Origin of the sequence: Phaeobacter sp. SYSU ZJ3003 (assembly GCF_041300735.1) — a bacterium.
Lineage (GTDB): Bacteria > Pseudomonadota > Alphaproteobacteria > Rhodobacterales > Rhodobacteraceae > Phycobacter > Phycobacter gallaeciensis_A.
The window spans coordinates 1-57,671 of record NZ_PXNU01000014.1; the positions used below are offsets into that span (position 1 = coordinate 1).

The window sequence follows — 57,671 nt, forward strand, 5'->3', positions numbered from 1 at the left end:
CACTACCATTTCGCCGAAACCAATCCTGCGCTGGATTTCGACCGCGCCGCGGCCCGGGGCATGCGTCTGGATATCGCTGCCGGCACCGCCGTGCGGTTCGAACCGGGCCAGCGCCGCGATGTGGCACTGATCCCGATCAGCGGTGCGCGCCGGATCTATGGCTTCAACCAAGAGATCATGGGGGATCTGTGATGCAGGAGGAAGGGCCTCGGCTGACCCTGGGTGGGCGCTGCTTCACCCGCCTATTCCCGCTCCCGCGCGTCACATCGCAGGTCTCGCGCTGTCCGAAACGTCGCAAACGCGGCCTCCCGTGGGGAGGGTCGGGCGCGGCCCGGCCTTGCGACCGGGCAGCCCCGTCAGCTCCTGAGATACGAGATTAACCGGGTCACCGCAGCGCGTGACCACCCGACCGGATAGGAACATCCATCATGCCCGCAAAACTTTCCCGCGCCGATTATGCCGCCATGTATGGCCCCACCACCGGGGACCGGTTGCGGCTGGCAGATACCGACCTGATCATCGAGGTGGAGCGTGACCTGATCACCGAAAACGCGGGCGAGAATGCGCCGCGCTATGGGGAGGAGGTGAAATTCGGCGGCGGCAAGGTGATCCGCGACGGCATGGGACAATCCCAGGCCACCCGCGCGGCAGGCGCCGTGGACACGGTGATCACCAATGCGCTGATCGTCGATCACACCGGCATCTACAAGGCCGACGTCGGCCTTCGGGACGGGCGTATTCACAAGATCGGCAAGGCCGGCAATCCGGACACCCAGCCCGGCGTCGATATCATCGTCGGCCCCAGCACCGAGGTGATCGCAGGCGAAGGGCGGATCCTGACGGCGGGCGGTTTTGACAGCCACATCCATTACATCTGCCCGCAGCAGATCGAGGACGCGCTGCATTCCGGCCTCACCACCATGCTCGGCGGCGGCACCGGGCCGGCCCACGGGACATTGGCCACCACCTGCACCCCCGGTGCCTGGCACCTGGGCCGCATGATGCAGGCCGCGGATGCCTTTCCGATGAACCTGGCCTTTGCGGGCAAGGGCAACGCCTCGCAGCCCACGGCGCTGGAAGAACAGGTGCTGGCCGGGGCCTGCGCCCTGAAACTGCACGAAGACTGGGGCACCACGCCGGCCGCCATCGATTGCTGCCTTGGCGTGGCAGATGCCATGGATGTGCAGGTGATGATCCACACCGATACGCTGAATGAGTCCGGTTTCGTCGAACATACCGTCGCCGCCATGAAGGGCCGTACGATCCACGCCTTCCACACTGAAGGCGCCGGCGGTGGCCATGCGCCGGATATCATCAAGATCTGCGGCGAAGAGCATGTGCTGCCCTCTTCGACCAATCCGACGCGACCCTTCACCGTCAATACCATCGAAGAGCACCTCGACATGCTGATGGTCTGTCACCACCTCGACAAATCCATCCCCGAAGACGTCGCCTTTGCCGAAAGCCGCATCCGCCGCGAGACTATCGCCGCCGAGGATATCCTGCATGACATGGGCGCTTTTTCGATCATCGCCTCCGACAGTCAGGCGATGGGCCGGGTGGGCGAGGTGCTGATCCGCACCTGGCAGACCGCCGACAAGATGAAGAAGCAGCGCGGCCGCCTGGCGGAGGAAACCGGCGACAACGACAATTTCCGCGTCCGCCGCTATATCGCCAAATACACCATCAACCCGGCCATCGCCCATGGGATCAGCCACGAAATCGGCAGCATCGAGGAAGGCAAGCGCGCCGATCTGGTGCTGTGGAACCCAGCGTTCTTTGGGGTGAAGCCTGAGATGGTGCTGATGGCGGGCACCATCGTCTGCGCCCAGATGGGCGATCCCAATGCCTCGATCCCGACCCCGCAGCCGGTCTATTCGCGGCCCATGTGGGGCGCCTATGGGCGGTCAGTGGAAAACTCCGCCGTGACCTTTGTGTCCGAAGCCGCACAGGCCAGCGGTCTGCGCGAGAAACTCGGACTGGCAAAGCAGACCGTCGCCGTCACCGGCACCCGCGATATCGGCAAATCCGATCTGCGGCTCAACGCGGCCACGCCAAAGATCGAGGTGAACCCGGAGACCTACGAAGTGCGCGCCGACGGCGAATTGCTGACCTGCGCCCCCGCAACCGAGCTGCCGATGGCACAACGCTACTTTTTGTACTGAGGAGCGCAAAAAATGAGCATTTTCAGAACGTTGCACAGAGCGCATGGCAGCCATTCCAACTGGGGCCTAGCTAGGTCAGCATTCATGCCCTACCTTGGGTGTCACTGGGAGGAGATCACAACTCAAAAAGGAGTGACCTCCAATGGCATATGCCGCACAACACACCACCGCCTCCGCCAGCGAGAAATCCGTTCTGGCGATTCTGGCAGCACCCTTCGTCGCCTTTGGTCGCGTGATGATCGCGCTGGGCGAAGCCAACACCCGCAGCCAGAAAGTTCAGCGCCTGATGGCCATGAGCGATGCAGAGCTGGCAGAGCGTGGCCTGACCCGCGACAAGATCGTTCATCACGTCTTCTCGGACGTCTACTACATCTGATTCCCGGCACCGCCGGTCTCCAATCGCCGCGCCGGGGGCTGTCATGACCGCCCCCGCGCAGCTGCCCAGCCTGATCGCCCGCCAGTATCACGGCCACAGCCATCAGCCAGAGCCCCGGGACCGGGTGGTTCTGGATTACGAAGCGCGGTTCCTGCGCCGCAAGGTTCTGAGCACCGAAACCGGTGCCCGGCTGCTGGTGGACCTGCCGCAGACGACCTCGCTGGATCACGGCGGGGTTCTGATTCTCGAAGACGGCGGAGAGATCGCCGTCACCGCCGCCCCCGAGGCGCTGCTGGAAGTGACAGCAGGCAACACGAGCGGCGCGGAATTGGTCCGGCTTGCCTGGCATATCGGCAACCGCCACACCCCCTGTCAGATCCAGCCCGAGCGCCTGCTGATTCAGCGCGATCACGTCATCCGCGCCATGCTGGAACGCCTTGGCGCCAATGTGCGCGAGGTTGAAGAGTCCTTCACGCCCGAAGGCGGCGCCTATGGGCACGGGCGCACCCATTCTCACGATCACGGTCATACGCATGATCATGGACATTCCCACGATCACAGCCACGGGCATGAGCATGATCACGGGCACAGCCATTCCCATAGCCACGAGCACGCAGGCGGGCAGGCCCATGAGCATTGAACCCGGCGCCGTCCTTCTGATGCAGTGGCTCTCCCCGGCCTACCCGGTGGGCGCTTTTGCCTATTCGCACGGGCTGGAGGCTGCCTGCACCACCGGACAGGTTACCGATGGGACCGGACTGGCGGACTGGCTGGGCGATCTGCTGCTCTACGGCAGCGGGCGCAGCGATCCGATCATCCTGTCCGCTGCTTACCGCGCAGCGGATGATGTGGCCCTGTCCGAAGTGGACATGCAGGCGCGGGCCTTTGCACCGTCGCGCGAACGGCTGGCCGAGAGCCTCAATCAGGGGCGCGCCTTTTGCCAGACCACATCCGGTGTCTGGGGCGATACCCTGCCTGACCTCACCTATCCCAGCGCCATTGGCCGCGCGGCGCGCCTGCACGGGCTGTCGCTGGAGCTGACGGCGCATATGTACGTGCATGCCTTTGTCTCGAACCTTGTAGCGGCCGGGCAACGGCTGTTGCCAGTGGGCCAGCTGCAAGGTCAGCAGATCCTGACCGATCTCGGCCCGCTGATCCGGGAGGCGGCACAGAACGCCTGCGAGACAGATCTGGAGGCGCTGGCCGGGGCCAGCTTCGCATCGGACATCGCCTCGATGACCCATGAAACCCAATACTCAAGGATCTTCCGCTCATGAGCAGTTTCAACGGACCTTTGCGCGTTGGTATCGGCGGCCCGGTCGGCGCAGGCAAAACCACGCTGACGGCGCAGCTGGCGCGCGCCCTGTCGCCGCATCACTCGATCGGGGTGATCACCAACGACATCTACACGCAGGAGGACGCCGAGGCGCTGATGCGCATGCAGGTGCTGCCGCAGGACCGGGTGATCGGCGTCGAAACCGGCGGGTGCCCGCATACGGCGATCCGCGAGGATGCCTCGATCAACTTGGCCGCCGTGGCCGAAATGCAAGAGCGCCACACGGATCTGGAAATCGTGCTGATCGAAAGCGGCGGCGACAACCTGTCGGCGACCTTCAGCCCCGAGTTGGCCGATGTGACGCTCTACGTGATCGATGTGGCCGCAGGCGAGGAAATCCCGCGCAAGGGCGGCCCCGCCATCACCCGCTCGGACCTCTTGGTGATCAACAAGACCGACCTTGCGCCGTATGTGGGGGCCTCGCTTGAGGTGATGGAGCGGGACGCCGCGCGGATGCGGGGGGCATTGCCCTTCGTCTTTGCCAGCCTGCGCCATGACAAGGGCGTGGCGGATATCGTCGCGCATCTGTGCAGCATCGGCGGCGTCCAGTCACCGCTGCTGTTGCAAGAAACCGTATGATCCGGGCGGGCAGGACAGAAGCTCCCGCGCCTGACCTCGCCTTTGAAAAAGGCGCGTTCCGTCTTGGGCCGGGCGCTGCGCTTTTGCGCGGCGCCTGGCCCAACTGCGAGGAGGTATTCAGGAATACCCCGCAGCAGGCGGGAGCATCCGCCGCGCCACCTGCAACACAAAGAGACCGATCCAATCTGCCGAATTGACGCAGCCACGGTGGCCTGAGATAACCCGTCCGAACCTATTGCGTGTGGACATATTTACGACTATCAACGTTAGCGCTAACGATTTGTGCAGCTCGCATATGCTAGAACCGCGCCGGGAACAAGATCAGACTCTAATCAGACCACTTGCAAGGAACCTGTTGGAATGAGTGATATCTGGGCACAACTGGCCCGACACAGAGCCGAAACCGCCAATACGCCGTTGCTGTCGCTGTTCGATGACGCGGACCGGTTCGATGCTTTCTCTGCCGACAGTGATGGCCTTCTCCTCGACTATTCCAAGACCTCTCTGGACCAAACGGCCCTGTCCCTGCTGATCGATCTCGCAAAGGAAACCGGTCTGCCGGATCATATCGACGCCATGTTCCGCGGCGAGCGGATCAACGCGACCGAGGGCCGGGCCGTTCTGCACACCGCCCTGCGCGCACCCGCGGATCAGAAGATCCTGGTGGATGGCACAGACGTGATGCCTCAGGTGCAGGAGACCCTGCGCCGGATGGAGGCCTTTGCCGGAGCGCTGCGCAGCGGCGAGACGAAAACCGCGATGGGCGCGGCCTTTACCGATGTGGTCAATATCGGCATTGGGGGCTCCGACCTTGGCCCGGTAATGGCGACGCTGGCCCTTGCGCCTTATCACGATGGACCGCGCTGCCATTTCGTCTCCAACGTCGATGGCGCCCATATTGCCGATACGCTGAAGGATCTCGATCCTGAAACGACGCTGATCGTCATCGCCTCCAAGACCTTCACCACCACCGAAACCATGGCCAATGCCGAAACCGCACTGACTTGGCTGCGCGCGGCCCTGGGGGATGGCGCCACCGCGCATCTGGCGGCGGTCTCCTCGGCGCTGGACAAGACTGCCGCCTTTGGCATCCCGCCCGAGCGTGTGTTTGGCTTTGCCGATTGGGTTGGCGGGCGCTATTCCATGTGGGGGCCGGTCGGCCTGCCGATCCTGATCGCCGTGGGCCCAGACAATTTCCGCACCCTTCTAAGCGGCGCCGCAGCCATGGATGCGCATTTTCAGACTGCCCCGCTAGAGCAGAACCTGCCGGTCCTGCTGGGGCTGATCGGGATCTGGCACAACAACATCTGCGGCTATGACAGCCGCGCGGTGCTGCCCTATGACCAGCGCCTGTCGCGCCTGCCCGCCTATCTTCAGCAGCTCGACATGGAAAGCAACGGCAAGGGTGTGACCCTTGATGGCGAGCTGCTGACCCGCCACTCTGGCCCCGTGGTCTGGGGCGAGCCCGGGACCAATGGACAACACGCCTTCTATCAACTGCTGCATCAGGGCACCCGCGTGGTGCCTGCAGAATTCCTGATCGCAGCCGAAGGGCACGAGCCCGAGCTTGCCCATCAGCACCGGATGCTGGTGGCCAATTGCCTGGCCCAGTCCGAGGCGCTGATGCGCGGCCGCAGCCCGGAGGAAGCGCGCCAACTGGCCGCCGAACGTGGCTTCGAAGGCGGCGAGCTCAAACGGATGACCGCGCATCTGACTTTTCCCGGCAACCGCCCGTCGGTCACTATCGCTTACCCCCGGCTGACGCCTTTTGTGCTGGGGCAGATCATCGCCCTCTTTGAACACCGGGTCTTCACCGAAGGCGCGATCTGGGGGATCAACTCCTTTGATCAATGGGGCGTGGAACTGGGCAAGGAACTGGCGCTCAGCCTGATGCCGATTCTCGACGGCGCCGACCCCACCGGCAAGGACGGCTCGACCCGGGGCCTGCTGGCAAAACTGACCTGAAGACCGGTCCGACATCAACCTGACCCGCTGCAAGGATCTGACAGACACATGGTTTCCCGCGTTATCCCCGTTCAGCCGTTCGATCTGGTCCTGTTTGGTGCCACCGGAGATCTGGCGCGCCGCAAGATCCTGCCGAGCCTGTTTCACCGCTTCCAGATCGGCCAGTTCAGCGACGATACCCGCATCATCGGCTCTTCGCGCGCCGATCTGGACCGGCCCGAGTTTCAGGAGCTGACCGCCGCCGCGATCCGCGAATTCGGCCAGCCCGGCGAAACCAACGAGGCGGATATCGCCGCCTTTATCAAGCTTCTGGATTATGTCGCGGTGGATGCGCGCGGCGATGGCGGCTGGGCCGAGCTGGGCCAGCACCTGCGCGCTGATGTCACCCGCGCCTTCTACCTGTCGGTCGCCCCCAGCCTATTCACCGATATCGCAGACCGGCTCAGCGCTAGCGGCATGGTCACAGCCGAGAGCCGCATCGTGCTGGAAAAACCCTTTGGTCACGATCTGGCCTCAGCGCGGGAGCTGAACCAGGCGCTGCGGGCGCATTTTCAGGAAGATCAGATCTACCGGATCGACCATTATCTGGGCAAGGAAACCGTGCAGAACCTAATGGCGCTGCGCTTTGCCAACTCCCTGTTCGAACCGCTATGGAATTCCTCCCATATCGACCACGTGCAGATCACCGTCGCCGAAAGCATCGGGGTCGAGGGGCGCGGCGAATATTACGACAGGTCCGGAGCCATGCGGGACATGGTGCAGAACCACCTGATGCAGCTGCTGTGCCTCACCGCGATGGAGCCGCCAGCGCGGTTCACGCCGAACGCGGTGCGCGACGAGAAGGTCAAGGTGATCGAGGCGCTGGACCCGGTGGCCCCGGATGATATCGCCCGCGGCCAGTATCGCGGCCGCAACGGCGACAGCTACCGCGAGCATGCGGGCAATCCCGACAGCACCACCGAAAGCTTTATCACGATGAAGGTGCAGGTGGCGAACTGGCGTTGGGCCGGAACGCCCTTTTACCTGCGCACCGGCAAATGCCTGCGCGAACGGGTCTCCGAAATCGCTGTCTATTTCCGCGACCCGCCGCATAATATCTTCGAAGGCGCCGCAGGGGTGCACGGCAACGTGCTGGTGATCCGCCTGCAACCGGATGAAGGCATCACCCTGCGCACCACCATCAAGGATCCCGGCCCCGGCGGCATGCGCCTGACCGGCGCCAACCTCGACATGACCTTTGCCGACAGCCTGCCCGATGCGGGCCGTCCGCAGGACGCTTATGAGCGACTGATCATGGATGTGATACGGGGTAACCAGACCCTGTTCATGCGCGGGGACGAGGTCGAAGCTGCCTGGGCCTGGGCCGATCCGATCATCGCCAGCTGGGCTGAAAGCGAAACCACGCCGCAGCGCTATGATCAGGGTGGCTCCGGCCCCGAGGATTCGCTGCTGCTGATGCACCGGGACGGGCGCCGATGGCGTAGCATCGGAGATTGACGTCCCCGACGCCACCGCCCCACAGCCCGCCCCGCGCAAGCCATTCGAAAGGCATCTGACATGAGCTTGAACCAGACACTCAAAGAGGTCACCGAACGGATCATCGCCCGCAGTGCGGAGACCCGCAGCGCCTATCTGGCGCGGATGCGCGCTGCGCAAGGCAAGGGTCCGGCGCGGGCACATCTATCCTGTTCCGGTCAGGCCCACGCCTATGCCGCAACCGGCGCCGATCAGGACCCGCTGGCTAGCGGCAGCGCCGGACATCTCGGGATCGTCACCGCCTATAACGATATGCTCTCGGCGCATCAGCCGTTTGAAACCTACCCCACGCTGATCCGCGATGCGGTCCGCGCCAGCGGGGGCACCGCGCAGGTCGCGGGCGGCGTGCCTGCCATGTGCGATGGCGTCACCCAGGGCGAGGCAGGCATGGAGCTGAGCCTGTTTTCCCGCGACACCATTGCGCTCGCGACCGGCGTCGCGCTGAGCCACAATGTGTTTGATGCGGCGGTCTATCTTGGCGTCTGCGACAAGATCGTGCCGGGTCTGGTGATCGGCGCGCAAACCTTCGGGCATCTGCCTGCGGTGTTCCTGCCCGCCGGGCCAATGACCAGCGGGCTGGCGAATGACGACAAGGCCAAGATCCGCCAGAAGTACGCCGCCGGAGAGATTGGCCGTGATGAGCTGCTGAAGGCCGAGATGGCCGCCTACCATGGCCCCGGCACCTGCACCTTCTACGGCACCGCCAACACCAACCAGATGCTGATGGAGTTCATGGGGCTACACCTGCCCGGCTCCTCCTTCGTCAATCCCGGCACCCCCCTGCGCGAGGCGCTGACGGTGGAGGGCGCAAAACGGGCGCTGTCGCTCAGCGCGCTTGGCAACAATTATACGCCGGTCTGCGATGTGCTGGACGAAAAGGCTTATGCCAACGGCATCGTCGGGCTGATGGCCACCGGTGGGTCGACCAACCTGCTGATCCATCTGATCGCCATGGCCCGCGCCGGAGGAGTGATCCTTGACTGGCAGGACTTTGCGGATCTGTCGGATGTGGTGCCGCTCCTGGCGCGGGTCTATCCCAACGGTCTGGCCGACGTGAACCATTTCCACGCGGCGGGCGGGCTTGGCTATATGATCGGGGAACTGCTGAACGCGGGCTTCCTGCACCCTGACACCAAGACCATCGCAGGTGCCGGGCTGGAACAGTACACGCAGGAACCCTTCCTGACCGAGGATGGCCTGACCTTCCGCCCCGGCACCACAACATCGCTGAATGACGCGATCCTGCGCCCGGCACAGGCTCCGTTCCAGCAGACCGGCGGGCTGAAGCGTCTGACCGGCAGCCTGGGCACAGCGGTGATCAAGGTCTCCGCCGTGGCCGAGGAACACCACGTGATCGAGGCCCCCGCTCGCGTCTTTCACGATCAGGAGGAGGCCAAGGCCGCCTTCAAGGCAGGCGAGTTCACCGGCGATGTGATCGTCGTTGTGCGCTTCCAGGGCCCCAAGGCAAACGGCATGCCGGAACTACACAGCCTGACGCCCATGCTGGGCATTCTGCAGGGCAAGGGGCACAAGGTGGCGCTAGTCACCGACGGGCGCATGTCCGGAGCTTCGGGCAAGGTGCCTGCCGCCATCCACGTGGTGCCTGAGGCGCTGGACGGCGGCCCCATCGCCAAGATCAGGGACGGCGATATGCTGCGGCTCGATGCCACCACAGGCACGCTCGACGTGCTCACCCCCGGCGCGCTGGACCGCGAGGCCGCTACGGCGGATCTCTCCGCCTATCAGCACGGCACCGGGCGCGAGCTGTTTTCCCTGTTCCGCCAGGCCGTCACATCCGCCGATACCGGCGCCAGCGTTTTCGGAGACTGATCCCATGTCAATTTCACCGAAGGCGGCCAGCGCCCGCACCCGCGAGATCTGCCAAATGGCACCTATCGTTCCGGTTCTGGTGGTGCATGACGCCGCCCACGCCCGCCCGCTGGCCGAGGCGCTGGTGGCAGGCGGGCTGCCCGCACTGGAGGTCACCCTGCGCACTCCGGCGGCCCTTGATGTCATCCGCGAGATGGCAAAGGTGCCCGGTGGCGTGGTCGGCGCAGGCACATTGGTCACCCCCGATGACGTTGCAGCGGCGGTCGAGGCTGGCGCGCAATTTGGCGTCTCGCCCGGCGCCACCGATCAGCTTCTGGACGCCTGTGAGGCCGCAGGCCTGCCGATGCTGCCCGGCGCCGCCACCGCCTCCGAAGCGATGCGCCTGCTGGAGCGCGGCTATGACATGCTGAAATTCTTCCCCGCCGAAGCCTCGGGCGGGGCGCCCGCGCTGAAAGCCATCGGCGCGCCGCTGCCGCAGATCTCCTTCTGCCCCACCGGCGGCGTCAGCCCCGGCAATGCCCGCACCTACCTGTCGCTGCCCAATGTGGTCTGCGCCGGGGGCAGCTGGGTCGCCCCGGCAGACCTGATCGAGGCGGGCGACTGGGCCGGGATCACCGAACTGGCCCGCGCCGCGCGGCAACTGGCAGGCTGAGCTCCAGAACACCCACCGACAAAACAAGGGACCGAGAGCACCAGCCTTGACAGTCGGGGCCTGTTCCGCGATGTATCGCAACCAATTTGCAATTGGTTGCACTCCTTATCCTGCCATATGGTGACGGGCGCGCGGCCGGACTTCCGACAGCACCCGCCCTGTAGCGCTCACCACCCGAAAGACGATCTCTCATGTTTGAACTCGAAACCCTCCTTCCTCTGGTCGCCGTTGCAGCCGGCTCTGGCATCATCGGCGGTATTCTGGCCGGCCTTCTTGGCGTTGGCGGCGGCATCGTCATCGTGCCCGCGCTTTACTTCGCCCTGTCGCTCACCGGGATGGAACCCGCGCTGACCATGCAGGTGGCGGTGGGCACCTCGCTGTCGACCATCGTCTTTACCTCGCTGTCCTCGGGCTATGGCCACTACAAGAAAGGCGCCATCGACATGGCGTTGCTGCGACTCTGGGCACCGTCGATCCTTGTGGGCGTGGTCATCGGCGGCGTGCTGGGCGGTATCGTTTCGGGGCAGGTGCTGATCGCGGTCTTTGCCACGGTGGCGGTGATCGTCGCGCTCGACATGATCCTGCGCAAGGCGCAAGACAGCGACACTCCGCGCAGCTTTTCCAAACCGGTCTGGGCCGGGCTTGGCGTCGTGGCCGGCTCGATTTCGGCGATGATGGGTATCGGCGGCGGTACCGTTTGCGTACCGATGCTGAACTTCCTTGGCTATGACATCCGCAAGGCCGTGGGCACCTCTGCCGCAATCGGCTTTATCATCGGGGTGCCGGGCGCGCTAATCTACATGGCGACCGGTTTCGGCTCCGAAGGTCTGCCGCCCTTCTCGCTCGGCTATGTGAACCTTCTGCTTGCGGCGGTGATCATCCCGCTCAGCACGACCTTTGCCCGGGTTGGTGTCAAACTGGCCCATAGCATCCCGCGCCGGGCGCTGCGCCTGTCCTTTGGGCTGTTCCTGCTGATTACCTCCGCCCGGATGTTCAAAGACCTGTTTCTGGGTTGATCCGAGGCTGAACAGAGGCTGATCCTGCCATGACACCGCCCCCTGCCCCGCCTTCGGATACCGAGATCGCTGCGCGTCTGCGCCGGGATATCGCCGAAGGCGCGCCGCTGAAGAATGGCCGCCTGCCGCCCGAACGGGAGCTGGCCCAGCGCCACGGTATCAGCAGGGCGCGGCTACGGCGGGTGCTCGATCTGCTGGCCGCCGATGGCACCATCTTCCGGCGCCGGGGACAGGGCACATTTGTGCTGCCGCCCCCGGCCACCGATGCCGCACGCCTGAAACCGCTGGCGCGGCGGGTGACCCCGGCCGAGGTGATCGAGGTGCGCCTGTCACTGGAACCCCGCCTTGCGGCGCTGGCCGCGACCCGCGCCACCCCGCAGGAGCGCGCGCAATTCGCCCAGATCGCCGCGGCCACCCAATCGGCAGAAGATCAGCGGAGCTATGATGCGGCAGATGATATCTTTCACTACAAGATCGCGGAAATGGCCCATAACGCGCTGTTCCTGACCATGTACGAGGCGATCCGCAGCGTGCGTCAGGAGGCCAGCTGGATCCGCCCGCGCGCCGAAACCTATTCTGGCGCGGTATTCGAGATGCTGGCGCAGCAACACCAGGCGCTGGCCACCGCGATCATCGAAGGCGATGCACCGCGCGCGGCAGAGACAATGAAGACCCACCTGCACAGCGTATCAGAAACCCTGTCGCGGGCCGATCCGGCACCCTGATCCGGGGCGTTTATCCAGCCTTTGCCAGCGCCGGACCAGCACCACGCCAGCCCGGCAGCGTCTGATCCAGATATGCGGTCACTTCGGTCAACCCTGCAGCATCCAGCGCCACCTGCATCTGGCGCAAGACGCGGGGCAGGAAGTGCAGGTAGCCGGGTTTACCGTCGCGCTGATGTAGGCGCAGGAACACACCTGCAATACGGGTATGGCGCTGCGCTCCCAGCAGGTGATAGCGCCGGGTGATCGCATCAGCGCCACCGGCGGCATCCGGCGCGGCGGCGATGTAGCGTTCAAGCATTGCCTGCTCCAGCCCCGGTTCCAGATCGCGGCGCGCATCCTGCAACAGCGACACAAGATCATATTCCGCAGGACCGGTCACGCCGTCCTGAAAATCCAGCAGTCCGCAGCGGCGCACTCCGTCGCGTTCGCTGAGCTCCATCAGGTTGTCGACGTGAAAATCGCGCAGCACCAATGTGCGCGGACCAGACAGCGACAGGGTCAGCGGCTCCCGCCACAGATCGCGGAACTCCGCGTCGAACGCTTCCGGGTCGATGTCCGGGCGCAGCGTCGGCGCGAACCAGTGGGAGAAGATCGACAATTCCTCCAGCAGGGTCGCCAGATCATACGCTGGCACCTGCACCGATGCGGCCTGCGGATGATGGTGCAGGTGCAACAGAGCATCCACCGCGAGGGCATAGAGCATGCTCTCGTCCCGCCCGGCAGCCAACTGCACGCTATAGGTCTGGGTCCCGAAATCTTCGATCAGGGCCAGGCCGGTGTCCGGATCGGCGCCAAAGACCTGCGGCGCGCTCAGGCCCAGTTCTGTCAGATGCTGCGCGAGAGACACGAAACCGGCAAACCCCGCCGGATCACTCGGATCCTGCATCAGCATCCTGCCGCGCCCCTCAAGCCGCATATACCGCCGCGCCGAAGCATCGCCAGGCAAGGGCAGCAGGGTTGCATCCGCCTCTCCCTGCTTGGCCAGAAAGTCGGCGATGGTGGGATCCTGCTGAACGGAGGCAGAGGGCGGGGAAGACATCATAGGCAAGGCACCTTGCAGCAACAAAGGACGTGGGCCACAGGTCTGGAGGATTTTCGCCGCCCCGTCCAGCCATGCCGCCCGGTATGTGTGGTCAACCCCTAGCCCTGTTTCACAAGCCCGTTCACAAAACGCCGCACCAGCGGCGCCACCACAAGCACCACGCAGAAGGCCACTGGCCAGCTATAGAGCCAGGAGGTCAGCCAAGTATCAAAGGCCTGCGCGCTGAAACCGCGCGTCCTGAGCGTTGCCACCATAATCACGATGCCCGACATGATCCCGGACAACAGGAAGCCAAACAGAACAGGCGCGAAACGGGCGGGCAGCATGGAAGACTCCTTGTTCACATTCCGGCAGGAATATGTGGCAGGGAGCAACCAATTGCCAGACCGGGGCGCGGGATCGTAATCCCGCGTGAACGTACCTGGAGAATTCTGGTCAAAAAACGCTCAGAGCATCCAGCCGAGACTGTCTTCGGTGCGCAGCGTCGAAGGGGTGTATTCCGCGCTGACCCAGCCCTTGTAGCCGCTGTCGTCGATGGCGGCGAAAAGCTCTTCAAAGTCGACGGGACCGGTGCCCGGCTCACAGCGCCCAGGTGCGGCGCCGATCTGCACGTGCACCACATGCTCCTTGAAGGTCTCCCAGACCTTCAGCGCATCGCCGTGGATCATCTGGGCGTGATAGGCATCGTATTGCAGCCCCACGTTCGGGCGGTTCACCGCCTGCAGAACCTCAGCCGCCAGATTGTAGTCGTTCAGGAAGTAATTCGGCTGGTCCCCGACATTCAGCGGTTCGATGGTGAACTGCTGCGTCGGCGCGCGATCAGCGGCCCACTGCAGGTTCTGGATGAAGGTCTGTTTCGCCAGATCGCCCGTCGCATAACCGGCCATGATGTGAATGGCGCCGGGGCGCAAGATCTCGGCGTAGCGCAGCACCCGGCGGATATCGCGTTGATACCGTTCCCCGCCGCCCGGCAGCGCCGCATAGCCGGGCATACCGCCAGTGTAATTCGGCGGCGGCGCGTTCATCAGCAACAGTTCCAGCCCGTTCGACACCAGCGCCCGCTGGGTTTCCTTTGCCGCCAGTTCATAGGGAAACAGGATCTCAACCGCGTCGAACCCGGCCCGAGCCGCCGCTGCGAACCGTTCAAGATAGGGCAACTCAGCAAAGAGCATTGAGATATTCGCGGCAAACCTTGGCATCGGAGCTCCTGTCGTTTGCCGCAGATTTAAGGCCTCGCAGACTCGGCGCCAAGGGCGGGAAAACGGTGCATTAAACGCAACCGCCACAATATTGCCACAAAATCGACTCTATTTTACCCAAAATGCCAGAACCTGCTAACGATAGCTTAATTCGCTCCCTGGAGACGCGCCGGAAAGGTGGGAGTTCTGGGGCGGTTTCAGCCTTGATCCAGCTCTCCCGATGGGATGACCGGGAAGAATTCCCCAGATGACCACAGGCCGAACCACCCGTCATGATGGCTACCCAGTTCGACCAGCCGGTAAAAGCTCTTGCGATCGATCAGCGCCTCAAGCCCGGCCCGGATCATCACGTAAGGCGACGGCTCGCCAGTCTCGGGATCCCGCACCACCCGGATCGGATGATCCGGCCCCGCCACGGCGCTGTCGCCGACATGGGTGGTGAAGGTCAGCACCTGATCCTCTCCCGCGCCAGAGGCTTCGAAATCGACTGCCACGAAAGGCGCATCATCGACGGTGATTCCGACTTTTTCGACCGGCGTCACCAGGAAATACTTGTCGCCTTCGCGTTTCAGGATTGATGAAAAAAGCCGCACCAGCTCAAACCTGCCAATGGGAGTGCCAAGGTAGAACCACGTCCCGTCCCGGGCGATGCGCATGTCCAGATCGCCGCAAAACGGCGGGTTCCACAGGTGGACCGGCGGCAAACCCTTGCCTTTCTTGGCCGCAGTGGCTGCGGCTGCTATGCCGTCGGCTGTCGGTGTCACGATGTTTTGTCCGCTCATTGTTTTTGCCATTTCCGTTGGGCGAGATACACTAAGACCATATATGCGCCGTGAAAGGAAAGTCATGTCCGAACCCGATGATCTGCTGGCCGACATCGAAGCGCTCGAAGCCAAGCTGCAACAGGCGCGGGAGTCGATCACCCGCCGTTTTATCGGCCAGGAGCGGGTCGTGGACCTGACCCTTGCCACTCTTTTGTGCGGCGGTCACGGGCTGCTGGTCGGACTGCCCGGCCTCGGCAAGACCCGGCTGGTAGAAACCCTGTCGACGGTGATGGGGCTGGATGGCAACCGGATTCAGTTCACCCCTGACCTGATGCCGGCGGATATCCTTGGCTCGGAGGTGCTGGACACCGCCGCCGATGGCAGCCGCGCCTTCCGTTTCGTGCCGGGGCCGGTGTTCTGTCAGCTCTTGATGGCGGATGAGATCAACCGTGCCAGCCCCCGGACCCAATCGGCGCTGCTGCAGGCGATGCAGGAACGCACGGTGACCGTCGCGGGTGAAGACCGGCCGCTTGGTACGCCCTTTCACGTGCTGGCCACCCAGAACCCGATCGAGCAGGAAGGCACCTACCCCCTGCCCGAAGCGCAGCTGGACCGCTTTCTGTTCCAGATCGACGTGCAATACCCGGACCGCAAGACCGAGCGGGACATCCTGCTGGCCACCACCGGTGCAAGCGAGGCCGAGGCGCATCAGGTCTTTACCGCCGATGAGCTGATTGCGGCCCAAAACCTGCTGCGGCGCATGCCGGTGGGCGACTCGGTTGTCGAGATGATCCTGGACCTGGTCCGCGCCTTCCGCCCCGAAGAACCGGGCGCCTCGCAGCGCGTCGTCGATACGGTCGCCTGGGGTCCGGGGCCCCGCGCAGCCCAGGCCCTGATGCTGGCGGTGCGCGCCCGCGCCCTGCTGCAGGCCCGGCTGGCGCCCAATGCCGAGGATGTGATCGATATGGCCCGGCCGGTTCTGACCCACCGGATGCAGCTCAACTTCTCGGCCCGCGCGCGGGGTGACAGCCTGGCCGATCTGATCGACAGCACCGCTGCCGAGCTGACCCGCACCGGAGCCGCCGCGTGACCCAACCCGCCGCCTCTGACGCGTCTTCTCCCGTCGCCCCGGCCGCAGATCTGCGCCACCGGGCCGAAGGGGAGGCCAGCGCCCTGCCGCCGCTTCTGGTCGATGCGCAGATGTTGGCAGGTGCTGTCCTATTGGGGGAGCACGGGCGGCGGCGCGCCGGAACCGGCGATGATTTCTGGCAATACCGTCCCCTGCAACAGGGCGACAGCCGCCGCATGATCGACCATCGGCGTTCGGCCCGGGGTGATGTGCAATTCGTGCGCGAACGGGAATGGCAGATCGCCCAGACGGTGCATGTCTGGACCGATCTTGGCGCCTCGATGCGGTTTTCCTCCAGCCCCGAATTGCCGCAAAAGATCGACCGCGCGCGCCTGCTGGCGCTGGCGGTGTCGGTCCTGATGCTACGCGGCGGCGAACGCGTGGGCCTCACCGGCGGTAGATTGCCCCCGCGCAGCGGCAAGGCCCAGATCCTGCGTCTGGCCGAGATGCTGAGCCGCGAGGACGACGCCGATTACGCACCACCCGAGCACCGCGCCATGGTGCCCCATGCCCGCGCCCTGTTCATCTCGGATTTCCTTGGCCCCTTTGACGAATTGCAGCTGGCGCTGAGCAAGGCCGCCGACCGCGGCGTGCGCGGGGTGCTGTTGCAGGTTCTGGACCCAAGCGAGGAAAGCTTTCCCTTTGCCGGGCGTACCCGGTTTCACAGCATGACCGGCGGGCTGGTGCATGAAACGCTGAAGGCCTCGGCATTGCGTGACCGCTATCTGGACCGCATGGCCGAACGGCGCGACGCACTGGAAGCGCTGTGCCGCACCGCAGGCTGGCGGCTGGGTCTGCATCACACGGGTGACAGTGCCCAGGCTGCGCTGATGTGGCTCTATCACGCGCTGGAAAGGTCCTCCGCATGACCCTGATTGCCGGTATCGGATTTGCCTATCCCTGGCTGCTGCTGGGCCTGCTGGCTCTGCCGATCCTGTGGCTGTTGCTGCGCGCTGTGCCGCCTGCACCGCGGCGGCAGGCCTTTCCCGCCGTGACCTTGCTCTTGGGCCTTGGCGATGACGAAAGCCTGTCCGACCGTACCCCTTGGTGGCTGCTGCTGCTGCGGATGCTGGCGCTGGCGGCAGCGATCATCGGTCTGGCCGGTCCGGTGCTGAACCCGGAAGAACGCGACAGCGGCAGCGGACCGCTGCTGGTGGTGCTGGATGCCACCTGGGCCGGGGCTGATGGCTGGGAGGAGACCCGCGATCAGATCACCGCGCGGCTGGAGGAAGCCGGGCGCAGCGACCGCACCGTCGCCGTCCTGCGGCTGAGCGATCCGCAACCGCTACAATTCCTTGCGGCCAGCGACTGGGCCCGGCAGGTCGCCGGCCTCACCCCCAATCCCTGGCAACCGTCTGCCGATCAGGTGGATCAGGCACTCACGCATATCAGTGAAGCTACAGAAGGCTTTGACACGCTCTGGTTCAGCGACGGGCTGGACTATCCCGGGCGGGAGCGGCTGACCGAGGCGCTGGCGGCCCGCGGCGTCCTGCAGGTGCTGGAGCAGCCCGGCGCCGCCTTTGCGCTGGCACCGCCCAGCTATGCCGATGGCGCGCTGGAACTGACGGTGGAGCGTAGCCTGCCCGGCCCGGCACTGGATCTGATGGTGCAGGCCCGGGGCCGCGATCCCGGCGGCACCCTCCGCAGCCTCGCTCAGGCCACCGCCCGTTTCGATGCAGGCGCCACAAACGCCAGCGTCCGCCTATCCTTGCCGTCCGAGCTGCGCGCCCGGATTACCCGGTTTGAACTGGCAGGCCAGCGCAGCGCCGGGGCCGTGGCCCTAGCCGATGACGGGTTGCGCCGCCGCGAGGTCGCGCTGATCGCCTCGGAAAGCGAAGACGAGGGCCTCGCGCTGCTGTCGCCGCTGCACTACCTCCGTCAGGCACTGGCGCCCACGGCGGACCTGCTGGAAGGCGCGCTCAGCGATCTGCTGCCCGCCAACCCCGATGTGATCATCCTCGCCGATGTCGCCCGCCTGCCCCCGGCGCAGGAACAAGCGGTGATCGACTGGGTCGAAGAGGGCGGGCTGCTGGTGCGCTTCGCCGGCCCCCGTCTGGCCGCCAGCGATACCGCCCGCAGCGAGGAAGAACCGTTGATGCCAGTGCGTCTGCGCCTTGGTGGGCGCAGCATCGGCGGCGCCATGAGCTGGGGTGAGCCAAAGACGCTGGCGCCTTTCGAGGATGACTCTCCCTTTGCCGGGCTGCGCACGCCAGAAGAATTCACCGTCTCGGCGCAGGTGGTGGCCCAGCCGGACCCATCCCTTGCCGACCGCGTGATCGCCGCCCTTGGCGATGGCACTCCGCTGGTCACCCGCAAGCCGCTGGGGCAGGGGCAGGTGGTGCTGTTCCATGTCACCGCCAATGCCGAATGGAGCAGCCTGCCGCTCTCAGGCCTGTTCGTGCAGATGCTGGAACGGCTAGCGGTTTCTTCGGCTGTCGGCACGCCCGAGGCAACCAGCCTGGAAGGTACCGTCTGGCGGCCTGTTTCGGTGCTGGATGGATTTGGCCGCAGCCGCGAGGCAGGCACCCTGCCCGGTGTGCAAGGGCCTGATCTGGTCGCCGCCCCGGCAGGCCCGGCGCTGCAGCCCGGCCTTTATGATGGCGGCAATCAGACCCTCGCACGCAACGTGCTGCGCGCGGGCGATAGCCTGACGGCGGCGTCCTGGCCTGCCTCGGTTCCGGTTTCCGGCTACAGCGCGGCGCAGGAGCGCCCGCTTGGCGGCGCATTGCTTGGGCTTGCCCTTGTGCTACTGGCGCTTGATGTACTGGCGACCCTGCTGGTCTCTGGCCAACTGGCGCAACTGCGGCGCAGCACCGCCCTTGTCCCCTTGCTCGCAGCAGCAGCTCTGGCACTTGGCGCCCTGTCGCCACGCCCGGCCCTGGCGCAGGAAAGTGGCGCCGCCGATCCGGTCGCGCTGGCCGCCGAGCTGACGCTGGCCCATGTACTGACCGGCAATGCAGAGGTAGACCGGATCGCCCGGGCCGGTCTGCAGGGCCTGTCGGACACGCTGTTCTTCCGCACCTCGGTCGAGCCATCAACGCCCGCCAGCGTCGATCTGGAACGGGACGAGTTGGCGTTCTTCCCGCTGCTTTACTGGCCGGTGACGGCGGATCAGAAAATGCCCTCGGCTGCGGCCTATACAAGGCTCAACGCCTACCTGCGCAGCGGTGGCATGATCCTGTTTGACACCCGCGACGCCGATCTGACCGCTGTCGGCGCCACCAGCCCCGAAGCGCGACGCCTGCAACAGCTTGCGCTGGGGCTGGATATTCCGCCGCTGGAGCCGCTGCCGCCGGACCACGTGCTGACCCGCACTTTCTACCTGCTACAGGACTTCCCCGGCCGCCATCCGCGCGGCCCGCTTTGGGTCGAAGCCGCGCCGCCCGATGCAGAGCAAGACGAAGGCATCCCCTTCCGCACGCTTAACGACGGGGTGACGCCGGTGGTGATCGGCGGCAACGATTGGGCCTCGGCCTGGGCGGTGGACAGCAATGGCCGCCCGCTGCGCCCGGTCGGGCGCGGCTATGCCGGTGAGCGTCAGCGCGAGCTGTCGCTGCGCTTTGGCGTCAATCTGGTGATGCATGTGCTGACCGGCAATTACAAATCCGATCAGGTCCATGTTCCGGCGCTGCTGGAACGGCTGGGGCAATAGGAGCCACGACGATGACGCAGACGATCCTGTTCGACCCGCTGCTGCCCTGGCCCGTGATCTGGGCGCTCGCCGCTGTGACGGTACTGGGCCTAGCGCTGGCCATCTGGGCGCGGATGCGCGGCTGGCTGCTGCGCGCGGGCGCCGCCCTTGGCCTGCTGGCAATGCTCGCTGGGCCAGTGGTGCAGAACGAAAACACCGCCCCCTTAAGCGATATCGTGGTGGTGGTCGCCGATAAAACCGCCAGCCAGAGCCTGCCTGCCCGGCCCGAGCAGATGGCCGAGGCCGAAGAAGAGCTGAGACAGGCGCTAGAGGCCCGCCCCAATACCGAAACGCGCTGGGTCACCCTGCCGGATGCCGCCGATGACAGCGGCACCGCCCTGATGCAGGCGGTTTCCGATGCGCTGGCCGATGCGCCGCGTGGCCGGATCGCCGGGATCATCGCCCTGTCGGACGGTCAGATCCACGATGCCGATCAGGCCCCCGACCTGCCTGCGCCGCTGCACCTGTTGCTGACCGGCAAAGACAGCGACTGGGACCGCCGCCTTGTGGTGCGCAACGCGCCCGCCTTTGGCATCATCGGAGAACCCGTCACCCTGACGCTGCGGATCGAGGATCAGGGCGCCGCGCCCGACGCCGCCGCAACCGCGCCGCTGGAAATTGCGATCGATGGCGCCGAGCCGAAACGGTTCACCCTGCCGGTCGGTGTCGATTTCGAACTGCCCATCGCCCTGCCGCATGGCGGGCGCAACGTGATCGAATTCTCGGTACCCGAAGCTGCCGGAGAGCTGACTGCCCGCAACAACACGGCGCTGATCCAGATCAACGGCGTGCGGGACCGCCTGCGCGTGTTGCTGGTGTCCGGAGAACCGCACCCCGGCGGGCGCACATGGCGCAACCTGCTGAAATCGGATAGCTCGGTGGACCTGGTGCATTTCACCATTCTGCGCCCGCCGGAAAAACAGGACGGGGTGCCGGTGGATGAGCTGAGCCTCATCGCCTTTCCCACGCGCGAATTGTTTCTGGAGAAGATCGACGATTTCGACCTGATCATATTTGACCGCTACAAACGGCGTGGGATTCTGCCTGCGATCTATCTCGACAACGTCGCCGATTACGTGGCCAAGGGCGGCGCCGTGCTGATCGCGGCGGGGCCGGATTTCGCCAGCGCCGCCAGCATCTACCGCAGCCCCCTGTCGGCGGTCCTGCCCGCCAGCCCCACGGCGCGGGTCTTTGAACAGCCCTATCTGCCCCAGGTCACCGATCTTGGCGCCCGCCACCCTGTCACCTCGGGACTGAAACGGGAAAGCACAGACGGGACGTGGGGCCGCTGGCTGCGCCAGATCGATCTGCAGGAACCGCAGGGACATGTTCTGATGGAGGGTGTCGAGGACCGGCCGCTGCTGGTGTTGAACCGCGAAGGCGAGGGACGCGTGGCGCTGTTGGCATCGGATCATGCCTGGCTATGGAGCCGCGGCTATGAAGGCGGCGGGCCGCAGCTGGAACTGCTGCGCCGCCTGGCCCACTGGATGATGAAAGAGCCAGAGCTGGAGGAAGAGGTTCTGACCGCCGAGGCCACCGGCCAGAAGATGCAGATCACCCGGCGCACGCTGCAGGACAGCATCGGCGCCGTCACCATCACCGCGCCGGATGGGTCCGAGACGGTGCTGGACCTGCAGGAACGGGCGCCGGGCGTCTGGCAGGGCAGCTATACCGGCGCCGAGATCGGCCTGTACCACCTCAGCGAAGGCGAGGCCTCAGCCGTCATCGGACTGGGTCCGGCGGCGCCCCGGGAGTTCGGCGAAACCGTCGCCACCGGCGAGGTGCTGCGCCCGGTGGTCGCCACAGCGCGGGGCGGTATCCTGCGGCTGGAGGACGGTCTGCCGCGTCTGCGCGATGTGCGCGAGGGGCGCCCGGCCGCCGGACGTGGCTGGATCGGTCTGACCCCGCGCGAGGCCTATGAAACCCTGTCGGTGTCACAGCATCCGCTGCTGCCTGCCTGGCTGGTGCTGCTGGTTATTGCCGCGCTGATCACCGCAGGCTGGCTGCGCGAAGGACGCGGCTGACCCGGGCCGCAGATCTGCTATCAGTCGATTTCGATCGCGGCCCGGGCCGAGCGGCCCGCCGCATCAAGCACCACCAGATCGGAAAAACCAAGGCCGGGACTGGGGATTTCGAACTCCCGCGCCTGCTGCCCCTGCAGCACCGGTTTTCCATCCGCCAGTACCACGAAAGGCGCAGTGCCGCCGCGCAATTTGACCGGCAGCCCGCCGCCCTCCAGCGCCAGCCGGGCGCCATTCGGGGGGAACAGCATCTGCGGCGCATTCTCTGCCGGTTCGAATACCGCGTCCCGTGCCCGGAAGCGGCGCAGCGGCGCGGGCAATTCCGCCGCCGACAGGATCAGGGTCGCGGCGGGCGGCGGTGGCAGCGCGTCAAAATCGGGCTTCAGCAGACCAAAGGCCTCGAACAGCACCGGCGCGGCCAGATCACCGCCAAAGGCCCCCGGCACCGGGGTGCCATCCGCCCGGCCCATCCAGACGCCGATCACATGGCGCCCATCCCAGCCCAGCGCCCAGGCATCGCGGTGGCCATAGGACGTGCCGGTCTTATAGGCCAGAACACCGGCCCGTGCCCCGGGTGGCGGCGCCAGCCCGCGCAGCACATCGCCCAGCTGCCAGGCCGCAACGTCCGATATCATCCGGGGGCGATCCTGCTGCGACGCCCCCCGCAGCACCCGCAGCGCCGGTCCCTGCCCGCCCGCAGCCAGCCCGGTATAGATCTGCACCAGATCCTGCAGCGAGGTGCCAAGCCCGCCAAGGCTGATCGCCAACCCCGGTTTGCCGCCCGGCAGCCGGGGATCGGCGCCGCCCCGGCGCAGGGCCGCCATCACATGCGCCGCGCCCAGCTCGCGCGTGAGCTTCACCACCGGGATATTCAGGGACAGCTGCAACGCCTCGCGCACCCGCAAGTCGCCACGAAAGACACCGTCGAAATTCTGCGGCGCGTAGCCGTCGAAATCCACCGGACCGTCATGGATCAGCGTCTCGGGGTGCACCAGTCCACGATCAAAGGCCAGCCCGTAGACCAGCGGTTTCAGCGTCGAGCCCGGAGAGCGCAGCGCCTGTGTCATATCGACAAATCCCTGCCGCCCCTGATCGGCGTACCCGGGTGATCCGACCGAGGCGAGCACCTCTCCGCTCTGGTGATCCACTACCATCAGCGCCGCCGAGAGCCGCGCGCCGCTGCGCCGCGCCGCCGCCTGTACCAGCTGCTCCATCCGCTGTTGCAGATCGGCCTGCACCGTCAGGGACAGGCGCCGGGCGCCGGGATTTACGGACAGGGCGCGGTCAGCCAGATGCGGTGCCAGCCGGGGCATCGCAGCCATCTGCCGGGGCAGGCGCGCCTTGGTTGCGATCTCGGCGCTTTCGCTGTCCAGAACACCATCAGCAACCATCCGCGACAGCACCTGCGCGCGTGCTTGTCGCGCGGCCTCGGGCGCCCGATCCGGGCGGCGGCTTTCCGGGGATTGCGGCAGCGCCACCAGCAACGCCGCCTCTGCTGCGGTCAACCTTCGCGGTTCCTTGCCCAGCCAGACGTAACTGGCGGCCCGCAGCCCTTCGATATTGCCACCATAGGGCGCATGGGTGAGATAGAGCCTCAGGATCTCAGCCTTGCTGAGCCGCCGCTCCAGCGCCAGGGCCACACGGATCTGCCGCAGCTTGCCGGACCAGCGCCCGGTCGAGCCATCCTCCAGCAGTCGTGCCAGCTGCATCGTCAGCGTCGAGCCGCCCGATACCACCCGACCATGCCACAGCGCCTGCCCACCCGCACGCAGGATCGCCAGAACATCCACCCCCGGATGCGACCAGAACCGGCGATCCTCATAGGCGATCAGCATCTCGGTGAACCGGGGATCCACCTGATCGAGCTGCAGCGCCATGCGCCAGATGCCATCCCCAACCGGGTAGACCCGCAGCAGGCGGTCCTCGCGGTCCATTACCTCGAGCGAGGTTTCGGCAAGGGTCAGCGGCAACTCGGTATCGGCAACCCAATCGTCGAACAGACGCCAGCCGATACCGAGCAGCAGTGCAAGCGCGGTAACGGCCCACAGACCCCGCCGCCAGAAGGTCGGACCACGGGCACATTCACCACGCGCTGACCGAGTGGTAAGCGCGCGCAAGTATGCCCGCCAACTGCCGGTCACCGGACCTGCACGCGGCCTGCGGCGGTGCGGGCGCGGTAGGCTGGACGGTACATATCCTCGACCGAGGCTGCCGGGTGATGGAAGCTGCCCGGCGTCACAGCCCGCGTGACATAGGCCAGCGTCACGGTTTCGGTGCCGCCGATATCTACCGCTGCCAAGAAGCGGTCAGAGCGGAACTCTGCATGGGTTGCCTGATCCAGCTTCAGCCAATCGAGATCGCGCAGATCGCCCGAGCGCAAGAGGTTCGGATTGTCGATCTCAAACCCCGCCGGAAGCGGATCATCCACCATCAGCCGGGCACCGGTGCCTTCATGCGGCACCACGCTCAGCACGGTCACGAAACGCGCCCCGGTTTCAAAGCTCAGCTCCGCGATCGGTTCGCCCTCCAGCGTGTAATAGCTGCGGTTCAGCGTGTAGCCATAGCCGCCCGCCTCGGGCGCGACCATGGGCACGCCAAGAGTGGTCAGGGTAATCTCGGTGCTGCGTCCCGAAGCTGCTGAAATGGATTTCCCCGTGGCTGCGGCGCTGCCATCCAGCACCTCGACAAAAGGCCCGGCAACGCTTTGACCATTGACCAGCAGACCGCTGCTCTCGGGGCTCGTGACCAGTGCCTGCGCCGCCAGCAGAGTCCATGCGGCCTCCTGCGTGGACATCCGGCTGCCATCCTCGGTCACCCGGGCCATCAGGTATTCCTGACTGACCGCTGCACTTCCGGCCTCACTTGCCAGCGCCAGGACCGCAGCGGCATCGCGGCGATGGGTGCCGTAGTCGACCCGCCAGACCGGGGTTTCCGCGCCGCTGCGGCCCAGCATCTGCGCCGCCCGCCCGAACATGCGGTCGGCGCGGGGTTGATCGCCATAGGCCGCCAGCGCAGCGCCCAGCTGCGCCGCCGCCAGCGGGGTGGCGAAATCGCCTGCCTTCACATCCGCATAGTAGCGCAGATCGCCCATAGCAGCGGCCCCTTCGCGGGCCAGCACCATCAGCGCATAGGCAATGTCCTCGCCTCCATCGTCGAAATCGGGGGCGTAGTTGATCCGGTTGCGCAGGTTGTCCATCGCCTGGGCAAAGGCCTGATCGGGCACCGCATAGCCCTGCGCCCGGGCGCGGGACAGGAAATCGCTGGCATAGGCATCAAGCCAGAAATCACCGCTTTCGGCGCGCCACAGGCCAAATGCACCGTTGCTGGCCTGCCGCGTCAGCACCTTGCGGATCGCCGCATCAATGCGCGCCTTCACAGCCGGTCCATTGCCCAGACCCGCCGCCTCGGCCACCGAAGAGAGATAGAGCAGCGGCATCGCCGTCGAGGTCACCTGCTCGGTGCAACCATAGGGGTAGCGATCCAGCTGCGCCAGAAGACCGGGCACGTCGAACTTGGCCAAAGGTCCGGCAGAAAGCACCGCCCGCGCCGAGCCGGGCCGCAGTCCGGCAAAGACATCGGCGCTGAACTGGAAACTGTCGCCGCCCGACAGCCGGAAGCGTCGGGTCTGCGCCACGACGGGATCATTGGCCCGCACCGGCATTCGCAGCCGCTGCACCAACGGCAGCCCAGCGGGCGTCGTCAGGGTCAGCTCGATCTCGGGATCGCCCACAGCCCGTGCCGACAGCGGCAATTCGAGCACCGCCTTGCCCTGCTCGGCCAGCGTCACCGCGCCCGGCAGGGGGCCAAGCTCCAGCCCCGTGCCGATGGCACGCGCCGACAGGGCCATCTCGCCCGCCGGTCCATCCGCATGCACGATCTCGATCCGGGCGCGACTGCTATCGCCCGGCGCAAGGAAACGCGGCACGGTCGCGGTCACCACCACCGGATCACGCACCAGCATGTCTGCCTCGGCCTGCCCGACCGCACGCTTTGACCAAGCCACTGCCATCAGCCGTACGGTGCCGTTGAAGGCAGGCAGATCGACCGGGAACAGCGCCTCGCCATTGGCGTCCAGCTGCAAGGGGCCAGAGAAGACCGCCACCAGATCCTGCGTGGGCGGTGGCGATTGCATGCGCATGCCGTTATCCGCATCACCGCCCGAACGCACCTGCCCCATCGCGCCATTTCCGGGATCAATCAGACGCCCGTAAAGATCGCGCAGCTCCATCCCCAGCCGCCGCTGACCATGGTAATGCGCGGAGGGATCGGGGCTTTTGAAACCGGTGAGGTTGAGAATGCCGAGATCAACAGCGGCAACCGTTAGCCAGACCTCTTCTCCCGCTGCGGCCCCATCGACCCGGACCCGGGCCATTTCGGTGCCGCGCGGACGGGCGACCTCAGGCACATTGATAGCAACCGACAGCTCCTGCCCCGGCTGGGCCACGCTGGCATGCGCCAGACCCAGCGCCCGCGCCGGTTTCCGGCTGGCCTTGCCGGTGACGGGCTGCAGCACGGTTGCCGTCACATAGGCGCCGCTGCCCCAGGCTTCGGTCACAGTGAGGGGGATCGTGCTTTCGCCTGCGGGCACTTCGACGGCCATGCGGTCAATCAGATGGTTGGACACCACCGAGATCAGCGCGGTGCCCCCAGCCCGGGGTACGATACGCAGACGGGCAGTATCGCCGGGCTGATAGCTTTCCGCATTCAGCGACAGCTCCAGCCGATCCGGGGTCGCGGCGCTATCCGCCGGGGCATACCAGCCCGCGTAGAAATCCAGCGCCGCCGTCACCGGCGTGCCATCCAGACGTTCGATGACCAGCTCATAACGGCCCCACTCCACCGGCTCGGACAGGTTCACCGGTTCCTGCCCCAGCGTTGTCTCGCCGGTGGCGATGCGGGTGCGGCGGGTGGTCGGCTCCCAGTTCCAGTTGCCGTAAAGCTGATACCACTGATAGCGCGTTTCGACCCGGTTCAGGGTCCATTTCACCTGCATCGGCAGGGGGCTGAGGTCAGGGCTGAGGGCGATCACCTCGAACCCGGCCTCGCTGCCCTCGCCCACCACATCATCGAACAGGGGACGAATGCCGATCACCGGGGTTGCGGGCCGCACCGGCAAGGTCAGCTCGCGCTCGACCGGGCGGGCGGCGCCATCCATGACGCGGGTCACGATGGTCGCCTGCATCGGTTTGCCCATCGTCGCCGCCGCTGGCAGCGACACCACGACCGAGGCCTGCCCCGCCGCATCCGTTTTATCGCCGCCAAAGTAAGAGCGCTGCGGGCTGCCGGGCGCATCATAGCGGCCAAAGCGATACCCCGGCCAAGCCGCAACCGTGTCGCTGGCGCTGAGCCGCAGATCGCCGTCGATGGTCAGCCCCGACCCCGGCGCGCCAAACAGATAGCGGGCCGAAATATCAAGCTGCGCCGCCTCGCCCGGCACCAGTGCCGCAGCATTCGCGACAGTCTGTGTGAAGTCGATCCGTTCGGGCAGGAAATCCTCAACCAGGAGCTGCCGGGTGGCCAGCGCAGGGGCCTTGGGATCCGTTTTCAGGTCCAGACGCCAGGTGCCGCGCGGCGCGGACTGACCGATCGGTAAGTTGAACACATGCCCCCCGGCCTGTCCGCCGTCTGATACCTGACGGCTGTACTCGACCCCATCGGGACGGTGCAGGATTGCGGTCAGCGGCAGGTCGGTAATGGCGCGGGCACCACTATCGCGCGTCAGGGCGGTGACATGGATCACCTCCCCGGCCCTGTAGGCACCGCGATCCGTTGCCAGGAAGACATCCACCGGCCCCGGCGCGGGACGACCTTCGACCCCGCGATCCGACAGATCGAATGCTGCATCCTTCAGAGATAGAAAGGAAAAATCTTCTTCCCCCTGCTGCGCCATGACCATTGCCGGGGCAGCGGCGCCGCGCCCGCGCGACAGGCCTGGATCAAACCGGACATAGCCAGTGGCATCGGTCCGCGCCGTGGCCAGCACCGCGTTTGCGTTCGAAATCAGCGTCACTTCGACATCCGCACGCGGCTTGGCGTCGGTGAGACCCTGCACCTGAACATGCAGCCCGTCCGCGCCGGACATGGTGCTGAGGCCAAGGTCGGTTAACACAAACCACTGGGTCGCGCCGGGGTCCTCATACGGGTCGGCGCCGGGCACACGGGCCGTCAGCGCATAAACCCCTACCGGTCGGTCAGCCAACACATCGACAAGCGGAATCCGGGTGGTCATATCCTGGTTCAGCGCATCCTGAACGCTGGCCGTACCGGTCCAGACCTCCTGCCCGATGTCCGAGGCAAAGTATTCATCCTGCCAATGGGACAGCGGGCGGCCGAAATAACCTTCCTGCAAGGTGCGCAGCAGGTTGCGGTCGCTGACCTGCCGCAGTTGCAGCGCGACTTCGCGCAGGTTCACGGTCTCCACCGGCAGCGCCACCTGATCAGATTTCGCCAGCACATAGGCCCGGCCCGGGAAACGGACCGATGGGGTCCGATCGCGCACGTAATGGGTCAGTTCGACCTCTTTGCTCAGGACCTCACCGCTGGCGGCAGGTAGACCGCGCCGCAAAGCGATTCGGTAGCGCTCGCCATGTTCGGCGCCATCAAGGCAAAGCTGACGGCCACTGGCTTCGGCAGCCAGTTCGGCCCCGGCCCCCTTGATGTAATCGCCATAATCCACACCGCTGCGGGCAAGATCCTCGGAGAACTCCACGCAGATCCGCGGCGTGGCGCTGTCGCTTTCCACGGTGCTGTCGGTGACGCGGAAACCATATTTGCCGATGGCTTCATCCAGCAGCGCTGCCGTGTCGGCCCGGGGCGCAAGATCCTGCGCCAGACGCAGCACCGACAGCATGTCGCGGCCACGCCCCAGCCTCTCAAGCGCGCGTCCCGCCGTCACCAAAGCCTCGGCCTGCAAGGGCGCCGCCTCGGCCCGCAGGTATCCGTTCAGCGCCGCAGACAGGGCCTGCTGCCGTTTGGCGTTCTTGTTCTGCTTGCTCTGGTCTGCGATTCGCAGCCACAGGGCGGAAACCTCGGTCCACAGGGCCGGATCATCGTTCACGGCAACCGCCGCGCTGAGCCAGCCGAGTGCGCTTTGCACGCCGCCCGCGCGCGCCTGACCGCGCCCGGCGCGGATCATATCGTCCAGAGTTTCACCCCGTGACGGATAGCGCAGACCAATCTGCCGGGCCTGCCGCAGCGCTGCCTGCAGATCGGCGGGACGCAGGATAGTGAGTCGCTCAGCCCTCTGGGAGGCCGCCGCCTGCTGCGCCGCAGATATTGGGCGTTTCAGCGCCGAAATCGCACCGGTGTAGGGCGTGGCCTCTTTCATTTCGGACTTTGGAAAACAGGCGTTTGCCTTGTTGTTATAAGAAAATCCAGCACAGGCCTGCTGCGCGCTGCAGGCCCTTTGGCAAGCGTTCAGATCCGTATCGAAAAGGGCCTGCAGATCGGATCCGTAATAGTCAGTATCCGCAAAGGACTGGTACCGCACCTGTGGCAAAACGGGATCCGGCCCCGCCTGCACCGACGCAGCAAAAAAACCGAGAAATGAAAGCAAAACAATAAGAAACCGATCCAACATGGCACCCTCCGAACTGAGGTTAAGCTTGCACGCACTTAACGCCATAGCAAGGTTTCCCGTCGTAACACCAATCATGGCCAATTTGCCGCCCGAGTTCAGGCTCGGAGTAAACACGCCATTTAATTGAGGATGGAGCTAGCAGGGATGAACCTTGCCGAGAAACTCGCTGAGGAACGCCGGGCACGCCTGGCGGCAGAGCGGCTGCTTGAACTGAAGCAGGCCGAGCTGACCGCAGCGAATCGCAAACTCGGGCGTCACGCGCTGGCTCTGACCCGGCAGATCGGTGTGACCCAGGCCGAAGTTGCCAACGTACGCGACGAAAACGCCAAGGTGAAATCCGACCTCAGCATGGCCAACGAAAAGATCGAAAAGGCCGAACGTCGTCTGTGGCATTCGATCCAGGCCTTTCAGGACGGCTTTGCCTTCTTTGATTCCGACAGCAAGCTGATCGGCGCCAACACTGCCTATCTGAACATCTTTGACGGGCTAGAGGAAATCACCCCCGGCGTCTCCTATGTGCGGATCCTTCAGATCCTGACAGACGAAGGCCTGGTCAATACCGAAGAGCTCAAGCCGGATCACTGGCGGTCGATGATGACCGATCGCTGGATGTCCCTGAAACCAGAACCCATCGTGATCCGGATGTGGGACGACCGTTATCTGCGGCTGTTCGATCAGCGCGGACAGGGCGGCGATGTGGTCAGCCTTGCGCTCGATATCACCTCCTCGGTCCGTTACGAGGAAGAGCTGCGGGCCGCCCGCGAACGCGCCGAATCCGCCAACCGCGCCAAATCCGCCTTCCTCGCCAATATGTCCCACGAGATCCGTACGCCGATGAATGGCGTCATCGGCATGGCCGAACTTCTCAGCGACACCGAGCTGAGCGAGGAGCAGCGTCTTTACGCCAATACGATCAAGAACTCAGGCGAGGCGCTGTTGGTCATCATCAACGACGTGCTCGATTACTCCAAGATCGAAGCGGACAAGTTGGCACTGCACCCCGAGGCCTTTGACCTGGAGCGCAGCATCCACGAGGTGGTCATGCTGCTGCAACCCACGGCCCGGGACAAAGGCCTGGCGATGCTGGTGGATTACGACATTTTCCTGCCGACCCGTTTCGTGGGCGATCCCGGCCGTATTCGTCAGGTTCTGACCAACCTGGCCGGCAATGCGCTCAAGTTCACCAAGGAAGGTCATGTCACCCTCCGGGTCACCGGTGTAACCAACCCGGACGAGAACCTGTGCTGGATTCATGTCACCATCGAAGACACCGGCATCGGCATTCCTGCGGAGAAGATCGAGCACATCTTTGGCGAGTTCAACCAGGTCGAGGATGAGCGCAACCGCAAATTCGAAGGCACCGGTCTGGGTCTTGCCATCTCCAAACGCCTGATCGGCATGATGCGCGGCGAGATCTGGGTCGAAAGCGAGGAAGGCCAGGGATCCTGTTTCGGTTTCCGCCTGCCGCTTCCGATTCCGCAAGGGGCGCATACCTCGGTTCCCGAGATGACACCCGGCCTGAAGCGGATCCTGCTGGTCGACGATCTGCAGCTCAACTGCGAAATTCTGCAACGCCAGCTGAAACTGCGCGGCATCGATGTGACCACCGCCCATACCATCGCTGACGCCATGGATGCGATGGCCGCAGACATCGATCTGGTGATCTGTGAACATGGCCTGCCTGGCGGTGGCGGCGTGCAACTGGCCCGTGATCTGCGCAACGGCAAATGGAACGACGTGCCCCTCCTACTGCTCAGCTCCAACCCGCACACGGTGCAGGACGCCGACGTAGAAGATCTGAAGCTATATATTCTGCAAAAGCCCACGCCCCGGGATGAGCTGTTTGAAAAGCTAAACGAGATCGCGGCCGCCCTGCCTGGAGCGCAGCCTGCAGCGCCGGACGCGGAACCGGGTGCCGCCCCCGGGGAGTTGACCCTGGAAGAGGCCTATGCCGCCGACAACGCCAAGTTGGTGTCCCCCGACGGTGAAGGTGCTGTTCTGGATCAATCCGAAGATCTGGCCTCGGCCCCCCGGCAGATGCGGGTTCTGGCTGCCGAGGACAACAAGACCAACCAGCTGGTGTTCCGCAAGATGGTCAAACATATCAATATCGACCTGCGCTTTGCCAATAACGGGGTCGAGGCCGTGGCGGCCTATCAGGACTTCGAACCGGATCTGATCTTCATGGACATTTCCATGCCGGTGATGGATGGCAAGCAGGCCACCATGGAAATCCGCAAGATCGAAGAGGAAACAGGCCGTCACGTGCCCATCGTCGCCCTGACCGCGCATGCCATGGCTGGCGATTCCGAAGGCATACTGGCGGCGGGCCTGGATCATTATCTGACCAAACCTCTGCGCAAGGCGCTGATCCTCGAACGTATCGGTGAATACGCCCCGCAGGATGCCCAGCCGATCGATCTAAGCCCAGCCGCCTGATCCACCTCCACGACAGCGCCATGTGCAGATACCTTGTAGCTGCGAATGGCTCTGGGGCGGCACAAATGGGGCGGGCGGAGCTCAGCCGCGCAGGAACACCGGCTTGTCCGGCTCCGACAGCTCCGGTTTGTAGACGTAACCTCCGGTGTCGAAATCCTTAAGCGCCTCGGCATCGTTCAAACGGTGCTGGATGATATAGCGCGCCATCGCGCCGCGAGCCCGTTTGGCATAAAAACTGACGACCTTTGGCGTGTCGTTCTTCATCTCCATGAAGACCGGCGTGATCACCTTCGGCTTCAGCGCTTTCAGATCCACTGCGCCGAAATACTCCTGGCTGGCGCAGTTCACCAGAATATCGCTGCCTGTTTCTTCGGCCTGGCGGTTCAGGGCTTCGGCGATCTGGCTGCCCCAGTATTCATAAAGGTTCTTGCCGCGTTCGTTTTTCAGCCGCGATCCCATCTCTAGCCGGTAGGGTTGCATCCCGTCCATCGGCCGCAGCACCCCGTACAGCCCCGACAGAATGCGGAAATGATCCTGGGCCCAGGCCATTTCCTCGGCATCGAGCGAGGCGGCCTCAAGCCCCTGATAGGTATCGCCAGCAAAAGCCAGCACGGCGGGGCGCAGGCTATCGGTGGCCGGCTTTTCCTCAAAGCTACGGAAGCGGTCGTAGTTCAGCTTGGCCAGATCCTCGCTGATATGCATCAGCTTCATCAGCTCGGCCACCGACAGCTCCCGCGCCACGGCGTTGAGACGCACCGCGTCCTCCTGAAAGGCAGGCGCGGTCATTTCCATGTCGCGCTCTTCCCAGTCCAGTTTTTTCGCAGGGGAAACCACTACCAGCATCTGTCATCCTCGCTCTGTTCTGGGCCAGACTTAGCCCGCGCCGCGCAAGACGTCCAGAAACGCCGCCGCGAAACGTTCCGCGCGGCGCTCCCCCAGAAGCCGCTCCAGCCCCGCCTCATCGCCCGGCCGCATCTGGGCCACCTTGGCCAGCAGCGAGGCCGAGCAGCTGAGCGGTTTAAGCGTGCCGCATTCCCCCCGCGCCAGCTGCCCCTGAACCTCAAGCAATGCATCGTACAAAGACCCCGCCCCCTCCCGTGTCGCCAGTTTGCGCCGCTGCGGGTGCATCTGTTCCACGGCGCCGGTGATCACGCTCAGGAATTCATCGCCATATCGGTCCAGTTTTTTGGCGCCGACGCCGCTGATGCGGGCCATCTGATCCAGCGTTTCGGGCCGCTGTTCAGCCATCTCGATCAGGGTGCGATCCGGGAAGATCACATAGGCGGGGACCTTTTGCGCCTCGGCCAGCGCCCGGCGCTTTGCCTTCAGCGCCGACAAGAGCGGCGCGTCCTCGTCCGAGACCAGCGCCTTCACTGCCGGGCGCCTGTCAGCGGTCTTGATGGTATCCTTGCGCAACTCGATCCCGGCCTCGCCGCGCAGCACCGGCAGGGCCGCATCGGTCATACGCAGCGCGCCGTGTCGCTCGGGGTCCGGGCGCACCAGATCGTGCCCCATCATCTGCCGGAACACCGCCTGCCACTGGCCCTTGGCGTATTCCTTGCCGCAGCCAAAGACCGACAGCTCATCATGGCGTTTGGCCCGCACCCGGTCGGTTTCGGTCCCGCGCAGGATGTCGATCAGATGCCCAGCGCCATAGGTTTCCTGCGTGCGCAGGATCGCCGACAGCGCCTTGCGCACCGCCGTGGTGCCGTCAAAGACCTCCACCGGATTGTCGCAAAGATCGCAGTTGCCGCAGGGCTCTGCCGTTTCGCCGAAATAGGACAGAAGGTTTTGACGGCGGCATTTCAGCGCCTCGGCCAGCCCCAGCAGGGCGTTCAGCCGCGCATGATCCGCAGCGCGGCGTTCCGGCGGCGCCATGCCTTCGTCGATCTGGCTGCGGCGCAGGCGGATGTCCTCGGGCCCGAAAAGGGTCAGGGTTTCCGCAGGCGCGCCATCGCGGCCCGCGCGGCCGATTTCCTGATAATAGGCCTCGATGCTTTTGGGCAGATCCGCATGGGCAACCCAGCGGATGTCGGGCTTGTCGATGCCCATGCCAAAGGCCACCGTGGCCACCACAATCAACCCATCCTCGCGGGCAAAGCGGGTTTCCACGATGCGCCGGTCCTCGGCCTCCATGCCACCGTGGTAGTGACAGGCAACATGGCCCTCTTCGCGCAGCGCGGCGGCCAGCGCCTCGGTCTTGGCCCTTGTGCCGCAATAGACGATCCCCGATTGCCCCTTGCGGGCGGCAGCAAAGCCGAGGATCTGACGGCGCGGGCTGTCCTTGGTGCCAAAGGCAAGGTGAATATTGGGCCGGTCAAAGCCGCGCAGGAAGGCGCGCGGCGCCTGTCCATCGAACAGCTTCTGAACGATCTCTTCCTGGGTTTCCTGATCCGCCGTCGCGGTAAAAGCCGCCAGTGGCACGCCCAGCGCCTGGCGCAGCTCGCCGATGCGCAGGTAATCGGGACGGAAATCATGGCCCCACTGGCTGACGCAATGCGCCTCATCCACCGCGATCAACGAAACACCGATACGCCGCAGCATCCCCATCGCCGCCCCCGAAGCGAGCCGTTCCGGCGCCATGTACAAAAGCTTCAGCCGCCCCGCCTCGATCGCCTCCCAGACGGCCTCGGTCTCTTCTTCGGTATTGCCCGAGGTGAGCGCACCGGCGGCAACCCCAGCTTCCTGCAAGGCGCGCACCTGATCACGCATCAGGGCGATCAGCGGCGAGATCACCACCGTGACCCCATCGCGCATCAGGGCAGGCAATTGGAAGCACAGGGATTTACCGCCACCCGTCGGCATGATGGCCAGAACGTTTTCGCCTGCGGTCACCGCATCGACGATCTCTTCCTGTCCGGGGCGGAAGGCATCAAAACCGAAAATATCGCGCAGCAGCGGGGTCGCCTGTGGCAGGTCTGTCGTCTGCGTCATCAAAGGGAGGGCCTCAAGGGAGTGTCTGCTCGGATTTGGCACACAATCCCACAGGAGGAATCGGGCGGCAAGAGGCCGCCCAGTTAAATCACCGGTCTAATCCGCGAACATGGCGCACCGAACAGGCGCTGCCCGGCCTCACGGCCAGGCCAGACCGGATCAGTAGAACATCATCATGTTGTTCTGGATGATGATGCGCAGCGCATAGACCGCGATCAGCACCAGAAGCGGCGCCAGATCGATCCCCTGCATATTGGGCAGCAGGCGGCGGATCGGCGCATAAAGGGGCTCAAGGATGCGGTTGAGACCATACCAGATCTGCGCCACGAACTGCTGGTTCAGGTTCAAGACCTGGAAATTGATCAGCCAGCTCATGATCACATGCGCGATGATGAAGAACCAGACGATGTCCAGGATCAAAAGCAGGATTTGAAACAGCGATAACATCCTATTCCCCTATGTTAGCCAGCGTAACAGGTAAGCAGCCGGGTGCAGATGCGCAAGGCTTCCGCGAGGTTGCGGTTGACGGGCGGTAAATGGGTGGCAACACGGGCACATCGCAAAGGAAAGACCGCCCATGTTTCCCATCGTCCGCCTGCTGAAAGATCTGTTTGTCGCCAGCCGCATGGAACCCCTGCCGCTCACGGCCGTGCACCGCTCCAGCCATATCTGCTGGCCCTGGGATCTGGATATCTGGCTGGAGCTGAACAACGGCCGCGCGATGACCCTTTATGATCTGGGGCGCACCATGCTGGCGCAGCGCGTCGGGCTGATTGGCGCGCTGCGCCAGAACCGTTGGGGGATGACCGTGGCGGGCACCTCGGTGCGCTTCCGCCGCCGTATCCGGGGCTTTGAACGCTTCGAGATGCGCAGCCGCGCCGTGGCCTGGGACGACAAGTTCATCTATCTGGAGCAATCCATGTGGAAAAAGAACGGCGAATGCGCCAGCCACGTGATGCTGCGCACCGCCGTCACGGACGCAAAGGGCATCGTCCCCCCGACAAAGGTGCTGGCGGCCGTCGGTCAGGGGGACGCCGAAACCCCGACAATGCCCGAGTGGATCGCAGCCTGGTGTCAGGCTGATGCCACACGCCCCTGGCCACCGATGGCAGAGACGCAGGATGGGCTTGCTTCGTAATGCCAGCACCTGTCTTATCGGCAACAACAAAAGGTCGGGGGGATGGGCGACATGGCTGAGGTGTCACAGAAAAAGCGGATCTGGGGGTGGTGGTTCTTTGATTGGGCCAGCCAGCCCTATCACACGCTGCTTGTAACCTTTGTCTTTGGCCCCTTCTTTGCCGCCGTTGCCGCGCAGCATTTTCTGGGCCAGGGGCTGGCCGAGGAAGCCGCCAAGGCGCAGGCGCAGACGATCTGGTCCATCGGCATGACCGTGACCGGGCTGCTCATCGGCTTTGGTGCGCCGTTTCTGGGCGCACTGGCAGATATTTCGGGGCGCAAGATGCCCTGGATCATGGTGTTTTCCATGATGTACCTGATCGGCGCTTGGGGACTTTGGTACATGGACCCGGCAGGCAGCAACCTGTGGTGGATGCTGATCAGCTTCGGCTTTGGCTTTATCGGCGCTGAATTCGCCCTGATCTTCGTCAACGCGCAATTGCCGTCGATGGGCAGCAAGGAAGAGGTCGGCGCCATCTCCGGCTCCGGTTTCGCCTTTGGCTATCTCGGCGGGGTGATCGCGCTCTTTATCATGCTGCTGCTGTTCGTGGAGCAAGGCAACGGCAAGACCCTGATCGGGCTTGATCCCATTCTGGGGCTTGATGCCGAAGCAAAAGAGGGGACCCGCGCCGTCGGCCCGGTGACCGCCACCTGGTTCGCCGTCTTCATGGTTCCCTATTTCCTGTGGGTGCATGACAATCACGCCACCGGTCAGCGTGGCAGCATGGGCCGGGCGGTTCGGATGGTAATCAATCTGGTGGCCGGGCTGCGCCACCGCGCCAGCCTGACCAGTTACCTCGTCTCCTCGATGCTTTACCGGGATGCGCTCAACGGGCTTTATGCCTTTGGCGGTGTCTATGCGAGCCTGGTTCTGGACTGGTCGATCACCAATATCGGCATCTTTGGCATCATCGCCGCGATCTCGGCGGCCCTGTTCAGCTGGCTGGGCGGCAAGGCGGACAAACGCCATGGTCCCAAGCCGGTGATCATCGTCGCCATTCTGGTGCTGGCGCTGGTCTGCATTACCGTGGTCTCCATGTCGCGGGAGCAGTTCTTTGGCGTCGCACTATCCGAAGGTTCCTCCCTGCCCGATGCCGTATTTTTTGGCTGCGGCGTTCTGATCGGCGGTTTCGGCGGAATCCTGCAATCCGCCAGCCGCAGCCTGATGGTGCGCCACACGGATCTCGCCAAAGCCACGGAAAGCTTTGGACTTTATGGGCTTTCCGGGCGCGCGACTGCTTTCCTCGCGCCCGCGCTGATCGGCATTGCAACCACAATCACCGGCAGCGCCCGACTTGGTATCACTCCCGTCATCGGACTTTTTGTTCTAGGCTTGATTCTGTTGAAATGGGTTGAGGCCGAGGGAGACCAGACGTGAGACTGCTGTTTGCAACGCTTGTCGCGATTGCCGGTCTGATCGGGCCAGTTGCGGCGGAAACCCCGGCCAAGCAACTGTTCGGCGCCAAGGCGGTCGGATCCCAGCAACGGCCTGCACCGCTTGGCTCTTATGCCAAGGGCTGCGTCGCGGGGGCCGTGCAACTGCCGGAAACCGGCCCGACATGGCAGGCCATGCGCCTGTCGCGCAACCGCAACTGGGGCCACCCCGAGACCGTCGATTTCATCCGTGACCTTAGCACATTCGCGGCCCGACAACCGGGCTGGAAGGGGCTTTATATCGGTGACATCAGCCAGCCGCGCGGCGGCCCGATGCTGTCCGGCCACCGCAGCCACCAGATTGGCCTTGATATCGACATCTGGATGCGTCCGCCGGACCGGCTGAACCTCAGCCGCGCCCAGCGCGAAAAGGTCTCCTCGATCTCCATGCGCCGGGCCAAGGGCGCCTTTGTGAACAGTGACTGGACCCGTCAGCACCACGAGATCCTCAAGGCCGCCGCCAGCGACAAACGCGTGGCGCGGATCTTTGTCTTTCCCGGCGCCAAGGTTCAGATGTGCAAGGATGCCAAGGGCGACCGGCGCTGGTTGCGCAAGATCCGCCCCTGGTGGGGCCATCACTATCATTTCCACGTGCGGCTCAACTGTCCACGCGGCGCACGCGGCTGCGTCGATCAGAACCCGCCCCCGCGCGGCGATGGCTGCGCCGATGCGCAGAAATGGGTCGATGACATCCTGAACCCGCCGCCGCCCAAGCCGCGCGATCCCAATGCGCCAAAGCCCAAGCCGCGCCGCGACTACACGATGAAGGATCTGCCCCGGCAATGCGCCGCAGTCCTGCAATCAGATTAAGCCTTGCCCTCATGGCCGCAGCTGCGCTGGCCGTGGCGACCTACGCGGGCGCCCGGGCCGGGCGAGTGTCGGCTGAGGCGCGGCTGATCGGCAGCTATACCTGGGCGCCCCCGGTGCAGCCCGAAAAACCCTGGTTCGGCGGCTTTTCAGGCATTGAGATGGGCAAGGATGGTCGCTCCATGATCCTGCTCAGCGACCGGGCGCATCTGGTGAGGGCCCGGATCAATCGTACAGAGGGCAGGATCACCTCGGCGCGCGTCACCAAAAGACGCAGCCTGCGAGCCTCGACCGGGCGTATCCTGCAAGGACGCATCGTCGACAGCGAAGGGCTGGCCGTTGCCCCCGATGGCAGCCTTTATATCTCCTTCGAAGGGGTGTCGCGCGTGGCGCATCACCAGCGTGGAGGCAGCCGGGCGGAGGTCCTGCCCCGCCCCAACGCCTTCCGCCAGATGCCCGCCAACAAGGCGCTGGAGGCGCTGGCCATAGACGGCGGCGGTCACCTTTACACCCTGCCGGAAAACGCCCCGGACAAGGACGGCGACCTGCCGGTCTGGAAATGGAACGGCAGCCGCTGGAGCCAACCTTTCAGCCTGCCCCGGCGCGGGCGGTTCATGCCGGTGGGGGCGGATTTCGGCCCCGACGGGCGGTTCTACCTGCTGGAGCGGAACTTCCTGTTCTTCGGCTTCCGCTCCCGCCTGCGGCGCTGGGATATAACCGAGGACGGGCCGCAGAACGAAACCACCCTGCTGCAGACCGCGCTCGGCACCCACGATAATCTCGAAGGGGTGTCAATCTGGCGCGACGCAGCGGGGATCTTGCGCGCAACGATGGTCTCTGACGATAACTTCCTGTCAGTGCAGCGCACGGAACTGGTGGAATACAGCCTACCTGATTGACCCCGGCTGCTGCCGCATGCCACCGCGCAAAAGGACGCGCCCGCAGCGTGCCCTGCACGCTGCCCAGCCCAACGGGCGGGGGGACATCTGTGATGTCTCACCGGCGGGCGGGAGCCTCCCCTGTCTTGCCAAAAGCGTCAAAAAGGACTAACTGGCCCGATCCTTAGCGCAATCGCCCTGCGCCGGGTACATTCCACAAGTCTCCGCTACCTTGTCAAAACGGACCAGTTACATGACACGTTCCTATTTTCCCGGCATTCTTGCCATGGCCGCCGTCGTTGTGGCCTCCAACATCCTGGTGCAATTCCTGTTCGGCCAATGGCTGACCTGGGGCGCCTTCACCTATCCTGTCGCCTTTCTCGTCACCGATGTGATGAACCGCGTCTATGGCAAGGGTCCGGCGCGCCGGGTGGTTCTGGCCGGTTTCGTCGTCGGGGTGATCTGCTCGCTGATCGGCACTCAGATCATGGGCGAATTCGGCCCGCTGGTGACCCTGCGCATCGCGATTGGCTCGGGCCTTGCCTTCCTCACCGCGCAATTGCTGGATATCTCGGTCTTTTCCGCCCTGCGGGGTGGCAAATGGTGGCGTGCGCCGCTGGCCTCGACCCTGGTTGGCTCCAGCGTCGATACCGCGATCTTCTTCAGCGTCGCCTTTTCCGGCACGCTCAGCTGGATCGAACCGGCCAATGACGTCTCCTGGGCCGGTGAAATGCTGCCGCTGCTGGGCAGCGGTCCGGTGGCGCCGCTCTGGGTCTCGCTCGCCCTGGCAGACTGGATGGTGAAACTGGCGCTGGCGCTGCTGGCGCTGATCCCCTTCCGGCTGATCGTCAAACGGCTCACTGCGGTCCCAACCCTGTAGGGATCCCCCCAAAGGGCCACCTGCCAAGAAATCAGACACGCTTCGCCGCCTTTTCCCGATTGCCGCAATTTTTGTTTGGCAGATCGGACATTCCGTGCAACGCTCATTGGTAACGGAAACAGAAATGTAAAGGAGGTGATCCAGTGTCAAGAAAGGTATTGGAGCAAGGTGTTGGAACAACCGGAGGGTCCGCCTGCTGAGGCAGCCCTTTGCCGTGTGGTCCTATCGGCTGGCCTGCAAGATGCAGATCTAACCGACCCGACCTCCTGAAAACTTTCGAAGGGCCGTCCCGCAAGGGGCGGCCCTTTTACCTTGCCGCCTTTTACCTTGCTGCAAGCCGCTGTAGGCTCTGCCCGTTATGATACGGATCGACAACGATATCGCCCTGCAGGACTGGGAAATCACCGAAAGCTTCATCCGCGCCTCTGGGCCGGGTGGACAGAACGTGAACAAAGTGGCCACCGCCGTCGAACTGCGCTTCGAAGCCGCGCGCTCGCCCTCGCTGACACCGGCGGTCAAGGCGCGCCTGAAACGTCTGGCCGGGCGGCGCTGGACCAAGGAAGGCGCCATTATCCTGCATTGCGACGAAACCCGCTCGCAGCAGCGCAACCGCGATATCGTGCGCGACAGGCTCGCTGATCTGGTGCGCCAGGCGCTGGTGGCCCCAAAACGGCGGATCGCCACCAAACCGACACGCGGCTCGGTGCGCCGCCGCCTGGAGGCCAAGAAACAACGTGGCCAGATCAAGGCCGGCCGTGGCAAGATCGACCCGGACTGATCTCGCATTGCACCTGCCCAAATCGCTGTTAAAGCTATCAAAACGAGATTTGGGAGATAACGAATATGCGGCTTGCAGGAAAAACAGCGATTGTCACGGGTGGTGCCTCGGGATTTGGCGCGGGCATTGTAGAAAAGTTTCTGGCCGAAGGGGCCAAGGTGATGATTGCGGACATCAACGGTGATGCCGCAGCCGCCATGGCGGCGGATCTGGGCACGAATGCCATCGCGCAGGCGGTCGACGTTGCGGACGGTGCATCCGTCAATGCCATGGCAGAGGCTGCGCTGACCGCCTTTGGCAAGGTGGACATTCTGGTCAACAATGCCGGTGTCACACACCTGCCGACCCCACTGGATGAGGTGTCAGAGGAAGATTTTGACCGGGTGTTCAACGTGAACATGAAATCGGTCTACCTGACCGCCCGCGCCCTGGTGCCGCACATGAAGAGCCGCAAAACCGGCGCCATCCTCAATGTTGCCTCCACGGCCGGCGTGTCGCCGCGCCCCAACCTCAACTGGTATAATGCCTCAAAGGGCTGGATGATCACCGCGACCCGCACCATGGCGGTGGAGCTGGCCCCCAGCGGCGTGCGCGTCAACGCGATCAACCCGGTGGCCGGTGAAACGCCGCTGCTGAAATCCTTCATGGGCGAGGACACTCCCGAGGTGCGCGCCAAGTTCCTGTCGACCATCCCGCTGGGCCGGTTCTCCACGCCCGAGGACATGGGCAATGCCGCCTGTTTCCTGTGCTCGGACGAGGCCAGCATGGTCACCGGTGTCGCCATGGAAGTGGACGGCGGTCGCTGCATCTGACCCTTCGTAAACACCACTCGGAAACGACACGTCAGGAGAGCCGCCATGCGTCCCGGACCCCGCAACCTGATCACCGACGTGCCCGGCCTACTGGTCGGCAATGCAGCGGATGATGACCTGAAATCAGGCACCACGGTGCTGACGGCCAAGGACGGCCTGACGGCCTCGGTCCATGTCATGGGCGGGGCGCCGGGCACGCGGGAAACCGATCTTCTGGCGCCCGACAAATCGGTCGCCAAGATCGACGCGCTGGTGCTGTCGGGCGGCTCTGCCTTTGGCCTTGATGCCTGTTCCGGCGTGGTGGATGCGCTGCGCGCGGCGGGCCGGGGGTTCCAACTCGGACCAGCGGTGATCCCGCTGGTGCCCGGCGCCATCATCTTTGACCTGCTGAACGGCGGCAACAAGGACTGGCAGGACAACCCCTATCGCGCCCTTGGCCGCGCCGCGTTCGAGGCCGCAAGTGAGGAGTTTGCCATCGGCACCGCCGGGGCAGGCACCGGCGCACTGACCGCCATGGTCAAGGGTGGGCTTGGCTCGGCCTCCTTCGTGCTGGACAGCGGTGTCACCGTTGGTGCCCTTGTCGCGGCCAACCCGATGGGCGCCGTGACCACGCCGGGGGATCGCCATTTCTGGGCCGCCCCGTTTGAGGTGGATGGCGAGTTCGGCGGTCTGGGACCGGACCCGAGGGGTGGATTGGGTCAGGCGCTGAAAAGCCGCAAGATGCAGACTATGCGGGCGCAGGCCGGGGCCGAACCAATCCCTGAGGAGCGCGGCAACACCACCATTGCAATCGTCGCCACCGACGCCGATCTGACCAAGGCGCAGTGCCAGCGCATGGCCACCGCCGCCCATGACGGCATTGGCCGTGCCACCGTTCCGGCCCATGCGCCGGGCGATGGCGATCTGGTCTTTGCCGCCACCACCGGCGCCCGCCCTCTGGCATCGCCCGAGGCCGAATTGGGCCAGATCGGCCATGCTGCGGCGCTGTGCCTCAGCCGCGCCATCGGTCGTGCAATCTATAACGCAGAGCCCGCCGACGGCGACCTTTTGCCCTGCTGGAGCGGTGCGCCCGGCACCCCGTCGCAGTAGCAAGATCACGCGAACTTGGGGCGGCGCGTCAAAACGTCCATTGACTATGCGCCCCAAAGACCTCGTATTCCCTACAGCCAACTCAAATTGGAGCAAGCATATGAAACGTCTGATGTCCGCCGCCGTAATTGGCCTTCTCGCCGTCCCCGCCTTCGCCGAAGGCGATGCCGCCAAGGGCGAAAAGGGATTCAAGAAATGCAAATCCTGCCACATGGTCGTCTCGGACAGCGGCGAAACCATCGTCAAGGGCGGCAAGACCGGGCCGAACCTCTGGGGTGTCGCTGGTCGTCCGGCAGGCAGCTACGAAGGTTTCAAATACGGTAGCGACATGACCGCCGCCGGAGAAGCAGGCCTGGTCTGGACCGAAGAGAACTTTGTCGCCTTCACCCACGATCCCCGTGCCTTCCTGCGCGAATATCTGGACGACAGCGGCGCGAAATCGAAAATGTCCTTCAAGCTGAAAAAAGGCGGCGAAGACATCTATGCCTTCCTGGCCTCGCACGGACCCGCCGCCTCTGAATAAGCGATAGGCGCGGATTTAATCACTACAGGCCGCGGCCCAAGGGGCGCGGCCTTTCGCGTAATTGCGCTTGATCGTGTTTGCGAATAACGAATTGAAGATGCGGTGAGCGGACCCCTGTCCAAAGCCGCTGACGGGAATTGAAACGGACCTGAACCCGCGATGACTCATCCGATCCCGGCCTGGGTGAACGGCGAACTGACACCGGTGGAAAAGCTGGCGGCCCATGAACAGGGGCTGAAGCACAAGGCAGTGTCGGTCTTCGTCGTAAAAGGCACCGAAATCCTGATGCAGCGCCGCGCCATGGGCAAATATCACACCCCCGGGCTGTGGGCGAACACCTGCTGCACCCATCCGATGTGGGATGAGGCCTCCTCCGCCTGCGCCGTGCGTCGCATGGGCGAAGAGCTGGGCATCACCGGCCTTTATCCCGAATTCCGCCACCAGCTGGAATACCGCGCCGATGTCGGACACAGCATGATCGAACACGAGGTGGTCGATGTCTTTCTGGCCCACGCCCATCGGCCGCTGAATCTGGAACCCAATCCGGACGAGGTGATGGAGACGCGCTGGATCGACTATCACGACCTGATCGCAGAGGTGCAGCGCCACCCCGACCGGTTTACCCCTTGGCTGAAGATCTATCTTGGCAACTACGCCGATGTCATCTTTGGCCCCGATCTGATCATCGCCGCTCAGGATTGAGCCTGCACAGACCGGGGCCCGGGTCTGTGCCTTCGGGGTGAGTCAGCGCGCACTTGCTCTGATCAGATGAAGCATGTTTTCTAGGGCACCAGACCGAACAGGAGAAACGCGGAATGACCCTTCTCATCGCAGGTGGCGGTATTGCCGGCCTGACACTTGGATTGACGCTGCACCAGATCGGTGTGCCCTTTCACATCTGCGAATCCGCGCCCGAGCTGAAACCGATGGGGGTTGGCATCAACCTGCAACCCAATGCGGTGCGGGAACTCTTGGATCTGGGGCTGGAAAAAGAACTCGATGCCATTGGCGTGCGCACCCGGCAGCTGGGGTTCTACACCAAGCTGGGCAAGACCATCTGGGAAGAGCCGCGCGGCATGGATGCGGGCTATGCCTGGCCGCAGTATTCGGTGCATCGGGGCGCCCTACAGATGATGCTTTATGAGGCGCTGGTGGCCCGCGCCGGGGCAGAATGCATTTCGACCGGTGCCCGCGCCACCGGCTTTGAAACCACACCCGAGGGCGCCGTGCTTTTGCTCGACGATGGGCGGCGTCTTGAGGGACGGTTGCTGATTGCGGCCGACGGCATCCACTCGGCCCTGCGTAAACAGATGTACCCGAACGAAGGCGAGCCGATCTGGAACGGCCGGATCCTGTGGCGCGCCACGACGCAAGCCCCGGTCTGGAGCGGTGGCGGCGCCATGGTGATGATCGGCCACAACGCCCTGCGCATGGTGGCCTATCCGATTTCGGACCCCGGCAGCGACGGTCTGGCAACGATCAACTGGATCGCCGAGAAAAGCTTTGATCCGAGTGCCGCCTGGAAGAAGGAAGACTGGAACCGCGCGGCGGATATCGAGGATTTCGTCGGCGATTTCGAGGACTGGACATTCGACTGGATCGACGTACCCGGCCTGATCCGCGGCGCTGATGTGGTTTTTGAATACCCGATGGTGGACCGCGATCCGTTGCCGAAATGGACCGACGGATCAGTGACGTTGATGGGCGATGCGGCACATCCGACCTATCCTGTCGGCTCGAATGGGGCGAGCCAGGCCATTCTTGATGCCCGCCTGATCGGCGCCGAACTGCTGCGGCACGGGCTGACCCCTGCCGCGCTGGAAGCCTATGAGGCGGCGGTGCGCCCGCTGACCACCAACGTCGGCCTCGCCAACCGCAGCGCCGGCGGACCGGATGCGGTGCTGCAGATGGTCGAGGATCTCTGTGGCGGCGATTTCGAGACCGTCGAGGATGTGATCCCCATGGAGGATCTGGCCGCCCATGCGGCGAAGTACAAATCCATCGCCGGCTTCAGCATCGAGGAGCTGAACGCCCGTCCCCGCACGATAGCCGAAGGCGCGCAGCTGGGCTGAACCACCTCGGCTGCTACAGGGGCGCTCCCGCCGCTTTCCCGTGTCATCAAAGATGACGCGGTCTGCGTTGGGCCCGGCGGCGCACGATGTGCGCCGCGACAGGTTTTGCTGAGAAGCGTTTCAGGGGCAGGTCTGCCCTGAAAGCGCCTGTTCCAGTTTGGGACTGCGCCGAGTCGCCTCAAGGGTGCCCCCGCCTGCGGCGGGGCCGCTAGAGCGGCCCTTGACCCGAATCGGCGCGGGTTTGACCCGCAGGATCAGACGCCGATCACCGCCTGCACCGCCCGTTTCCAGCGACCGTAGGCGGCCTCTCTCTGGTCCGCCTCCATCGCGGGTGTGAACTGGCGATCCCGGGCCCAGGTTGCGGCAAAGCCGCTCTGGTCGGGATAAATACCGGCCTTCATGCCCGCCAGCCAGGCCGCGCCCAGCGCCGTGGTTTCCTGCATTACCGGCCGGTCGACCGGGGCGCCCAGGATGTCCGACAGGCTTTGCATGGTCCAGTCGCTGGCGCTCATCCCGCCATCGACGCGCAGGGTGACGCTGTCTTCGGCAGCCTCCTGCCAGTCGGCGCGCATCGCCTCCCACAGATCGCGGGTCTGATAGGCGACGCTTTGCAAGGCGGCACGGGCGAATTCCGCCGGGCCAGAGTTGCGGGTGAGGCCGAACATGCCGCCGCGGCAGTCGGGCTCCCAATAGGGCGCACCAAGACCGGTGAAGGCCGGCACCAGGATCACGTCCTGCCCGGGGTCTGCCGAGGCCGCCAGCCCACCGGTTTCCTGCGCCGAGCCGATGATGCCCAGCCCGTCGCGCAGCCATTGCACCGCTGCGCCCGCGATGAAGATCGATCCTTCCAGCGCGTAGGTCGGCTGGCCATCCAGCTGATAGGCGATGGTGGTCAGCATCCGGTTGCGGGATTCGACCGGCGTCGCGCCGGTATTGAGCAATGCAAAACAACCGGTGCCATAGGTGGATTTCATCATGCCGGGTTGGAAACAGGCCTGACCGATGGTGGCCGCCTGCTGATCCCCCGCCACGCCGAGGATCGGGATTTCAGCGCCGAAATGCTCGGCCGCAGCGATGCCGAAGTCTGCGGCGCAGTCCTTGACCTCGGGCAGCATCTGCATTGGCACATCCAGGACCTCACAGATCTCGGCGCTCCAGCCGCCTTCGCGGATGTCATACATCAGCGTGCGCGCAGCATTGGTGGCATCGGTCACATGGGCGGCGCCGCCGGTCAACCGCCAGATCAGGAAACTGTCCACGGTGCCGAACATCAGCTTGCCCTCGGCCGCGCGGCTGCGGGCGCCGGGCACAGTGTCGAGGATCCACTTGACCTTGGTGCCGGAAAAATAGGGATCAAGCAGCAGACCCGTCGTCTTGTGTACCAGATCGCCATGCCCGGCGGTCCGCAGCTCTTCGCAGATCGCCGAGGTGCGGCGGTCCTGCCAGACGATGGCCTTGTGGATGGGCTGGCCGGTTTCCCGGTCCCAGACCACCGTGGTTTCGCGCTGATTGGTGATGCCGATGGCGGTGATATCAGATGCCGAGATGCCCTGTTCCGAGATCACCCGGCGACAGACCTCCAGCGTGGAGGACCAGATTTCTTCGGGGTCATGTTCCACCCAGCCGGCCTGCGGGAAATACTGCGGGAACTCCTGCTGCGCGGTATGGGCGACCTGCATGTCCCCGTCGAACAAAATCGCCCGCGTCGAGGTCGTGCCCTGGTCGATCGCCAGAATAAAACTCATCTCCTGCCCTCTCTCCTGTCTTCTGAGGGCAGACTTTAGACGCAAAAGTGTTAGCGCGACCAGACCCGACTAATCACTTAGTTGCGGAACCGCGATATTGTCGATCAGCCGCACCCCATCGAGCCATGCCGCCACCAGGAGCCGCGCAGGCCGGGTTGGGGTTTGCAGCGGTGCCAGAGTGTCAGCGCAGCGCAGGTCCAGATACTCGACCTCACCAAAACCCGCGGCCTGCAGGGCGGCGCGCGCCTCTGGCTCGATCTGGTCGAAGGTTTCCCCGGCAGCCAGTCGACCCGCGCAGCCCGTCATGACGGGATAAAGCCGACCGGCCTTGTCCAAAGCCTCCGCCGACAGGCGCATATTGCGCGAGGACATGGCAAGACCAGAGTCTTCGCGTACGGTGGGGCAGCCTACGACTTCGATCGGGATATCGAGGTCCCGCGCCATGCGGCGCACCACCATCAGCTGCTGGAAATCCTTTTCGCCGAAAAACGCCTTGTGGGCGCCGGTCTGCAGGAAAAGCTTGGCCACAACGGTGGCAACACCATCGAAATGTCCGGGCCGGAAGGTGCCCTCCAGAACGTCTGTGATACCTTCGACCGAGACCGAGGTGGCATAGCCATCGGGATAGATCTGATCGGGGTCCGGTACATAGACCACATCGACATCGAACGGCGCGAGTTTTTCGGCATCCGCCTGTTCGGTGCGCGGGTATTTGGCCAGATCCTCGGGGCTGTTGAATTGCCGCGGGTTCACGAAAATGGTCACGATGACCCGGTCACAGGCTGCCTTGGCCGCCTCGACCAGCGACAGGTGGCCGGCGTGCAGGGCGCCCATCGTGGGTACGACACCGACGAGTTCACCAGCGCGGATCCAGGTGGCATGTTGTTCGCGCAGATCCGCAAGGCGGCGCAGAATAGGAGCAGTCATCGTATTGGTCAGCCCTTCTTGGCGCCGGGCGCCGCATCCGCGAAAACATGTTCAGCCGCCGGGAAGCTACGGCTGCGCACCTCGGTCGCGTATTCCTTGATCGCGGCCTCGGCCATGGGGCCAAGATCAGCATAGCGTTTGACAAACTTCGGTTTGAAGGCGGCGAACATGCCCAGCATGTCATCCAGCACCAGAACCTGCCCGTCGCAGCCTGCCGAGGCGCCGATACCAATAGTCGGAATGACGATCTCTGCGGTGATCTGATCGGCCAGGACCTGCGGCACCTTTTCCAGCACCACGGCAAAGGCGCCAGCCTCGGCAACGGCGTGGGCATCGGCAATCACCGCTTCTGCCTGCTCATCGCGGCCCTGCACCTTGTAACCGCCCAGCGTGTTGATCGACTGCGGCGTCAGACCGATATGCGCCATCACCGGGATGCCGCGTTTGACCAGGAACCGGATGGTCTCGGCCATCTCGACCCCGCCTTCCAGCTTGACCGCGCCAGCACCGGTTTCGCGCATCAGCCGCGCCGCATTGCCAAAGGCCTGTGCCGGGCCTTCCTCGTAGCTGCCAAAAGGCATGTCGATCACCATCAGCGCCCGTTTCAGCCCGCGCGCCACCGCCTGACCGTGCAGGATCATCATCTCCATGGTGACGCCCAGAGTCGAGGGCAGCCCATGCAGCACCATGCCGACACTATCCCCCACCAGAACGAAATCGCATGTGTCATCCATCAGCCCGGCCATCGGGGTGGTATAGGCTGTCAGGCTGACGATGGGATCCTGGCCCTTTCGGGCGCGGATATCTTCGGCCGTGATGGCCTTGGTCTGGAGGTTCGCGCTCATCTTCTTCCCACGTTGGTTTTGGGTTGCGGAGGGGTATCATTTCGCACCCGCAGCATCCAGTGCGCGAAATGTCTCCCCCCTTGTCTCTTTCTGCCGCAACGCCAAAACGCGACAGGCTCTTGATTAACACTGCAAAATCAGGACAGACTTCTGGCAAGCCCGCCAACAAGGGCGTGTTTCCAACATCAGGGAGTTTCAAAGTGACATTCAGATCCATCCTCTTTGCCGCCGGTTCCGCGCTGGCGCTGAGCACCGCAGCCGCCTGGGCCAAAGACAGCGTCACCATCGGTCTGCAGCTGGAACCGCCGCATCTGGACCCGACCAGCGCCGCTGCCGGGGCCATCGATCAGGTCCTCTACTCCAACGTCTTCGAAGGTCTGACCCGCTTCATGGGGGATGGCTCGGTTGTGCCGGGTCTCGCCAAAAGCTGGGACATTTCCGAGGACGGTCTGACCTATACATTCCACCTGCACGACGGCGTCACCTTCCATGACGGCACCACCATGGACGCCGAAGACGTGAAATTCAGCCTGGACCGCGCCCGCGCCGAAGACAGCACAAATGCGCAAAAGGCGCTGTTCTCGGACATCGCAGATGTCACCGTGGTTGATCCGATGACCGTCAAAGTCACGCTGAGCCAGCCCAACGGCAGCCTGCTGTTCAATCTGGCCTGGGGCGATGCCGTGATCGTGGCGCCGGAAAGCATCGAGGACATCAAGACCGCGCCGATGGGCACCGGTGCCTTCAAATTCGCAGGCTGGGTGCAGGGCGACCGCATCGATCTGGAAAAGAACGCCGATTACTGGGGCACCCCCGCGAAACTGGACAAGGCCACCTTCAAGTTCATCTCGGACCCCACCGCCGCCTTTGCAGCCGTGATGGCCGAGGATGTCGATGCTTTTTCCGGCTTCCCCGCGCCCGAGAACCTGCCGCAGTTCGACGCCGATCCGCGGTTCCAGGTTCTGGTCGGTTCGACCGAGGGGGAAACCATCCTGTCGACCAACAACAAACAGGCGCCCTTTGACAATGTGAAGGTGCGCGAGGCGCTGGCCCATGCCATCGATCGTCAGGCCATCATCGATGGCGCCATGTTCGGCTATGGCACGCCCATCGGCACCCATTTTGCGCCGCACAACCCGGCCTATGTGGATCTGACCGGTCAGTCCGCCTTTGATCCGGAAAAGGCCAAGGCGCTGCTGGCCGAGGCCGGTCTGCCGGACGGATTTGAAACCACCCTGCACCTGCCGCCGCCCTCTTATGCCCGCCGTGGCGGTGAGATCATCGCCGCCCAGCTGGCAAATGTCGGCATCAAAGCCGAGATCATCAACGTCGAATGGGCGCAGTGGCTGGAAACCGTCTTCCGCGGCAAGAACTTTGGCCTGACCATCGTCAGCCACACCGAGCCGATGGACATCGGGATCTATGCCCGCCCGGAATACTACTTCCAGTATGACAATCCGGACTTCCAGCAGCTGATGACCGACCTGAACGGCACCACCGATCCCGATCAGCGGACCGCGATGCTGCAGCAGGCGCAAAAGATCATCGCCGACGACTACGTCAACGGGTACCTGTTCCAGCTGGCTTCTCTCAGCGTGGCAAAGGCTGATCTTCAGGGTCTTTGGGCCAATGCGCCGACACAGGCGACCGACCTGACTGCTGTCAGCTGGGCCGAATAAGCCCTGCCAATCTACCCCAACAAAGGGCGCGCTGCGGCGCGCCCTTTTTCATGCCCGCACCGTACTTTCACCCCTCCGTCGGCCAGCGGCTCGGACCAGACGGATTCGCATATCGAATCGTGAATGCCCTGAAGAAAAAATGGCTTTGATGTCTGCTGCTTAGCTCGGATTCCGCACGCTTCACGACGGCTGCGCGTTAGCCGCACAAAAGATGACCAAAATGGCGATTTTTCACGGCCAGATCACAAAAATAATAGCGCCAGTTTCACCCTCTGCGCTGCTTGCTCTGGACCGATCCCTCTGCTGATTCTAGCCTGTGTCACAATGATACAATATTCTTTCAAACGACTGCTTTCGCTGTGCCTCAGCCTGGCTGTGGCCTCTATCGTGATCTTCGCGGTGATCGAAATCGCGCCCGGCGATCCGGCGTCCTTCATGCTGGGCATCAACGCCCAGCCTGACACCGTGGCGGCCCTGCGCAGTGAGCTGGGGCTCGATGAATCGAAGCTGCACCGCTACCTGACCTGGATCGGCGGCATGCTGACCGGCGATTTCGGCACATCTTATACCTACCGCACCCCGGTGGCCGAGATGATCGCCGACCGGCTGTGGGTATCGCTGCCGCTGGCGCTTTATGCGCTGGCGCTGTCGACGCTGATCGCATTTCCCGCCGGGATCTATGCTGCTGCACGGCGTGGGAAACCCGGAGACATGGCGGTGATGGGCGCAACCCAGCTGGGCGTCGCCATTCCGAACTTCTGGTTTGCGATGCTGCTTGTGCTTGTCTTTGCCATCAACCTGCGCTGGTTCAGCGCCGGGGGCTTTGGCGGCTGGGAAAACGGAATCTGGGCCGGGATGAAATCCCTGACCCTGCCCGCCATCGCGCTAGCCCTGCCGCAGGCGGCCATTCTGGCGCGGGTGATGCGCTCCGCCCTGCTGGATATTCTGGGCGAGGACTTCATGCGCACCGCTCGTGCCAAGGGTCTGACCCGCAGGCAGGCGCTGTGGCGGCACGGGCTGCGCAACGCGATGATCCCGGTGCTGACCATCATCGGTCTGCAGTTTTCCTTTCTGCTGGCCGGGGCGATCATCATCGAACAGGTGTTCTACCTGCCCGGCCTTGGACGGCTGGTGTTCCAGGCGATTTCCTCCCGCGATCTGATCGTGGTGGAATCGGTGGTGATGCTTCTGGTCTTTGCCGTGATCACCGTGAACTTTCTGGTCGATCTGGCCTATGCGCTGGTCGATCCCCGGCTAAGGAGCCGTACATGAGCCGCAGTCTGTTCCTTGGCATATTCCTGTCCTCGCTGGTGCTGCTGGCGGCGCTGCTGTCGTTCGTCTGGACGCCCTTTGACCACACGGCGATGGCCATCCCGGACAAGTTGCAACGGCCGAACGCCGTGCACTGGCTGGGTACCGATCACTTCGGACGCGACATCTTTTCGATGATCATGGTGGGCGCGCGCACCTCGCTGGCGGTGGCGCTGGTGGCCGTCGGTATCGGCATGGCCATCGGCATCCCGCTGGGGCTAACGGCGGCGGCGCGCAAAGGCTCTGTTCTGGACGAGTTGATCATGCGCGGCAACGATCTGGTCTTTGCCTTCCCGTCGCTTGTGATCGCGATCCTGATCACCGCCATCTTTGGCCCCGGCGCCATCAACGCGATCATCGCCATCGGCATATTCAATATCCCGGTCTTCGCCCGCATCACACGGGGGGCGGCCCTGTCGCTCTGGCAGCGGGAATTCATTCTCGCGGCGCAGGTTGCGGGCAAAGGCGCAGCGCGGATTTCAGCCGAGCATATCCTGCCCAACGTGGCGAACCTGCTGATCGTGCAGGGCACCATCCAGTTCAGCCTTGGCATTCTGGCCGAAGCAGGCCTCAGCTATGTCGGCCTTGGCGCGCAGCCGCCGACCCCCAGCTGGGGACGCATGCTGGCGGATGCGCAAACCATGGTCAGCTTTGCCCCGCATCTCGCGATCATTCCCGGGTCGGCCATCGTGCTGACCGTGCTTGGCCTCAACCTGATGGGCGACGGGCTGCGCGACTGGCTGGACCCCAAACTGCGGGAGGCCCGCACATGACACCGCTTTCCCACATCTCCGCAATGGCCATGTGCCCGGCACAGCCGGGCCGCGCCCGACCCTCCCCCCGGGAGGGCGCATTGCGCCCAGCCAGGCTCGGGCGCTCCCCTTGGTGTGATCTTATGGAAGGACGCCAGACGTGAGCCTGCTGAATATCACCGACCTGTCGCTCTCCATCGGCAGCCACCCGATCCTGAAGAACGTGACCCTTTCGGTCGCTGCCGGAGAGATCGTCGCCGTCACCGGCGAAAGCGGCTCCGGGAAATCCATGACCGCCTTTTCCGTCATGCAACTGCTGCCCGAGCGGACCACAATCCAGGGGCAGATCCTGCTGGAAGACACCGATCTGACCCGGCAAAGCGAAGCGCAGATGTGTGCCCTACGCGGTCAATCTATTGGCATGGTCTTTCAGGAGCCTATGACCGCGCTCAACCCGGTCAGGACGATTGGCGATCAGGTGATGGAGACCATCCTGATCCACGGCGCCATGACGAAACAAGAGGCCGAACAACGCGCCCGCGACATGCTCGACCGGGTCGGTCTGCCTGCGGATCGCTTCCCGCTCAGCCGCTTCCCGCACGAGCTGTCCGGTGGTCAGCGCCAGCGGGTCGTCATCGCCATGGCCATCGCCCTGCGCCCGAAACTGCTGATCGCGGATGAACCGACAACTGCGCTGGACGTGACCACCCAGGCCCAGATCCTCGACCTGCTGAAGGATCTGGTGCAGGAATTCGGCATGGGGCTGCTGATCATCACCCATGATCTGGCCGTGGTGGCGGATCTGGCCGACCGGATCGTCGTCATGCGCCACGGCGAAGTGGTCGAAACCGGGGAAACCGATTGGCTGCTGCACAACATGAGCCACCCCTATACGCGGATGCTCTTCGCCGCCTCCTCGCATCAGGTCACCCTGCCAACGGCGCCGGAGCCGAAACCGCTGCTGGAGGTCAAGGGCGCCGTACGTGACTACCGCCTGCCGCGCAAATCACCCTTTGTCCCGCAGCAGCATTTCCGCGCCGTGAACGAGGTCTCCTTTACCCTCAACCGCGGCGAGCGGCTGGGCCTTGTCGGCGAGTCAGGATGCGGAAAATCGACCCTGACACGGGCAATTCTGGGGCTGGAGCCACTTCAGAGTGGTGAAATCCTGCTTGATGGGAAGCCGATTTCGGCCGGTCACGCGGCCGAGGCGCGCCGTAAGATGCAGGTGGTATTTCAGGATCCCTTTGGCAGCTTCAACCCGCGTCACCGGGTCGACCGGCTGATCACCGAACCCTTCTACAGCCAGCCCGATGCCCCCACCGGCAGCGCCCGCACCGATCTGATCGCGGAGACCCTGACCGCCGTCGGCCTGGGGCCGCAGGATGCAAACAAATACATTCACCAGTTCTCCGGCGGTCAGCGCCAGCGCATCGCCATTGCCCGCGCTCTGATCACCCGGCCCGAGCTGATCCTGTTCGACGAAGCGGTCTCGGCCCTTGATGTCTCTGTCCGTGCGCAAATCCTCGACCTGCTGGCCGAGCTGTGTGAGGCCTATGAGCTCACCTACCTGTTCATCAGTCACGATCTTTCGGTGGTGCGCACAATCACCGATCGCTGCCTGGTGATGCAGAAAGGCCAGATCGTCGAGGAAGGCGCCACCGAAGAGGTGCTGTCGGCGCCCCGGCATCCCTATACGCAGGCCCTGATTGCCGCCGCCCCTGTTCTGCCCGATCTGACGCAGGGAGCGGCATGAGCCTGACACTGTCCCTGATCCTGCCAAAGGAGCATGCGGTTCTGACCAGTGTTCTGGCGGGGTATTTCGAAGAAACCGCAAGCCAGGCCCGGATCGATCCGGGCGACAGGGCACGGCAGATGCTGCACCGCAAGGATGTCATCGCCTTCTGGGTGCTGAACGACGGGAAACGCATCGGCTTTGCCCTGGTTCTGAACCTGCCCGACGACCGGCGCGAGCTGTCCGAGTTTTCGATCTTTGCCCCGCATCGCCGCCATGGCTTTGGCCGGGTGGCGGCAGAGATCCTGTTTCAGGAGTTTCCGGGGCGCTGGCGGATGGGCATTTCGGCCCAGTCCCCGTCGGCCCTGGCCTTCTGGGGCACCTGTCTGAGCGTCCTGCCCGGGGTTACCGAGCTGCGCGAGGGCGCACCCTTTACCGAGTTGCAAAGCAAAAGCTATTCCTTCCAGATTACAGGACCCACTCATGACTGAAAAAAACAATATCTGGTTCGATCCCAGTTTCTGCCTGATCGGCGGCAGCTGGCAGGCCTCGGCAAGCGGGGAGACCCTGCCGTTGATCAATCCGTCGAACGGCAACGAACTGTGCCGGATCGCCCGTGGCGGCGCCAAGGACATCGACGCCGCCGTGCGGGCTGCCGAAGCGGCGCTAGACAGCGGTTGGGGCCAGATGCCCGCATTGGAGCGTGGCCGTATCCTGTGCCGCATCGGCCAGCTGGTGCTGGAGCGGGTGGATGAGCTGGCCGCGCTGGAAGCAATGGATGTCGGCAAACCCCTGACCCAGGCCCGTGCCGATGCTGTGGCGCTGGCGCGCTACTGCGAATTCTACGGCGGCGCTGCGGACAAGGTACACGGGGAGACCATTCCCTATCTGGACGGCTACACCGTCTATACGCTGCGCGAACCGCATGGGGTCACCGGACATATCGTGCCCTGGAACTACCCGATGCAGATCATCGGCCGCTCGGTTGGCGCAGCGCTGGCGATGGGCAATGCCTGCGTTCTGAAACCAGCCGAGGAAGCCTGCCTGACCGCGCTGGCCTTTGCCCAGCTGGCGCTGGATGCGGGCCTGCCCGACGGGGCGCTGAACGTGGTGCCGGGACTGGGCGCCGAAGCCGGCGCGGCTCTCACCGCGCATCCCGGCGTGCATCACATCTCTTTCACCGGCTCGGTGGCCACCGGCGCCCTGGTGCAGCAGGCCGCAGGCAAGAACGTGGTGCCGGTGACGCTGGAGCTTGGCGGGAAATCCCCGCAGCTGGTGTTTGACGATGCTGATCTGGATGCCGCGTTGCCGTTTCTGGTCAACGCGGGCATTCAGAACGCCGGCCAGACCTGTTCTGCCTCCTCGCGCATTCTGGTGCAGCGCGGCGTCTATGAAGAGGTCAAGACCCGCATGTCCGCCGCCTACGCAGAGCTGACCGTAGGACCGGCCCCGGAAGACCTGCGTCTGGGGCCGCTGATCTCGGCCCGGCAGAAGGAGATCGTCGAAGGCTTCCTGGCCAAGGGGTCGGATCTGACCGTGGCCGCGCAGGGGATTATCGTGGACGGCGCGCCCGAGGACGGTGCCTATGTGCGCCCGACCCTGTTTGCCGATGTGCCCGCCGATCACGCGCTGGCGCGGGAGGAAATCTTTGGCCCGGTGCAGGTGATGATCCCCTTTGACACCGAAGAGGAAGCCGTCGAGATCGCAAATTCCACCGACTACGGCCTCGTGGCCAGCGTCTGGAGCAGCGATGGCGCCCGCCAGATGCGGCTGGCAAAGAAGCTGCGTGCGGGTCAGGTCTTCCTCAACAACTATGGCGCCGGGGGCGGTGTGGAACTGCCCTTTGGCGGTGTCGGCAAATCCGGCCATGGCCGCGAGAAAGGCTTTGAAGCGCTTTATGGCTTCTCCCAGCTGAAAACCGTCGCTGCCTATCACGGTTGACACAGCCCAACAGAAGAGGTTTTGCGCTGCGCTTTGCGCATCGCGAGGCCGCAGGCCGCGCCTTCGGCGCGGCCTGCGGGGCCCAAGGGGAAGACTTGCATGTTCCATGCGAGCCTTCCGCGCGGGAGCCACCGCCTCCGTTAGAAGCGCTTCAGACGATGACGTCGATGCGTTCCTGTTCGCCCACGCCGAATACCCGCTTGTAACGGGCGACTTCATCCGCCGGTCCCATCGCCTTTTCGGGATTGTCCGACAGTTTCACCGTGGGGCGGCCATTGGCGCTGACCGCCTTGCAGACCAGCGAGAACGGCGCCAGCGCATCATCCGGTACCAGCCCGCGGAAATCATTGGTAAGCAAGGTGCCCCAGCCGAAGGACACCTTGACCCGGCCCGCGAACTGCGCGTGCAGCTCGGCGATCTTGTCCACGTCGAGCCCATCCGAAAAGATCACCCGTTTCTGTTTCGGATCCTCTCCGCGGTCCCGCCACCATTTGATCGCGACCTCGGCGCCCGCAGCGGGATCGCCGCTGTCGATGCGGATCCCGGTCCAACCCGCCAGCCAGTCCGGCGCGTGCTCCAAAAACCCCTTGGTGCCATAGGTGTCGGGCAGGATGATGCGCAGGTTGCCGTCGTGTTCATCATGCCAATCCGACAGCACATCATAGGGCGCGCGGGCCAGATCCTCATCCGTTTCGGCGAGGGCGGAATAGACCATCGGCAGCTCATGCGCATTGGTGCCGATCGCCTCGACCTCGCGACGCATGGCGATGAGGCAATTTGAGGTCCCGGTGAACTTCGGTCCCAGCCCCTCCATCATCGCCTGCACGCACCAGTCCTGCCACAGGAAGCCATGCCGCCGCCGGGTGCCGAAATCGGCAATCGACAGCCCGTCGATCTTGCGCAAGGCTTCGATCTTTTCCCACACACGGGTCATGGCGCGGGCATAAAGGACCTGCAATTCGAACCGGCCCATGTCGTTCAGAACCGCGCGCGAACGCAGCTCCATCAGCACCGCCAGCGCCGGGATCTCCCACAGCATAACCTCGTGCCATTTGCCTTCGAAGGTCAGCTCGTACTGATCACCCTTGCGCTCCAGATGATAGGGCGGCAGACGCAGGCCTTCGAACCACTCCATGAAATCGGGGCGGAACATCTGGCGTTTGCCGTAGAAGGTGTTGCCGCGCAGGAAGGTGCTTTCGCCGCGGGACAGCGACAGCGACCGGATGTGATCCAGCTGTTCGCGCAGCTCGCCCTCGTCGATGAGCCGGGCCAGCGGCACCTGCGAAGACCGGTTGATCAGCGAAAAGGTGAC

Annotated in this window: 47 protein-coding genes (1 of these 47 running past the window's edge); 34 read left to right on the forward strand and 13 right to left on the reverse strand. The window is 64.4% G+C overall.

Going from position 1 to position 57,671, the window contains the following annotated elements; all coding sequences use genetic code 11:
* From C6W91_RS06275 to C6W91_RS06330, 12 genes are all read left to right on the forward strand, one after another.
* Window positions 1-192, forward strand: a 192-nt coding sequence (locus C6W91_RS06275; RefSeq protein WP_370570584.1) for an urease subunit beta, incomplete at its 5' end; no start/stop codon positions are given.
* Between the two features lie 236 nt (window positions 193-428).
* Window positions 429-2,165, forward strand: coding sequence for an urease subunit alpha (gene ureC / locus C6W91_RS06280; RefSeq protein WP_274837951.1), 1,737 nt, complete (start codon window positions 429-431; stop codon window positions 2,163-2,165).
* A 142-nt stretch (window positions 2,166-2,307) separates the two neighbouring features.
* Entirely contained in the window at window positions 2,308-2,541 is a 234-nt protein-coding gene (locus C6W91_RS06285; RefSeq protein ID WP_274829475.1) for a hypothetical protein, read from the forward strand.
* A gap of 43 nt (window positions 2,542-2,584) precedes the next feature.
* Window positions 2,585-3,181, forward strand: coding sequence for an urease accessory protein UreE (gene ureE, locus C6W91_RS06290; protein WP_274837950.1), 597 nt, complete (start codon window positions 2,585-2,587; stop codon window positions 3,179-3,181).
* Complete coding sequence (locus C6W91_RS06295) at window positions 3,171-3,818, forward strand: urease accessory protein UreF (RefSeq protein ID WP_274837949.1); 648 nt, start codon at window positions 3,171-3,173, stop codon at window positions 3,816-3,818. Before ureE ends, C6W91_RS06295 begins: the two co-directional genes overlap by 11 nt.
* A complete protein-coding gene (gene ureG / locus C6W91_RS06300) occupies window positions 3,815-4,456 on the forward strand; it encodes an urease accessory protein UreG (RefSeq protein ID WP_274837948.1) in 642 nt (213 codons plus the stop codon). The genes C6W91_RS06295 and ureG overlap by 4 nt, the downstream gene beginning before the upstream one ends.
* A gap of 360 nt (window positions 4,457-4,816) precedes the next feature.
* Window positions 4,817-6,421 carry a glucose-6-phosphate isomerase gene (gene pgi, locus C6W91_RS06305; protein ID WP_274837947.1) on the forward strand — a complete coding sequence of 535 codons (1,605 nt, stop codon included), beginning with the start codon at window positions 4,817-4,819 and terminating at the stop codon, window positions 6,419-6,421.
* A 48-nt stretch (window positions 6,422-6,469) separates the two neighbouring features.
* Window positions 6,470-7,918, forward strand: a complete 1,449-nt coding sequence (zwf, locus tag C6W91_RS06310) for a glucose-6-phosphate dehydrogenase (RefSeq protein ID WP_370570585.1) — start codon at window positions 6,470-6,472, stop codon at window positions 7,916-7,918.
* Between the two features lie 60 nt (window positions 7,919-7,978).
* Entirely contained in the window at window positions 7,979-9,787 is a 1,809-nt protein-coding gene (edd, locus tag C6W91_RS06315) for a phosphogluconate dehydratase (protein ID WP_274837945.1), read from the forward strand.
* Window positions 9,788-9,791: 4 nt separating this feature from the next.
* Window positions 9,792-10,439 carry a bifunctional 4-hydroxy-2-oxoglutarate aldolase/2-dehydro-3-deoxy-phosphogluconate aldolase gene (locus C6W91_RS06320; RefSeq protein ID WP_274835410.1) on the forward strand — a complete coding sequence of 216 codons (648 nt, stop codon included), beginning with the start codon at window positions 9,792-9,794 and terminating at the stop codon, window positions 10,437-10,439.
* A 191-nt stretch (window positions 10,440-10,630) separates the two neighbouring features.
* The gene (locus C6W91_RS06325) at window positions 10,631-11,455 is read left to right on the forward strand and encodes a sulfite exporter TauE/SafE family protein (protein ID WP_274837944.1); all 825 of its coding nucleotides are present in this window, start codon (window positions 10,631-10,633) and stop codon (window positions 11,453-11,455) included.
* Window positions 11,456-11,484: 29 nt separating this feature from the next.
* Complete coding sequence (locus C6W91_RS06330) at window positions 11,485-12,180, forward strand: FadR/GntR family transcriptional regulator (RefSeq protein WP_274837943.1); 696 nt, start codon at window positions 11,485-11,487, stop codon at window positions 12,178-12,180.
* Between the two features lie 10 nt (window positions 12,181-12,190).
* On the opposite strand, the gene C6W91_RS06335 is transcribed toward C6W91_RS06330, so the two are convergent.
* From C6W91_RS06335 to C6W91_RS06350, 4 genes are all read right to left on the reverse strand, one after another.
* Window positions 12,191-13,222 carry an aminoglycoside phosphotransferase family protein gene (locus C6W91_RS06335; protein WP_274837942.1) on the reverse strand — a complete coding sequence of 344 codons (1,032 nt, stop codon included), beginning with the start codon at window positions 13,220-13,222 and terminating at the stop codon, window positions 12,191-12,193.
* A 98-nt stretch (window positions 13,223-13,320) separates the two neighbouring features.
* Window positions 13,321-13,548 (reverse strand): DUF2798 domain-containing protein, encoded by a 228-nt coding sequence (locus C6W91_RS06340; protein WP_065272240.1) that lies wholly within the window; start codon window positions 13,546-13,548, stop codon window positions 13,321-13,323.
* A gap of 120 nt (window positions 13,549-13,668) precedes the next feature.
* Window positions 13,669-14,421 carry a hydroxypyruvate isomerase family protein gene (locus C6W91_RS06345; protein ID WP_065272239.1) on the reverse strand — a complete coding sequence of 251 codons (753 nt, stop codon included), beginning with the start codon at window positions 14,419-14,421 and terminating at the stop codon, window positions 13,669-13,671.
* A 197-nt stretch (window positions 14,422-14,618) separates the two neighbouring features.
* Window positions 14,619-15,203, reverse strand: a complete 585-nt coding sequence (locus tag C6W91_RS06350) for a DUF1285 domain-containing protein (protein WP_274837941.1) — start codon at window positions 15,201-15,203, stop codon at window positions 14,619-14,621.
* A gap of 64 nt (window positions 15,204-15,267) precedes the next feature.
* Between C6W91_RS06350 and C6W91_RS06355 the strand changes: the two genes are divergently transcribed.
* The 4 genes from C6W91_RS06355 to C6W91_RS06370 are packed head-to-tail and all read left to right on the forward strand — an operon-like array spanning window position 15,268 to window position 22,029.
* A complete protein-coding gene (locus C6W91_RS06355) occupies window positions 15,268-16,275 on the forward strand; it encodes a MoxR family ATPase (protein WP_274829463.1) in 1,008 nt (335 codons plus the stop codon).
* The gene (locus C6W91_RS06360) at window positions 16,272-17,183 is read left to right on the forward strand and encodes a DUF58 domain-containing protein (RefSeq protein WP_274837940.1); all 912 of its coding nucleotides are present in this window, start codon (window positions 16,272-16,274) and stop codon (window positions 17,181-17,183) included. The genes C6W91_RS06355 and C6W91_RS06360 overlap by 4 nt, the downstream gene beginning before the upstream one ends.
* Window positions 17,180-19,966 (forward strand): DUF4159 domain-containing protein, encoded by a 2,787-nt coding sequence (locus C6W91_RS06365; RefSeq protein ID WP_370570586.1) that lies wholly within the window; start codon window positions 17,180-17,182, stop codon window positions 19,964-19,966. Before C6W91_RS06360 ends, C6W91_RS06365 begins: the two co-directional genes overlap by 4 nt.
* 11 nt (window positions 19,967-19,977) lie before the next feature.
* A complete protein-coding gene (locus tag C6W91_RS06370) occupies window positions 19,978-22,029 on the forward strand; it encodes a hypothetical protein (RefSeq protein ID WP_274837938.1) in 2,052 nt (683 codons plus the stop codon).
* A 20-nt stretch (window positions 22,030-22,049) separates the two neighbouring features.
* On the opposite strand, the gene pbpC is transcribed toward C6W91_RS06370, so the two are convergent.
* Entirely contained in the window at window positions 22,050-24,074 is a 2,025-nt protein-coding gene (gene pbpC / locus C6W91_RS06375; protein WP_370570590.1) for a penicillin-binding protein 1C, read from the reverse strand.
* 89 nt (window positions 24,075-24,163) lie between these two features.
* Complete coding sequence (locus C6W91_RS06380) at window positions 24,164-29,605, reverse strand: alpha-2-macroglobulin family protein (protein ID WP_370570587.1); 5,442 nt, start codon at window positions 29,603-29,605, stop codon at window positions 24,164-24,166.
* A 144-nt stretch (window positions 29,606-29,749) separates the two neighbouring features.
* On the opposite strand from C6W91_RS06380, the gene C6W91_RS06385 reads away from it, so the two are divergent.
* Entirely contained in the window at window positions 29,750-32,044 is a 2,295-nt protein-coding gene (locus C6W91_RS06385) for a response regulator (RefSeq protein WP_370570588.1), read from the forward strand.
* Window positions 32,045-32,125: 81 nt separating this feature from the next.
* On the opposite strand, the gene yaaA is transcribed toward C6W91_RS06385, so the two are convergent.
* The 3 genes from yaaA to C6W91_RS06400 form a co-directional block, all read right to left on the reverse strand.
* Complete coding sequence (gene yaaA / locus C6W91_RS06390; RefSeq protein ID WP_274837936.1) at window positions 32,126-32,887, reverse strand: peroxide stress protein YaaA; 762 nt, start codon at window positions 32,885-32,887, stop codon at window positions 32,126-32,128.
* 30 nt (window positions 32,888-32,917) lie between these two features.
* A complete protein-coding gene (gene recQ, locus C6W91_RS06395; RefSeq protein ID WP_274837935.1) occupies window positions 32,918-34,978 on the reverse strand; it encodes a DNA helicase RecQ in 2,061 nt (686 codons plus the stop codon).
* Window positions 34,979-35,137: 159 nt separating this feature from the next.
* Window positions 35,138-35,425 carry a YggT family protein gene (locus tag C6W91_RS06400; RefSeq protein ID WP_065272230.1) on the reverse strand — a complete coding sequence of 96 codons (288 nt, stop codon included), beginning with the start codon at window positions 35,423-35,425 and terminating at the stop codon, window positions 35,138-35,140.
* A gap of 130 nt (window positions 35,426-35,555) precedes the next feature.
* On the opposite strand from C6W91_RS06400, the gene C6W91_RS06405 reads away from it, so the two are divergent.
* The 11 genes from C6W91_RS06405 (at window position 35,556) to C6W91_RS06455 (ending at window position 45,427) form a co-directional block, all read left to right on the forward strand.
* Entirely contained in the window at window positions 35,556-36,116 is a 561-nt protein-coding gene (locus tag C6W91_RS06405; protein WP_274837934.1) for an acyl-CoA thioesterase, read from the forward strand.
* A gap of 51 nt (window positions 36,117-36,167) precedes the next feature.
* On the forward strand, window positions 36,168-37,532 hold the full coding sequence (locus C6W91_RS06410; protein ID WP_274837933.1) for an MFS transporter: 1,365 nt from the start codon (window positions 36,168-36,170) through the stop codon (window positions 37,530-37,532).
* Window positions 37,533-37,537: 5 nt separating this feature from the next.
* The gene (gene mepA, locus C6W91_RS06415; RefSeq protein WP_274831758.1) at window positions 37,538-38,398 is read left to right on the forward strand and encodes a penicillin-insensitive murein endopeptidase; all 861 of its coding nucleotides are present in this window, start codon (window positions 37,538-37,540) and stop codon (window positions 38,396-38,398) included.
* Window positions 38,371-39,294, forward strand: a complete 924-nt coding sequence (locus tag C6W91_RS06420; protein WP_274837932.1) for an esterase-like activity of phytase family protein — start codon at window positions 38,371-38,373, stop codon at window positions 39,292-39,294. The genes mepA and C6W91_RS06420 overlap by 28 nt, the downstream gene beginning before the upstream one ends.
* 232 nt (window positions 39,295-39,526) lie before the next feature.
* The gene (locus C6W91_RS06425; RefSeq protein WP_274837931.1) at window positions 39,527-40,153 is read left to right on the forward strand and encodes a queuosine precursor transporter; all 627 of its coding nucleotides are present in this window, start codon (window positions 39,527-39,529) and stop codon (window positions 40,151-40,153) included.
* Window positions 40,154-40,511: 358 nt separating this feature from the next.
* Window positions 40,512-40,931: an alternative ribosome rescue aminoacyl-tRNA hydrolase ArfB gene (gene arfB / locus C6W91_RS06430; protein WP_065272226.1), complete on the forward strand. Its 420-nt coding sequence runs from the start codon at window positions 40,512-40,514 to the stop codon at window positions 40,929-40,931.
* Window positions 40,932-40,996: 65 nt separating this feature from the next.
* Window positions 40,997-41,743, forward strand: a complete 747-nt coding sequence (locus tag C6W91_RS06435; protein ID WP_274837930.1) for an SDR family oxidoreductase — start codon at window positions 40,997-40,999, stop codon at window positions 41,741-41,743.
* A 45-nt stretch (window positions 41,744-41,788) separates the two neighbouring features.
* Window positions 41,789-42,832, forward strand: a complete 1,044-nt coding sequence (locus C6W91_RS06440; RefSeq protein ID WP_274837929.1) for a P1 family peptidase — start codon at window positions 41,789-41,791, stop codon at window positions 42,830-42,832.
* Between the two features lie 100 nt (window positions 42,833-42,932).
* Window positions 42,933-43,355 carry a cytochrome c family protein gene (locus C6W91_RS06445; RefSeq protein WP_274829449.1) on the forward strand — a complete coding sequence of 141 codons (423 nt, stop codon included), beginning with the start codon at window positions 42,933-42,935 and terminating at the stop codon, window positions 43,353-43,355.
* A gap of 159 nt (window positions 43,356-43,514) precedes the next feature.
* Window positions 43,515-44,057, forward strand: coding sequence for an isopentenyl-diphosphate Delta-isomerase (gene idi / locus C6W91_RS06450; RefSeq protein WP_274837928.1), 543 nt, complete (start codon window positions 43,515-43,517; stop codon window positions 44,055-44,057).
* 113 nt (window positions 44,058-44,170) lie between these two features.
* The gene (locus C6W91_RS06455) at window positions 44,171-45,427 is read left to right on the forward strand and encodes a flavin-dependent oxidoreductase (RefSeq protein WP_274837927.1); all 1,257 of its coding nucleotides are present in this window, start codon (window positions 44,171-44,173) and stop codon (window positions 45,425-45,427) included.
* Window positions 45,428-45,681: 254 nt separating this feature from the next.
* On the opposite strand, the gene glpK is transcribed toward C6W91_RS06455, so the two are convergent.
* The 3 genes from glpK to panB form a co-directional block, all read right to left on the reverse strand.
* Entirely contained in the window at window positions 45,682-47,172 is a 1,491-nt protein-coding gene (gene glpK / locus C6W91_RS06460) for a glycerol kinase GlpK (protein WP_065272220.1), read from the reverse strand.
* Between the two features lie 69 nt (window positions 47,173-47,241).
* Window positions 47,242-48,099: a pantoate--beta-alanine ligase gene (gene panC / locus C6W91_RS06465; protein WP_274837926.1), complete on the reverse strand. Its 858-nt coding sequence runs from the start codon at window positions 48,097-48,099 to the stop codon at window positions 47,242-47,244.
* An 8-nt stretch (window positions 48,100-48,107) separates the two neighbouring features.
* Window positions 48,108-48,944 carry a 3-methyl-2-oxobutanoate hydroxymethyltransferase gene (panB, locus tag C6W91_RS06470; RefSeq protein ID WP_274837925.1) on the reverse strand — a complete coding sequence of 279 codons (837 nt, stop codon included), beginning with the start codon at window positions 48,942-48,944 and terminating at the stop codon, window positions 48,108-48,110.
* A gap of 200 nt (window positions 48,945-49,144) precedes the next feature.
* On the opposite strand from panB, the gene C6W91_RS06475 reads away from it, so the two are divergent.
* From C6W91_RS06475 to C6W91_RS06500, 6 genes are all read left to right on the forward strand, one after another.
* Window positions 49,145-50,623 (forward strand): ABC transporter substrate-binding protein, encoded by a 1,479-nt coding sequence (locus C6W91_RS06475; RefSeq protein WP_274837924.1) that lies wholly within the window; start codon window positions 49,145-49,147, stop codon window positions 50,621-50,623.
* Between the two features lie 324 nt (window positions 50,624-50,947).
* Window positions 50,948-51,895 (forward strand): ABC transporter permease, encoded by a 948-nt coding sequence (locus C6W91_RS06480; RefSeq protein WP_065272216.1) that lies wholly within the window; start codon window positions 50,948-50,950, stop codon window positions 51,893-51,895.
* A complete protein-coding gene (locus tag C6W91_RS06485; protein ID WP_065272215.1) occupies window positions 51,892-52,707 on the forward strand; it encodes an ABC transporter permease in 816 nt (271 codons plus the stop codon). The genes C6W91_RS06480 and C6W91_RS06485 overlap by 4 nt, the downstream gene beginning before the upstream one ends.
* A gap of 139 nt (window positions 52,708-52,846) precedes the next feature.
* Window positions 52,847-54,439: an ABC transporter ATP-binding protein gene (locus C6W91_RS06490; protein ID WP_065272214.1), complete on the forward strand. Its 1,593-nt coding sequence runs from the start codon at window positions 52,847-52,849 to the stop codon at window positions 54,437-54,439.
* Window positions 54,436-54,909 carry a GNAT family N-acetyltransferase gene (locus tag C6W91_RS06495; RefSeq protein ID WP_065272213.1) on the forward strand — a complete coding sequence of 158 codons (474 nt, stop codon included), beginning with the start codon at window positions 54,436-54,438 and terminating at the stop codon, window positions 54,907-54,909. Before C6W91_RS06490 ends, C6W91_RS06495 begins: the two co-directional genes overlap by 4 nt.
* Window positions 54,902-56,359, forward strand: coding sequence for an aldehyde dehydrogenase family protein (locus C6W91_RS06500; RefSeq protein ID WP_065272212.1), 1,458 nt, complete (start codon window positions 54,902-54,904; stop codon window positions 56,357-56,359). The genes C6W91_RS06495 and C6W91_RS06500 overlap by 8 nt, the downstream gene beginning before the upstream one ends.
* A gap of 151 nt (window positions 56,360-56,510) precedes the next feature.
* Here C6W91_RS06500 and pncB read toward each other — a convergent pair whose 3' ends face one another.
* Window positions 56,511-57,671, reverse strand: partial view of a nicotinate phosphoribosyltransferase gene (pncB, locus tag C6W91_RS06505; protein WP_065272211.1) — the 3' portion only. 129 nt of this gene lie beyond the right edge of the window; 1,161 of the gene's 1,290 nt are visible here — the last part of the coding sequence; its start codon lies off the right edge, out of view; the stop codon is at window positions 56,511-56,513.

Excerpts from the sequence above, each read along its gene's own strand:
- ureC (WP_274837951.1), top strand. The coding sequence starts at position 429 with ATGCCCGCAAAACTTTCCCGCGCCGATTATGCCGCCATGTATGGCCCC.
- C6W91_RS06285 (WP_274829475.1), top strand. The coding sequence starts at position 2,308 with ATGGCATATGCCGCACAACACACCACCGCCTCCGCCAGCGAGAAATCC.
- ureE (WP_274837950.1), top strand. The coding sequence starts at position 2,585 with ATGACCGCCCCCGCGCAGCTGCCCAGCCTGATCGCCCGCCAGTATCAC.
- C6W91_RS06295 (WP_274837949.1), top strand. The coding sequence starts at position 3,171 with ATGAGCATTGAACCCGGCGCCGTCCTTCTGATGCAGTGGCTCTCCCCG.
- ureG (WP_274837948.1), top strand. The coding sequence starts at position 3,815 with ATGAGCAGTTTCAACGGACCTTTGCGCGTTGGTATCGGCGGCCCGGTC.
- pgi (WP_274837947.1), top strand. The coding sequence starts at position 4,817 with ATGAGTGATATCTGGGCACAACTGGCCCGACACAGAGCCGAAACCGCC.
- zwf (WP_370570585.1), top strand. The coding sequence starts at position 6,470 with ATGGTTTCCCGCGTTATCCCCGTTCAGCCGTTCGATCTGGTCCTGTTT.
- edd (WP_274837945.1), top strand. The coding sequence starts at position 7,979 with ATGAGCTTGAACCAGACACTCAAAGAGGTCACCGAACGGATCATCGCC.
- C6W91_RS06320 (WP_274835410.1), top strand. The coding sequence starts at position 9,792 with ATGTCAATTTCACCGAAGGCGGCCAGCGCCCGCACCCGCGAGATCTGC.
- C6W91_RS06325 (WP_274837944.1), top strand. The coding sequence starts at position 10,631 with ATGTTTGAACTCGAAACCCTCCTTCCTCTGGTCGCCGTTGCAGCCGGC.
- C6W91_RS06330 (WP_274837943.1), top strand. The coding sequence starts at position 11,485 with ATGACACCGCCCCCTGCCCCGCCTTCGGATACCGAGATCGCTGCGCGT.
- C6W91_RS06335 (WP_274837942.1), bottom strand. The coding sequence starts at position 13,222 with ATGATGTCTTCCCCGCCCTCTGCCTCCGTTCAGCAGGATCCCACCATC.
- C6W91_RS06340 (WP_065272240.1), bottom strand. The coding sequence starts at position 13,548 with ATGCTGCCCGCCCGTTTCGCGCCTGTTCTGTTTGGCTTCCTGTTGTCC.
- C6W91_RS06345 (WP_065272239.1), bottom strand. The coding sequence starts at position 14,421 with ATGCCAAGGTTTGCCGCGAATATCTCAATGCTCTTTGCTGAGTTGCCC.
- C6W91_RS06350 (WP_274837941.1), bottom strand. The coding sequence starts at position 15,203 with ATGAGCGGACAAAACATCGTGACACCGACAGCCGACGGCATAGCAGCC.
- C6W91_RS06355 (WP_274829463.1), top strand. The coding sequence starts at position 15,268 with ATGTCCGAACCCGATGATCTGCTGGCCGACATCGAAGCGCTCGAAGCC.
- C6W91_RS06365 (WP_370570586.1), top strand. The coding sequence starts at position 17,180 with ATGACCCTGATTGCCGGTATCGGATTTGCCTATCCCTGGCTGCTGCTG.
- C6W91_RS06370 (WP_274837938.1), top strand. The coding sequence starts at position 19,978 with ATGACGCAGACGATCCTGTTCGACCCGCTGCTGCCCTGGCCCGTGATC.
- C6W91_RS06380 (WP_370570587.1), bottom strand. The coding sequence starts at position 29,605 with ATGTTGGATCGGTTTCTTATTGTTTTGCTTTCATTTCTCGGTTTTTTT.
- C6W91_RS06385 (WP_370570588.1), top strand. The coding sequence starts at position 29,750 with ATGAACCTTGCCGAGAAACTCGCTGAGGAACGCCGGGCACGCCTGGCG.
- yaaA (WP_274837936.1), bottom strand. The coding sequence starts at position 32,887 with ATGCTGGTAGTGGTTTCCCCTGCGAAAAAACTGGACTGGGAAGAGCGC.
- recQ (WP_274837935.1), bottom strand. The coding sequence starts at position 34,978 with ATGACGCAGACGACAGACCTGCCACAGGCGACCCCGCTGCTGCGCGAT.
- C6W91_RS06400 (WP_065272230.1), bottom strand. The coding sequence starts at position 35,425 with ATGTTATCGCTGTTTCAAATCCTGCTTTTGATCCTGGACATCGTCTGG.
- C6W91_RS06405 (WP_274837934.1), top strand. The coding sequence starts at position 35,556 with ATGTTTCCCATCGTCCGCCTGCTGAAAGATCTGTTTGTCGCCAGCCGC.
- C6W91_RS06410 (WP_274837933.1), top strand. The coding sequence starts at position 36,168 with ATGGCTGAGGTGTCACAGAAAAAGCGGATCTGGGGGTGGTGGTTCTTT.
- C6W91_RS06420 (WP_274837932.1), top strand. The coding sequence starts at position 38,371 with ATGCGCCGCAGTCCTGCAATCAGATTAAGCCTTGCCCTCATGGCCGCA.
- C6W91_RS06425 (WP_274837931.1), top strand. The coding sequence starts at position 39,527 with ATGACACGTTCCTATTTTCCCGGCATTCTTGCCATGGCCGCCGTCGTT.
- arfB (WP_065272226.1), top strand. The coding sequence starts at position 40,512 with ATGATACGGATCGACAACGATATCGCCCTGCAGGACTGGGAAATCACC.
- C6W91_RS06435 (WP_274837930.1), top strand. The coding sequence starts at position 40,997 with ATGCGGCTTGCAGGAAAAACAGCGATTGTCACGGGTGGTGCCTCGGGA.
- C6W91_RS06440 (WP_274837929.1), top strand. The coding sequence starts at position 41,789 with ATGCGTCCCGGACCCCGCAACCTGATCACCGACGTGCCCGGCCTACTG.
- C6W91_RS06445 (WP_274829449.1), top strand. The coding sequence starts at position 42,933 with ATGAAACGTCTGATGTCCGCCGCCGTAATTGGCCTTCTCGCCGTCCCC.
- idi (WP_274837928.1), top strand. The coding sequence starts at position 43,515 with ATGACTCATCCGATCCCGGCCTGGGTGAACGGCGAACTGACACCGGTG.
- C6W91_RS06455 (WP_274837927.1), top strand. The coding sequence starts at position 44,171 with ATGACCCTTCTCATCGCAGGTGGCGGTATTGCCGGCCTGACACTTGGA.
- glpK (WP_065272220.1), bottom strand. The coding sequence starts at position 47,172 with ATGAGTTTTATTCTGGCGATCGACCAGGGCACGACCTCGACGCGGGCG.
- panC (WP_274837926.1), bottom strand. The coding sequence starts at position 48,099 with ATGACTGCTCCTATTCTGCGCCGCCTTGCGGATCTGCGCGAACAACAT.
- panB (WP_274837925.1), bottom strand. The coding sequence starts at position 48,944 with ATGAGCGCGAACCTCCAGACCAAGGCCATCACGGCCGAAGATATCCGC.
- C6W91_RS06480 (WP_065272216.1), top strand. The coding sequence starts at position 50,948 with ATGATACAATATTCTTTCAAACGACTGCTTTCGCTGTGCCTCAGCCTG.
- C6W91_RS06485 (WP_065272215.1), top strand. The coding sequence starts at position 51,892 with ATGAGCCGCAGTCTGTTCCTTGGCATATTCCTGTCCTCGCTGGTGCTG.
- C6W91_RS06495 (WP_065272213.1), top strand. The coding sequence starts at position 54,436 with ATGAGCCTGACACTGTCCCTGATCCTGCCAAAGGAGCATGCGGTTCTG.
- C6W91_RS06500 (WP_065272212.1), top strand. The coding sequence starts at position 54,902 with ATGACTGAAAAAAACAATATCTGGTTCGATCCCAGTTTCTGCCTGATC.